Source organism: Nitrososphaerota archaeon, from assembly GCA_029785825.1.
Lineage (GTDB): Archaea > Thermoproteota > Nitrososphaeria > Nitrososphaerales > Gagatemarchaeaceae > UBA183.
On the sequence record JAFLYY010000001.1, the window covers coordinates 1 to 56,542 of the forward strand.

The following is a 56,542-nucleotide window of genomic DNA, read 5'->3' on the forward strand; positions in this document are numbered from 1 at the left end:
AGTTGCGATGTCGGCTCTTCCCATCCTGGTCCTGCAGCAGGGGCCAAGGGTGGGGCTGCTCGCCCATCAAAGGGGAACGTGAGCTGGGTTTAGACCGTCGTGAGACAGGTCGGCCTCTACCTGATGGAAGCGGTGGTTCACTGAGGGGAAGCCCTGCCCAGTACGAGAGGAACAGCGGGGCGTTGCCTCTGGCGTACCGGTCGTCCGAGAGGGCGTCGCCGGGCAGCTAAGCAATTGTGGATAACCGCTGAAAGCATCTAAGCGGGAAGCCACTCCCGAGAAGAGTGAACCTTAGGCCTTAACCCCTGCAGCAATGTGGGGGAGCGGGCCTTGGAGGGGAGCGATAGAAGATCGCGTTGAAGTGGTGGGGGTGTACGCTGGAAGCTTCGGCGACCAGTTCAGCCCGTCCACTAACTATACCCCAACGCAGGATGAGTGACGCCCGGCGGAGGCGCAATGAACCCTATGCACGGCGATAAGGCCTTGGGTGTTATATCTGGCCCGAGCAACATTACCAATGTTTGACCCATTATTTTCTAGCAGTTCTACTCAATAAGGACAATGGCACTAACTTCAAAGAGAAAGCCGAGGAGCTACTGGCGCCATACGACGAACAACTGAAGGGCGTTGAACACGAAGAAACTTGCTACTGCGTCGGACGGGAGGCAAGACGGAATGCCTACAACGCTGCCCGAGACAGGTTCGGTTCGCATAAAGCTTCTATCGAATCTCTCGACTATGCGATGAAGACCTTCGAGTCGGACCCCAAAAGATCGTCTCCTGACTCCAAGTGCGAGTTCTGCCTCGGAACAGGGAAGTGCAAGACCGTCTACAATCCCAAGGGGGAGTGGGACTGGTGGCGGGTCGGGGGACGATGGGACGGTGCGATTCAGGGCAAACCTCAGGACTACGATGGGCACGGGAATGTCTTCGGCGAAGGACACCTGGAGCACAACATCTCGACTCCAAAGTTCATGCTGGACCACGACATCATTCCTGCGGCGATAGTCACCCCCGACGGCGTCTGGCACGAGGAAGACTTCGAGAACTTCGAAGGCTGGGCACGATGGTCAGTAAGAGCCAAGTCAATTCTCTCGAACAACCTCGAAACACTTGCGGTGGGCATTGACATTCACAAGTAGTCACCGACGGAGGCGCAATGATCCCACGTGCGGCGAAATGCCGCGGGTCGGATTCGAACCGGCTACACTCATTCTAGCTCAACCTCCCAGAGTCACAAGATTCCGGCCGTGTGGACGCCCTCACTCGATTATCTTCTGCGATCGCAGCTCGCGGAGGACCTTCTCGACCATGGGGTCCGTCACCCAGGGCTTCGAGACCCTCAGCGCCCCCGGCAGGTCCCTATCGTTTATCCCGCCTGGTGAGTCTTTCAGCGCGATGGCCGCCGACGCCACCTCTATCCAGCCGTCGCTGTTGTCCATGAACCAATCCAGCTTAGACAGGATGCCAGGGTCTAGGTCTGCTTCGCCTCCTGGCTTGGCGTCGTAGTACCACTGCGCGAGGGTCGGCGAGTAAGGGCCGTGGATGTAAAGGCTGAACCCGAGGTCAGAGAAGGGCTTGACCCCAAGGTGCTTGAGGAGGAAGGCAGACTTCTGGAGCCTGAACCTAGCTGAAAAATCATCGTCAATGGCTCTCCCTGTCATCCCTAGGTGCTTCATCAGCCAGCCGACCGGTACTTCGCTCTTTGGCATCAGAAACCTCCAGGACACTTTCGTCCGTCTCCGGTACTTAAGAGGGGCAGCCGAAACCGGCGGTCTGAAAGGGGAGGTGTAGATGGAAGTGTTCAATGACGAGAGCTTGGGTTTGGAGCGCCTCGGCCACCGACTATCTGTCCTCCTTCAAAGATGGGAAAACCGACGAAAGAGGGGAGGCTGAGGGTCTGGGAGAAAAGGCGATTCAAGCACTGCCGAAGTCGGCCTACGAGACCCTTGTTTCCAGGCTCAAAAAGCCGCGTGCCCTGGGAGCGAAGAAACCTGCGAAGGTCTCACGCAGCAACAGACGCCAGACCAGGTCCCTTTTTCCGCATCGTCCAACGAGTCACCCTTCGGTCTAGCCGCTTTCTTCAGAGGTTGTCCCGAGGTCCAGCCTCGACCAGCTTGCTGTATTCTTCCCTGAGCCATCGGGCAAGATGCTCATCAAAGTCCATCAAGGCGCGCACGCTCTGTCTAACCAGTTCCCCGTCAGCGGAGGCTACCCTTAACTCGACTGAAATCAAGCCGCTATCTCCCCCGACGAAGTTGGCGCTGACAGAATACTTCTTGTTGACATCTGTTAGCGCCCGGTCCGCCTCGTCGAGGAGAGCCACTATCCCAGGGATTTGCTTCTCAAACTTGTGGCGAACGCCTTTATCCACAAGGTTAGGCACCGCCTTTCCCAGCCTCTTTCGTCCAACCTGCTCGGGATAGTCGAACTCGATTCTCTTCCTTACATCGAGGAACACCGAGGTCTCTAGTGTCAGCACCCGGCCCTTCTCTGAAGCGTTGTCTATCCATCCTTTTCCTTCCCCGAGGGGAAGGTGGACTAACCATGAAGAACCGTCTTTATGAACGAGGTCCGAAGTCTGTTTCAGGACGTACCTGTCGCCCGTCTCTTCTTCGAGCAACCGTTTGACGGTTTCGCCGTCTACAACCTGCTTCTGCAACTTCTAGGCCCTCCTAGATTTAACGTATTTGAGGTATATAACACCCCTGCCCTCTTTGTACGACCAATGAATCTCCATCGCGACCCCTCCAGCTATACCTCTTCCAATTTTCTCCTCTAGCATCGCTAGTCGTTTCTCGTTCCCGAGTATTGCATTAACATCAGCTTCGCCCCTCGCTAGGCCTTTGTACGACTCCTTCCAGTGTTTGACCATTACAAGGACGGCTTGTTCATCTTTCTTGCAGATTAGATCGGGACCCTTCCTCTCGGAAATATGTGTCCTGGAGAAGATTGGCTCCCCAACGGGCTCCTTCGATACTATCTCGAACCCAGATTTTCGGAGCGTAATCTCTGCCACAGACTGCCCTATGTCTCCAATGTGAACCCGCCTCTCGCTTTTGGACGAAGCCATCCGCCAGTATTCCCACGCTGCCGTTTGATTACTAGGCGAGAGCTCAATCTTCACCATTCGGGTCGAAAAGTCCAAGGGCTTGGCGATTCTCACGCCAGCTGAATCCATCTCCACCTTGTGAATTTCGGGGGGCAGGCGTTCGAGCTTACCCTCCGCAGGAACCAGTTTTACATGTGGGAACCGGTCACTTGTGGTCCGTCTGTACTCGAATTTGTATGAGTTTCCCTCGGCCCTGATTGACTGGACTTGCGAATGATCTCGCAAGCGGAAGTCGAATCCTTCGGAAGACTTGGCGATTTTCACTTGTCCCGCACCTACAAGTTCTCCGTCCAAGACCGCTTTTCCTTCACGAGTCCTGAGAGCGAAGCTGTCGAACTTCAACTCGCCACGCTCAATTCCTAACGAGAGGCGCCCTTCGGTCTCCACCAGTCGGGTGTTCTCCAGCCCCATGGGCGGGTTCTTGTTGTACTCTCTCGCGAATGACTGGGGGAGAAGAGACTCAATACTGCTGACTCTTACCTCCTCTCCAACTTCGACTCCAATGTGGCGCAGGTCTATGTACGTCTTCTGTTGCCTGGGGGTGTGACTGCAGTAAAGGACGTAGTCCGAGGACTCATTCTCTCTCACCAGGACGACCGCAAACACGTTTTCTTTCGAGTCTTTGGGGAACTCGGACCCCTGAACGACCAGCATTGGCGACCCCATATGCTCAACAACTTGCCTAATCGCGGTGGGCTCGAACTCGCGTTCCGCACGAGCTGCCGCACCATCACTTTCACGAGGCGGCCCACGCTCCTGTTGAATCATCGCAAGTTGACTGCCCTCTTGATTATAGCGCGCCACCCCGTCAGCAGGGTACTGTAGAGGGAGAGATGTGCCTCCTTTGTCCTCGACTACAGTGGTGGCGTTGCCTTTGGAGATTGCACCGACTTCTCGTTCAGAGTCACCGGGCATGGTTACCTGAATCGCACTCGCAGCAAGCGTCCCTTCCGACTGTAAACGCTGCAAACTTTGATTTTCCCCTTCAGAAGGACCAGGGCTCCCAACTTCGCTGGGCTTCGTTTGCTCGGTGATTACGAAATGGTCGTCGTTCTTGACGTGCACCTCGACAGCCTTCGGCGCTTCGGTTTCTCTAGTAATCTCGGTCTTCTCTTCGTCTGGCTTTGCCTGCTCCGTGGGGTTCTCTGTTGCATCTCTGGTACCTGTTATGGTCCCGGCTTCCTTACCCTCGGTAGTGTCCGACCCAGGTGCTTCTTTGCCGCCCTCCGACGTCGCTTCCTTGTCTGAGCTGTCCGAACCCTTCGATTCCGCTTCCGACCCCTCTTCGCTCTCGGCCTTCCCCTCAGACCCGGCCTCCATCTCCTCCTTCGGCAGGTTGTACAGCTGGCCCTCGGGGATGTCCTCGCTCAGCCCCTCCGGCCCGTACTCATCGACGACCTGCCGCCTGAACTCCTCTAGGTCTTCCTCCGTCAGGCGGTCCGCGCCTTCCTTCTCGTCTTCCGGAAGCGGAGCCGCCACCTCCTTCTCGTCCCCCTCTTTCACCCTCAGGGCCTCGTCCGACTCCCCTGCGCCTTCATCAGCGAGCTCCTTCCTGAACTCCTCGAGATCCCCGTCCCTCGGACCCTTCTCGTCGTCCTCGGGCCTCTCCGACCCTTCACCCACGGGCTACGGCCTCCAACTCCCTCCTGAACAGCCGCGGGAACTTCGCCCTCCGCTCGGCGTCGAAGGGGAGGTAGCGGGCCGTGGCCAGGGAAAGCATCTTCGTCGCCGCCTCGACCTGCCCCTCCCTGTCCCGGCTGAACCTGCTCGCGCTCAGCATCAGGAACGACCCGAGGAGCTCCCCCTTCCCCGTCCTCGCCCAGATGCGGTACATCTCGAGGAACGGCTTCCTGAACCCCGCCGAGTCCACCAGCTCCCGCATCGCCTCCTCGGCGCCTCGCTCCCCCTCGCCGGGCGGGTTCCTCAGATAGAACCCGGCCATCCGGGTCCGCACGTCGTCGTCCGAAGCCTCCCTGATCCCCAGCCTGGCCACGGCGTCGTCCACCTCGACCCTGAAGGGGACCGGATGCCCCTCGACGCTCACCACCGCCTCCCCGGGCATGAGGGCCGTCAGGACCGCCGACTGCTCTCGCGTCGCGTTCATGGCCCCGGCCATCACCTTCCTGTCGTCGTAGGAGGCCACGCGGTGGACCATCTTGGTCGCGGTGTTCTTTATCGCGTCGGGGAGTATCTTCGTCGGTATCTGCTCCACCACCGCCAGCCCCTCACCGAAGGCCCTCAGCTCGGCTAACATGTTCCCGAACCGCTCCGCCAGTATCCGCCTGGGGTCCGTCGACTCGGGGTCTCCCTTCTCGGTAGAAAGCCTCGGCAGGAGCCTGTGGGCCTCCTCCACGAGGGTGAGGTGCTTCAGGTGGCGGGACGGGCCGCTGGCCTGCACGAACCCGGCCACGTTCATCAGGAGGAGCGAAGCGACGAACGCCTTCTCCTCATCGCTGGCGAGCCCCCAAAGCTCTACCACCGTCGGCCCGCTCAAAATCTCCCCTAGCGGGGTGGATGCCCGCGCCCCGAAGAGCGGCCCCTTGGTCCCTTCCGTGAGGCTGTGTAGTCTGACGCCGATGGCCGCCTCGATGTCCATGGTCACCCTGGGCTCGTACCCAAGCTCCCTCACGACCCTCGCCGCCTGCGCCTTCACGTCCTCCAATGTCACCGGCCGCCCCTCCCTCCCGGAGGCGAGGTCCCATCCGCACGCGTTGTACGCCGCGGCGAAGACCCGGGGGATGACGTACTGCACGGGAGAGTAGGCGACGAACGACCCGTTCCAGACGGCCACCAGGTTGTCCAAGTGGGCCTGGGGGCTCACCCCCGGTGGCGGTTCGAAGATGTTCAGCCTGAGGGGGGCGGCGCCCTCGACCCCGGCAGTGAAGACCCTGAGCCCAGGCACAGCTTCCATGAGGTTCCTGTACTCCGACTTCGCAGGCTCCACAACCAGGAAGGGGACCCGCAGCCTGTCCAGCTGGACCAGGAGGCCGAGGCACGAAGTGGTCTTGCCGGAGCCAGTCATCCCCGTGACGAAGAGGTGCTTCGCCAGCTGGTCGAGAGGCATCCGCACCGCCTGGCCCGTCTTCCCGGAGACTGAGACGACCTCGCCGAGGACCACCTCCCCCTGGGTGGCTGCGGGCGCCTGGAACTCGGCCGACGGGGCGACTTTCATCCCCAGGGGGACCTGGGGGACCCAGAGGTAGGGGGCAGCCTCGGCCGGAGTCATCAGAGCGGAGGGGTGCCAGGTGGACCTGTCGGAGGCTCTCGGGCGCCGGACCCTCAGGCCGTCGATCTTCCTCTGGCTCGAGAGGGCCCCGGCGAGGACATCGGCAGCGCGGGCGGCGGTGGACGGATCTCCGGCCGAGACCTGGACCGACACCCTGACGGGTCTCCTCGCCAGCAGGCGCTCCAGACCCCTCACAGAGTCCTCGAGCCTGACTTGGTTCGGATGGTCGACTACAGTGGTGGTCCTGTCGTCGTCGGCCTGCTGATACCCCGAGCCTTCGGCGAGCTTCCTCTGTCCTCTGGCGGCGAGCCACCTGGAAGCGGGGTTGACCCATCCGGGGGAGAGCCTGATGCTGTAGCTCCCGTCGAGCCGGTTCTCCACGAAGAACCTGGCGAGGGGACCGAGAGGGTCGGGGGCGAGCGCGGGGATGCCGTCGACCGACACGGAGTAGGCCTCCACTGACGCATGGAGCTCAGCGGCTTCGGCCCCGAACTCGGGGAGCTGGGACTTCGCTACCCTCAGCAGATCCGGGAGGCGCACTGCGGCGTCTTTGCCGGTGACAAGGAAGAGTATTCTGCCCGAGCCTCCGGAGAACTCGAGCCTCATCTCCACCGGGGCGCCTGTCTCGGCCAGGGTCTGGCTGAGGCGCTGGAACCTCAGCAGGGTCTCCTTCGGGTCGCTCTTCCTGGGGTCGAGATAGCGGAGGGGGACCTTGGTGAGCTCGACGCAGGGAACTGCTCCGGGGCTCTTCGGGCGCGAGGCGAACAGCTGAGAGGCAGGACCCCCGACCTTCTCGGCGGCGTCTCTGAGGATCCTAGGGAAGGCCCCCAGGGCCAGCAACGCCACCCCCAGCCCTCCGAATACGAGCGGGGAGAATGTGCCCCCCTCGACGACCGCGACCACGGAGAGGACGAGGAAGAAGGCACCCGCGCGGGCCATCCCCCTCGACGGGCCCAGGGCTGCGGGCCGGCTCTGCCTCTCTGACCACCACTTGTAGAGGAGGACCAGGAGAATCGGGACCCCGACCACCAGAGCCCCAACGTCCAAACACCAGAGGGCGAAGAGGAGCGCCAGGGCGTTGAGCTTCCACCCCATCAGGCGCCACCCGCCGGAGGTCCCCGAGTCATCGACTGTGAGGTCGTCCCCGAGTTATAATGACTGACGCACAACTTGTGCTCTCAAGTTGTGAACTTTTGCAGGAGCGCAGCCATGAGACGGCGAGGGGAGGTCAGACCGCTTTTCATAACACCCTCGGACCGGGTCTAGTTCATCCTCGGGACGAGGCATTCCCGGTGGAAGAGCAAACCCCATCCACGATAACCAAGCCAAGGTTATTCAACTACAAGACAAAGGCTAGTGATACAAATTGCCGATCGAGGTCAAGTACGAACCATTCAAGGAACTCGTCATCAAGGATCACACTTACGAGCCAAACGCCGAGAAACTTGCTTCACTGGTCGCGCCTGCGATTGCAGTTGGCGCCCAAGCATACCTCCAATGGGCTGATGGGGTGGTGTACGTCCCATCTACTGCTCCTCCTGACGTTCAGTACGACGAATTACTGGAGGGCAAAGTAATCTGGCTAGGAGTAACGTTCGCACCTATGCCCAAGTTCGCCTCACTAATCAAAGTCGGTGGAATCGAGGTCCCGGTCATCGACGTTTCGAAGAGTGAATTGAGCGTAGCCGCAGCCAAGTGGTTGAAGAACCAAATGCTCCAGGCGCATTGAATTCTCTGCGGCGCATAATGCCCTTGGTTTCCGACCGACCGTTCAAACGTATATCAGGCGTTAACCTTGACACACAACGACTCGCCTATCTTTCGGTAACCTAGCCGAGAGTAGATTCTTTGCGCTTCGGTGTTGCGTTGGTCTACATAAAGCACGGCAGACTCGGCTTTCTCCAACGCCTCCTTCGTAACGGCAGACGTGACCGCTGTTCCGTACCCTCTCCGCCTATAGCGGCTGTGAGTAATCACCCCTGACACGACCCACACCTCTGGCAGCCTGGCGTAGGCGTGACCGGTGGCTGCCAATTTTCCTTGCACGTCGTCGAAGGCCCCGAAGGCGACGTCGTTTGCGAGCGATTCCCTGCTCCTCCTTAGGACAGCTTCGGTAATCCTGAATCCGTCTGGCAGGACCAACCTTGCGTAATCAAGCGCATCTTTCGGAGTGAGTCGGACAACTGCAGGAGTTGAGGCAAGGAGATGCTCTTCGCCTCTGTGAACGACCATCACATCCTGAACGTTGGCGACCGGGTCGGAGAAGTTCCTGGTTATCGAAAGAAGGAATCTGGGATCTGAGTTGAGGTACAAGACCTTCCGCCTCCTCCGTTTCCATACCTTCTTGACGAAGAACCTCAGAAGATCGTTCGTTACGGGTTCTCCCAGTCCTCTCAACCAAACATCTACTGTCTGAGGAGTATTCAACACAGAAAGGTAGCCATCAATGGAGCCGTCAGACCCTATATGGACGAAAGTCTTCGAACCTTTGATGGAGTTGGTCAGCCGGTTCATCGCGTAGGCGTTCGGAAGCACGCCGTCTCTCCGAATGAAAGCAACTGCGTCGTCCTTGGCGCTCCTAACTACCCTGACGACATTCTGTTTCGTGCGGCACTAGCGCTCAGAGGGTTTGATAGATATTCCCGGCGGGGGCGCGATGAACCCTATGCACGGTTCTAACGGCTCGACTACGGCCTACCGTTTCCCTGAAGTCAAACAGATTCGGGGGCGTTTCTCTGCTTCATCCATCAGCAACTTCTCTGCGTTCTCGTACTCGTCTTTCATTCCCTTGAGCCTTGACGGGTCGTACGGGAAACAGATGGGGGCGTAGTCGAGGCCAGATTCTATGAACTCTTGCGACACATCATGGAATCCTTCAGCCTCGAAGAATCGGGCAAGCTCGGCGCAGGAAGGAAGGTCCAACTCCCACCCCATTCTCGTCCTCATCGAATAGAATGCTCGATACCCAGGGCACTCGGGGTCTGACAGGTCCGATTCGGCAACCGCCAAACACCCGCCCTTTCGGAGCACCCGGCTTGCCTCGCGGGTGAATCCCCTAATCTCTTCCACGCTTCCGAAGTTTCTGAGGGAGTGAACAGAGGCTACCAACTGGACGGATCCACGCCTGAGAGGAATCGAAGTTGCGCTAGCCCTGATTCCCGATATCCGTTGGGCGTGACCGAGGATGGCCGAAGTCTTCTTGAACTCGTTCCACCATCCTGTCCTGCCACCACCATCCATCAGGTCTAGGCTGGTCACCTCAGCTGACCTGGCTGCACACGCGAAACTGAAGAAGCCTTTCCCACAGCCGACGTCAAGCACCTGGGCGTCCTCTACCACGAGCCTATCTGCAATAAGGTTCCTTTCTGTGCCTATGTCAGAGGCATCGAATATGTCTCTCCACGTTCCCTCTTTCTTGAGGAACGCTTCCAGCGTACCGCTCCACGATTTCTTCCTTGAGGTGGGTTTCTTGTTCAGTTCGGGGAAGACCTGATCGGCAAGGATGCTCAGGGTCTGCGTGCTTTCAGGGACAGGTCTCAACGGGCAAACCCGGCAGCTCAACGAGAGTTAGACCTTTTCTCGGCAGAGGCGCAATTAACCACACGCACGGACGATACGGCCCAACTTCTTATCCTGTCCTTGCGAGTGTCACCCTATGGACGTCCTCTTCATATGCATAGGAAACATCAATCGCAGCCAGATAGCCGAAGCCATCTTCAACCGACTCTCGGTGTCAGGTCACGCGAAGAGTGCGGGCTTGAAGCCGAGACGGGCAGGCATTCTCTTGGCAAAAGAGCACAACAACCCCGTCGAGGTGATGAAGGGGGAAGGCTACGACCTCTCGAAGGCGAAAATCAAACGAGTGACAAGGAAGATGGTGGAAGCGGCTGACAAGACGGTACTTATCTGCAGGCGCGAGAACTTGGCCGAGGCACCAGACTTTCTCAAGGGGCGTCCCAATGTCGAGTTCTGGGACATGTGGAGCATAAGCGACGAGACGGCGCCCGTTCAGTATTCGGCCCTCGAGAGGAAGAGGATCAAACTGATAGAGGCTCACGTAAGAGACCTGATAAAGCGAAGCGAGTAGTTGTCCCAACGGAGGTGCAATGGACCCCACAACGGCTGTTTGGGGCACCCTTCCGCAGAGTTGGCGCGTATTCACAGTCTAGGTGCTAACAGTCCTTAAGTGGACGCGGAGGCACCAAGTATCGCTACATGGCAAGGAAGGTCACAGTCAACCTCTACATGACGCTCGACGGCTACGGGGAGTTCCCCAAGTATCCCGGCTCGGACTTCATCCCGAAGGACCCCGACGCGCAATTCACTGAGATGTGGGTCGACCGCTACGACAACGTCGACACGGTCGTGATGGGGCGCCGCTCGTTCGAAGGCCACCTGGCTGTCCACTCAGAAAAGGCGAGGAAACCGGATGACCCGTGGTACATGTTCGAATACTCCCGATGGCTCGACCGCGTCCAGAAGATTTGCCTGTCTCACACCCTCAAGGAGACCGACTGGCAGAATTCCAGGATAGTGTCGGGGGACCTGACCGAGATCATCAACAGCTTGAAGGCCGAGCCAGGCAAGGGCATTATCATAGAGGGCGGTCCTGCGCTGGCCCACGAAGCCATCCAGCGCGGACTGGCGGACGACTACCGGATGGTCGTAAGTCCGGTGATCCTCGGGAAGGGCAACCACTATTGGGGGACGATGGCGAATCAGCAGACCATGAAGCTGCTGTCCGTCAAATCACTGCCCTACGGGGAGCTGGTACTGCACTATGAAGCAGTCCGGTAAGACCAGGCCAAGAGACGCGCCAGCCCTGGGACGAGCTATTCCCACCGAAAGCGCGTTTCACCTACGCACGGTTAGAACCCTCGGCAAGCTGAAACGACCTCGACTGCAGGTGCATCGTATATAGGAGGGAATTCCACTCGGGGAACGGCGCTACCTTGAACGTCGACGAGTTCTACGGCCACATGTCCAACGCGTACGGCAGGAACCACTTCGGGGTCGATAAGCCGTTCCAGTTGATTCTGAGGCACTTCGCGGGCAGAGTCCTCGATCTCGGTCCTCTGGGGTCGTTCGCCGGAAAGGAGCTCTACGAGCTGGCAGACTACGTCGACAAAACAGCGAGGCCCAGGCTGGTGAACTGGAGCATCAACGGCGAGAGGGTCGACGGGGTCTGGCTCGACCAATCCGAGCGGCTCGCCCTGGAGAGGCTCTTCAAGGAGTTCGCTGTCAACAGGTCCCCTTACAGGGGAGGGTCCTGGTTCGACCACTACGCCGCGATATACCTGATCTCTGACCCTGGCATAGCCTGCATCCTGACGGTCACCAACCAGACCGCCTATGCCCTCTACAAGTACGGAGACGACGAGCAGAAGGAACTCGTCGGGGGGCTGATAGGCGAAGGGCAGATAAAATACGGCGCGACCTGGTTCACGGAACTCCAGGGAGGGAGCGACTTGGGCGCGAACCTGGTCGGGGCCCATCAGGAGAAAGGCACGTGGCGGATTGTCGGTGACACGAAGTACTTCGCCAGCGACGCAGGTCTGGCCGACTACGCTCTCGTTACGGCGCGGCCGCAGGGGGCGCCCGCCGGCGCGAAAGGGCTGGGGCTCTTCCTGGTGCCCCGGTACGACTCGGGGGGGAGGAGAAACTTCGATGTCAGGAGGCTGAAGGACAAGAGCGCGACCGCGAGCGTACCCACAGGGGAGGTCGAGTTCCACAGCTCGGAGGCGAAGCCCGTGGGAGACATTCGGAACGGTATCTACTACACGATGGAGAACCTGATGGTCTCACGGCTGGCGAACTCTTTCGGCGCCTTGGGTGTCGCCAGGAAGGCGTTCCTTGAGGCATACTACTACGCCCAGAAGAGGGCGGCCTTCGGGAAGCTCCTGGTAGAGCACCCCCTGGTCCAGAGGGACCTGCTGGACATGGAGGTATACATCGAGGGGTCGCTTGCCCTTGCGCTCAAAGCCGTCAGCCAGTTCGAGAGGTCCTGGAAGGAGTCTCCCCCGTACACCGATGCCTACCATTATGCGAGGCTCCTTACCCACATCACGAAGAACACGACGGCCGAGATGTCCGCCTATACGACCAAGATGGCGATGGAGCTCTTGGGAGGTCTCGGGTTCCTGAACGAATACCCAATCGAAAGGCTACATAGGGAGGCGCTCATCACGCCCATATGGGAAGGACCCAGCAACATCCAGGCCCTCGATATGCTCGAGGCCATCGCTAAGAAGGGCGCACACATGACGATGCTGGAAGACATGAAAGGCCTCCAAGGCGGATTCGTCGAGGGACGGGAGGTGGCCGCGCTCGCCTTGAAGGGGATGGAAGAGGCGTTGGCAAGCCTCTCTTCCTCGGACGATGCTGCGGCCCAGTTCTTCGCCAAGGACGCGCTTAACACTCTGGGCCATGGGGTTGCAACCATCATGCTCCTGGAGGTCGGGAAAGGGCTAGGATTGCGGAGGTTCATCACCATGGCCCGGCTGTACGCCCATCGGTTCCTCGAAGGTAAGCCCTATCCTGCCGAGTCGCTCGCCGTCGCGAGGAAGCTGTTCGCAGTGGACGAACTGGTTCAGGACGTCTGAGCGACCAAAAATCCAGCCGCCGGGTCCAAAGCAATCGCGCATCAGGTCAGTCCTGCCTTCGGAACGCATCTCATGGGCGGAGGGGCGGGGGTTCCATGCGCGGTGAGCCCAACGCTTTAGAGCCAAGTCTACCGAGAACAGTCCAACCAAAGTTGCACAGATCGTCCCTATGACAGGCATATCTAGCCCAGGAGAGTCGACGGTACATCGAGAGCTAAAGAGTGGAGGCTACGAGGCAGGTGGCATTGAAAAGTCCCGCTCGCGCTCCTCCATGGTCCGCAGGACAGACGCGGCCATAGGCAGATGGGAAACGGAGATGGGCGGAGACAAGACCACGGACTGCAGGCCGATAGCGATCTTACGGCTCGGCAGCCAAGGCACCAGATACCCCGGTGGCCTTCGCCACCTACATCAAGACCAAGGGAGGATACGCTAGCTGCACACCCTCCGGATCTACGCTCTGCTCAACGCCTTGGCCAGCAACCTCGTAGTGCCCTTCATCAGCTTCCTGACAGCTTCGGCCGGGATAGTGGGCGAGCCCCTCGCCCTGGTCTCGTCGGCCGGGACGACGTTTCCCGGCCTGGTCCAGTACGTCCTGAGCAGGATGAAGTCGGAGGCGAAGACCCTGGTCGTCGCAGGGACAGGTCTCGCGGGCGTTCTTTGGGTCGTCATGGCCGCGCTCCAACTGTCGGGACTCCTGTTCGTGGGGGCCTTCCTGGCCATCGAGGCGCTGAGCGGGGCGTCCCTCTTCGGCTGGATGCTTCTGATGGAGAGCGTGAGCAGGACGGCGCGGGGGACGACCCTCGCGCGTTACCAAGTCTACACCTATCTTGGAGGACTGGGGGCAACACTGTTCGCGGGGGTGGTCGTCGGTCCACAGCTGCAGCTGATGCGCTTTTTCTTCGCGGGGGCGGGCGTCTTGTATCTGGTAAACGCCTGGGTGGTCAGCAGGGACGACGCCAGGGTCGAAGCAGCTCCAGGCGCGGGCAAGGCCTCTCCGAGGCTCAGGAGGTTCCTAGGGATCAACTCGCTCTTCGTCTTCGTGTGGTCCCTGGCGTGGCCGCTCTTCCCAATCGCCCAGGTCGACATCTTCAACATGAGCGAGACCGAGATAGCGATAATAGCGGTGATAGGCGGGCTCTCGTCAATCCTGCTCCAGAAGGCCATAGGCAAGGTAGCCGACAAGAGGAGGAGGCTGATGATGTTCACCGGCAGGTTCATGCTCGCCTGTTTCCCTCTAGGGTACGCCCTAGCCTCCTCGGTCTACGAGATCTACATCGTGAACATAGTCTCGGGCTTCACCAACTCCACGGGCATAGCCTACACCTCCTACCTGTTCGAGAATTCGGTAGACAAAAGGAAGGGCATCGGCCTCTACAACCTAGCGAACGCCCTGGCCGCCGCCGCCGGCTCTTCGTTCAGCGGTCTTCTCTACGTCGCGCTCTCAGGAGGCGACGCCGTCGCCGTCCTCAGGACTATGCTGATGGCCGTCGCAGGTGCGAGAATTGCCGTCTCTTTCCTCTATCTGACCCTCAAGGAGGGAGAAGGAGGGGCCGTCTCCGGCGGAGGGATGGCGGCCGAGACCAAGGGCGACCCGGACTAGAGCTCCTGGACCTTCCTCTTGGTAGCAGAGGCCCAGGCAACTACCAGACGACTTCTCCTTTCGGGGAGACAGCGCGACCAGAAGCTCGCGCCAGAACGACTAAATGCCCACCTCTCTACGCCGGACCAGGTTGAGCCTGATCCTGCACATCACTAAGAGCGCAAGGTGGAATCAGACAAGACTTACCGGGTCGTACACGGCGAAGACCCAGCAAGAAGATGGGTTCATACACTGTTCCAATCCAGACCAGCTGGCTGCCGTCGCCAAGGCTTTCTACAGCGGGAAACGGGATCTTGTGCTTCTCTGCATCGACCCTAGAAAGGTCAGGGCCGAGGTCAGATACGAGAGGTCGGGCTCGGGCATATTCCCTCATATCTACGGGCCCCTCAACACCGATGCGGTCGTTGCCGTGTTCCCATTCGAACCCAATGGCCATGGAGGTTCTTCGGCACGGACGCAACGCTGAGAGTCTGAGACGGACGCAAGTTCCACGCTGACTTTGCCTCTTCGACGAGGCAAGACTGACCCTGGGCGCACCGGCGCCGAACGACAGGCGGGTCGTTATCTTTGAGGGGGGGCGCTTGGATTCAGCCGACCTTCCGCCCGGGGAGGTCCAGGACATCATACTTCTCCCCATGCACAAGCAGGTACGATATCCTCTGGAAGAACCACCTGACGTCTTCAGGTATCTCCTGCTCTGCCTCCTCTATCGCCCTGATCACGGGCTTCACTGCATCCTCATGTAGCCAAATCCGCAGGTCTCCCCTCTCGCACCTGAACTGCACCCCTTCCCTTCGCCCGCAGATCTTCTGAGCTTCCGCTTCGATTTTCGCAGCCCACCTGCACCTCTGGTCATCGCCGAACCTGTCCAGATGCATCCCCACCTGGGAGAAGGTGACAACCTTCCCTCCCACTACCATCTCCAACCACATGGCTGGCCGCCGCCCGCGCTCCGAGATATAACGGAAGGAGGTCTTGGACGAGGCCCCCGGGGGAGGGGCCGCTCGAAAGTGTGGGGCTGGAAAACCCAAACGGTCGCGACTCGGGCTGGCGAGGGCAACGAGGATGTCTACATCCGAAGTCATCAATGCGGCCAAGAGGTCCCCATGCCCGAAGTTTATACCCGTTCAACCTGGGACAGCTTCCACCATTGAAGTTCTGTCCTTCATGCGGCTCAAGGGTCAAGGGGGCCCAAAGCTCCTGTCCTAAGTGCGGAGCCAGCCTGGGATCGAATGCCAAGACCCTCCTCGAGTCCTTCCCTTTCGCAACCCTCAGGCCTTCACAGAAAGGGGCCCTCGACGACGTCGAGGCGGCCCTGTCGGCGTCGAAGCGTTTCATCATACTGGAGGCGCCAGTAGGGTTCGGCAAGTCCGCCATCGCCGCGGCACTTTGTCGCCACCTGGGTTCAGCCTACCTGCTCACCTCCACCAAGCAGCTCCAGTCGCAGTACTCTGCCGACTTCCGCTTCCCTCTGGTCACAGGCAAGTCCAATTTCACCTGCCTAGTCCCTACTTCCAGGGGGACGTTCCCGGCCTGCAGCAGAGGGAGGTGCGAAGCCGACTGGACACTCTCCGAGTGCCCGCACCACCTGACCTTCGAGGAATACGACGAGCACGTCAGGGGTGTCTGCCGCAGAGACGCCAAGTGCCGCCGCCTGAAGGGCGATAAGCTCTGTCCCTACTACGAACAGAAGTGGGAGGCGTTCAGGGACCCCGTGATGGTCGCCAACTATCCGTTCTTCCTTTCGGAGTTGAGCTACACCGACGACGTCAGGCGGAGGAAGCTCCTCGTCTGCGACGAGGCCCACGACATCGAGAAGCAGATGGTCGGATTCGGGTCGTTCTCCCTCAGGTCGTCGACCCTGGGAATCTATTCAGGCGCGGAAGGTGCGCCGTCTATCCCGGACATGGGGGTGGAAAACGCAGGAGCCTGGAGCGAGCCCCTAGAAGATGCTAGGAGAATCCTAGAACGGTTCGTCGAGGAGAACTTCGACGACCCCGCCGTGCAGGACAAGGTGGCCTCCTGCAAGGACTCCCTCGAGGCCCTGAAAGGGTTCGCCGACGAGCTTAGCGAAGACCCTTCAAACTGGATAGTCAACGGCGTAAGGGTAACGGCGTCCCCCGATGGGCCCTCCGTGGAGGAGGTGGCCTTCCAACCCCTCGACGTGGCGGGGTACACCAGCAGGCTCTTCGACACGGCGGATACCGTTCTCCTGATGTCTGCCACCGTCTTCTCGAAGAACGTCTTCTGCAGAACCCTCGGCATCCCCGAGGAGGAGGCTGCGTTCATCAGAGTGCCCGACTCTTCCTTCCCGGTGGAGAACAGGCCGATCCACGCCGCGAACGTCGCCCAGCTCAGCAGGAGCACTATGGACGCCTCCATGGGAGCCATAACGAGGGCCGTGGACGAAGTGATGACCCGCCATGCGGGAGAGAGAGGGGTGATCCATACGACATCCTACGGCCAGGCGAGGTACATCATGGAGCACGTCTCGGAGTACAACAGAGGGAGACTGTCGAGCACGGAGAACGTAACGTCCAGATCAGACCTCATCAGAGCCCACAGCGGACGGGACGAGTCGGTCCTAATCTCGCCGAGCCTCTACCAGGGGGTCGACCTGAAGGACGACTTATCGAGGTTCCAAGTCCTGGTGAAGGTCCCCTATCCAGACCTTTCGGAGAGGAGGACGAGGGTCAAGCTGGAGAGAGACCCTGGTTGGTACGACTGGCAGACGGCGCTCAGGCTGGTGCAGACCTATGGTAGGAGCGTCAGGGGCGAAACGGACCATGCCGTCACCTATGTACTGGACTCGAATTTCCCCAAGTTCGTGAAGAAGAACCAGGACCTGTTCCCCGGGTACTTCTTGGAAGCACTCGTCTTTCCACAGTAGAGTTCGGACCGAACTTCACCAGGCTATACGGACAGATGGCGCTATACTCGCATATCTTGCATTTCCCTGGGCTGCTGCTCGGGACGGCTCCCCTCCTGCCGAGCCAGTATCCCTGGGCCCAGGCGACCGCCCGCTCAGCCTCAGCCGCGTCATGTGGGAAGACGAAGAACCTCATCCCAAACTTCGCTTCCAACTCCTTGGTTTCGCCGTTCATCAGAGAACGCGTTATCCTCGAGAGCATCTCTTCTTTCTGAGGCCGTTTGATGTCTTCCTGCCTCCAGCGCACAAGCGCCAGCTGCATCCTCGAGCAGTCAAATCCCATCTTCTCCATCAGCAGGCCGTAGACCCTTACCTGGACCAGCTGGTCGTCCCAGAGCTTAGTTGGGTCTCCTTTTGTCGTCTTCAGTTCGATTACCCACTTGGGAACGGACTTCTCGAACACCACCGCGTCCGGCATCCCCGCGACGTCAATGTCGAGTATCCTCCCATGAACTCCGAAGGAGGCCGTGAGGAGAGGGGCTTTCTCGACGCGTTCCACCAAATCTTTCAGCTCAACTTTCTCCATCGCCAGCACTTCTTCATGGAGGTTGGTCCCGGCCTCCTTGGCTTCGCTGGGGATATCGCCGTGGACATAGCTCTGTTCTACCTTGGCTTCACAGTAGTACTGCTGGGCTATGCTCGACACAGCCACGAAGCTCTGGTCGAACCTGTATGCCTTCCCGGCGGCAAGAGGCTCGGACATCGACTTCTTCCACTCCTCCACCACGCGTCCTCCCCTCGAGGGAGCACATCCACCCGGTAACATACTTTGAGGATGTGTCGCCCGAATCCCTCCGTCATTCTAGACGCCGTCACGTCCTGACTCACGTCGCGTCCTCGACGAGGTCAGCCAGTTGATAACACGCTGAAGTTCTCAGTCTTCGAACAGGCCCACTATCTTGTGAAATCATAGAGATGTACTGGTCGATGGACGTGCCTCTACCCAGATGATGTAGATACCCGCCATGAGGGGAGTCAGGTCTTCCGTAGTATGGCCGCTTCGTCGCACCAGTTACTCTGGCCCGTCCGGCAATCGGAAGCCGTCAAGGTCATCGGGCTCGTCGATGTCGGTCACCACTCCGTCGTCTTCCACCGGAATCTCCAGCAGGAAGTCCCGGTTCCTCTCTACTATGGCCTTCGCGCCGACGTCTCCGCGCACCTGCGACATCTTCGGGAAGAGTGCTCTATCGAAGAGCACAGGGTTCCCCCTCCTGCCATGATAGACCGGCGCCACGATCCGTTTCTCAGAAGACCGGTAACCGGCGATCAGGGCGTCGACGGTATCCGGGAGGACGGAGGGCTGGTCTGCCAGCACGATCAAGACAGCATCGGCCGTCCCTGCCGCGGCTATGCCCGCCCGGAGCGAACTGCCCATTCCTTCGGCGTACCCTTCGTTGTGGATTACCTCTTCTTTACCGAACTTCACCGCAGCCCTCAACTCTTCCCAGTGCGCTCCCGTGACTACGACCACCCTGTCCACCTTCGTCTTCCGCAGCATGTCCAGGACCCTCTGGAGCATCGGGACGCCGCCGACGTTCAGGGTTTGCTTCGGCCTCCCCATCCTTCTGGACTCTCCCGCGGCCAGGACTATCGCAACGATCAGCATACAGCCGCGATCGCTCGAACAAGAATTATTAAGCTGGAACGTCCTTCTCGCCACGGCGCTCTTGAAACAGGTAGATTTTGCCAAGGCGATGGGCGCCCTTGTGGGGCGAGGCGAACCCTTCGCCGTGGCCACGGTGGTCAAGACCGAGGGGGCATCGATTGGCAAACCCGGGTTCAAACTGATCATCTCCAGCACTGGCGAAGTTCTCTACGGCACCCTGGGGGGCGCATGCCCGGAGTCTGCGGTGGTCCCCTACGCCAAGAAGACCATCAGGACTGGGCTCCCGAAGACCATCAAAGTCTACCTCGAAAGCGTAGAGGACTCTGTGGGTGCGGTCCTGAAGAGTCAAGGCGAGGACGAGGTCCACGTGGAGACCAACTGCGGAGGAAACATGGAACTTTACATCGAACCCTATCTGCCGACGCAGAGGCTTGTCATCGTAGGCCAGGGGGGGAAGGACGACGTGGAAGATGCACTGGTCGGCCTGGGGAAGGTGCTGGACTTCGACGTCGTGGTGATAGACCACAGCCCTGTCCTGACCGAGCAGCCTGACCAGGTAGTAAGAGACCTGGATGGATTCGCCTTTTCGGACTCGGACTCGGTAATCGTCCTCACCAAGGGGGCGAGGGATGTGGAGACTCTGGAGGCGTTGTCCAAATTCAAGCTCAGATACGTGGGGCTTATGGCAAGCGCGCAAAGGGCGAAGGACAACCTGGCCCAGCTGAAGAAGGACGGCGTCCCGGAGGCGTTTCTGTCGTCGCTGAGGACCCCCGTGGGGCTGGACATCGGAGCGATCACCCCCACTGAAATCGCACTAAGCATAATCGCCGAAGTGGTTGCCGACAGATATGGAAAGATCGCGGTGAGGAAAATGCTCGGCAGAAGCGCCGGCTCCGTACGAATCGAGGAATCCGGTTGATTTAGGCCGAGGCCGCCTTCGCCAGGTTGTCGGCCACCTGCCTGATGTACTTTTCGGCTACCCCACCTATCAGCCTCGCCCCGACCCCGGCCATGGTCCCTCCAACCTGAGCCTCAGCGACCCACTTTGCGACGCACCCGTCCTGGGCATCTTCCATTTCCATCTTCATGCTGAGGTCTATCGTGCTCTGCATCCCTCTCCCCTTTCCCACGAGGGTCGCCCTCCTCCCCTCTTCTTTGTCCGCTATGGTGAAGGCGAAGTCGATCGTCCCGCGGATTGGCCCGATCCCGGTTTTCGCCTTGACCATGAAGTGGTCGCCGTCGACGACCTTAGACTCGACGACATCTGGCACTATGGTGATGATGCTCGCCGGGTCGGTTATGAACGAGTAGACCTTCGCCCTGCCAGCGCTGAACTGCACTTTCCCTTCGTAGCGCATCACAGGCTCTCACCCGGAGGTCCCTGGATCTCTCCCTCCTTCCGTCGGGGCGCCGCAGCCCTGAACGACGTCTTCCCTTCTCTGGTGAGCTTGGCGGCGTACCGGACAGACTCGACTATCTTGACGTACCCTGTGCATCTGCATAGGTTGCCCGTGAGCGCTTTCCTAATCTCCTCTTCGTCAGGGTCCGGGTTCTTCTGGATAAGGGCATAGGCAGACACGATCATCCCGGGCGTGCAGAAGCCGCACTGCAGACCATGTTTCTTCCAGAAAGCGTACTGCACCGGGCTCAGGCTGTTCACGTCCCCCAGCCCTTCTATTGTGGTGACCTTCCTTCCCGCGGCCTGGACAGCGAGCACTGTACAGGACTTCACGGCCCTGCCGTCGAGTAGGACGGTGCACGCGCCGCAGTTCGAGGTGTCGCAGCCGACATGGGTGCCTGTGAGGCTGGCCTCCTCCCTGATGAAATCGGAAAGCAGCGTAGTCGCCTCGACATCCGATTCCGTCCTAGTCCCGTTTACTTCCATCTGGACCTTCATCTCTGCCCTCCCGCCCTCTTGAGGGCACTCTCGAGCGCTCTCCTCGCGGCCACCTTCACCATCTCCTGTTTGTACTCCGCCGTCCCTCTGAGATCGGACACTGGCCTGGCCTCCGCAGCCGCCAGCTCCGCTGCCCTGGAGAAGGCACCCGTTCCTGGTCTGCTCCCCTGCACCGCTTCCTCTGCCTTCTTCGGATGTAAAACCGTCGGCCCGACCCCGGTAAGGCCTACGCCGCACTCGCCGACGGTGCCGTCACGAACCCAGACCCTGGCCGCCACCCCGACTATGGCGAAGTCGGTGGCTTGCAGCTGCAGTTTGATGTAGGCGCTCCCCCTGCACCTCTCCGCGTCGAATCTGATCTCCTTCAGGACCTCTCCCCTCCCCGCGGCAGTAGTGAACGTGTCTAGGAAGAACTGCTGCGCCCTCACCCTCCTTTCGCCCTGCCTGCCTACCAGGACCATCTCGGCACTCGAAGCCACGACGACGGCTGGGACGTCGTTAGCAGGGTCCGCATGACAGACATTCCCCCCGATGGTCCCCATATTGCGGACCAGGGGGTCGGCGATGCTCCCAGCGCAGTCTATGAGCGCCGGACACGCCTGCTCCACCGCCCTGGATCCCTCAACGTCGGCCATTTTGGCGAGCCCTCCTATGACTAGGACTCCGTCCTCTTTCCTGATATGGTCCAGCCCCCTCACACGCCCCAGATCGATCACATGACCCGACGAGAAGAGCCCCAGCTTCATCAGCGGGATTATGCTCTGCCCTCCTGCGAGGAACTTGGAGTCTTCTCCATACTTTTCAGCGAGGTCGATGGCTTCTTCGAGGGTCTCAGGCGCGTGGTACTCGAAGGGGTGGAGAATCAAAGGCCGCCACAGGGTGGGGCGAGACTCCAAGCAATAATATTTACTTAGAGTGGTTCCGCACCGATCCCGTTGGCCTCCACGGTGCAGAGCCTGGCGAGGAAGGATGAGGGAGTGCTGGGAAAGCCGATGACGAGGATGGAGGACCCGAAGTTCATCACCGGGACCGGGAAGTTCATCGACGACATCAGACTCCCTGGCATGCTCCGCGCGGCCTTCGTGCGGACGACGTACGCCCACGCCAGAATACTGCAGATCGACATCTCGAAGGCCATCGAGTGCAAGGGGGTGAGGCTCGTCCTCACCGCGGCTGAAATCGCCAACGACATCGCTGAAGTCCCTTCGGTCGGACGGTCCAAGGCGGCGAAAGCGACCCACCGCCGGGTCCTGGCCTCGGAGGAGGTGAACTTCGTCGGCGAGCCCGTCGCCTTGGTGGTGGCGGACGACGAAAGGTCCGCCAGGGAAGGGGCAGAGCTGATTGAGGTGGAGTACGACCAGCTCCCGCCAGTCATAGATCCCGAGAAGGCACTGGAGAAGGGGTCGCCCAAGGTCCACTCCTATCTCAAGGACAACGTGGGTTACCACTTCGAGAAGAGCTTCGGGGACCTCAGGAGAGCGTTCGCCGTGGCCGAGCACATCGTGAGGGTCGACCTCGAGTTTCCGAGGCTCAACGCGGTCCCGCTCGAGCCAAGGGACATCATCGCGTCATATGACGGGGATGGAATCCTGACCGCCTGGGTCGCCAGCCAGTCTCCCCACGAGATGAGAAGCGACCTGGCGTCGATTCTGGGCATGCCCAAGCCGAAGGTGAGGGTGATCGTTTCCGACATGGGGGGCGGGTTCGGCCAGAAGGGGTTCTACCCAGAGTATGCGTCGGTCTGCTACGCCGCGATGAAGCTCAGAAGGCCAGTGAAGTGGGTCGAGTCGAGGGCGGAGAACTTCCTCGCAGCGTCTCAGGGGAGGGGGCAGACGCAGCATGTGGAAGCGGCCGTTACCAAGGACGGCAGGATACTCGGGCTGAAGGTCAAGGTGATCTGCGACGGCGGCGCCTACAGCGACTGGTCCATTTCGATGCCCGAGACGACCGTCCAGATGTCCACCGGAACCTATGACATCGGGGCGTTCAGTGGCGAGGCGTTCACAGCGTTCACAAACAAGTCCCCCATAGGCGCCTACAGGGGGGCGTCAAGACCGGAGGCAGCCTATCTCATCGAGAGGACCATCAACGTCATAGCGAAGGAACTGAAGCTAGACCCGGTGAAGGTCAGGCTGAAGAATTACGTGCCGAGGACGAAGTTCCCCTATCACTCGGCTGGTGGGCTCACCTACGACAGTGGAGACTACGAAGGGAACATGAGGGCGGCCCTGAAGCTGGCGAAGTACGGCGACATGCTCCGCTATCAGAGGACCGCGAGGGCCAGAGGCGAACTCGTGGGCGTGGCCGCGATAACCTACGTGGAGGTCTGTGGTTTCGGGTCAGGATACCCCCAGACGGCAACTGTCACAGTAACGGACCAAGGGGAGGTCATCGTCACCAGCGGCACCACCCCCCACGGCCAGGGTCACTGGACCCCATTCGCGCAGATAGTAGCTGACGAGCTGGGGGTGGAGCCACAGGAGGTCCAGTTCCGGTCAGGAGACACCAACTCATTGCCGTGGTCTACCGTCACGGCCGGGAGCAGGTCGGCAGTGGTCGGAGGGTCCGCCGTGCTGTTAGCGACCCGCAGGGTGAAAGAGAAGATGGCGAAGATTGCGGCGAAGATGCTTGGGACAGGGACGCGGAGGCTGACGTTCTCGAAGGGTAAGATATACGCAGAGGGATCGGGGAAGAAGGCGTCGTTCAAAGAGGTCGCTTCGACCGCCTATCAGCCCACGGAACTGCCCGAAGGAATGGAAGCCTCGCTGTACGAATACTGCGCCTTCGCGCCGCCGGGGAACACCTTCCCGTTCGGCACCCATCTGGCTATGGTGGAAGTGGACAAGGAAACGGGGAAGGTGAAGGTCATCAAGTACGTGGCGGTGGACGACGTCGGGACGGTCCTAAACCCTCTCATAGTGGACGGACAGGTCCAGGGAGGGATTCTGCAGGGGATATCTCAGGCCCTGCTGGAAGGGATAGTCTACGATGATAACGGCCAACTCGTGACTTCCACCCTTTCCGACTACCACATCCCTGTGTCCGACACCGCCCCGTCCATGGAATGCTACAGGACGGAGACCCCCTCCCCGCTCAACCCCCTTGGAGCCAAAGGGGTCGGAGAAGCGGGCACCATAGCGGCCACCCCCGTCATAGCTAACGCAGTAGAGGATGCCCTCTCGCCATTCGAGGCTACCGTGGAGAAGCTCCCGTTGACCCCTTCCTACATCTGGTCCCTCATGAAGGCAGGGAGAAACAGAACCTCGGTGCCATCAGGTCATCGGAAAGCAGGACGTCTCACCCGAAGAAGCAGGCAGTCCCGTCTCAAACGCGGGCTTCCGTGATGGGGTCTCCTGCCTTCACCCATCCTTCTTTGACGACCCTGGCGTACCATCCGCGCCGGCCCAGCATAGTCTTCAGGAACGCCTGTCCTCTCGACCTCACATATGGAAGGAGGAACAGGTTGTCGCAGGGCTCACAGGCCCTTGAAATCTGGAGCCGGGCCTCCCCCGCCGTGAACGCCTTTCCGACGCTAAACGAGGAGTAGGGAATCCCACTGGTGGTGAGGTTCTCGCCCAAGTCTCCTGGCTTCACCGGCCATCCTTCGGCATTGAGCTCCTCGACCGTCTCGATCGGCATTATCAGGACGGCCGAGTCCGGGTCGTCCTCGATTTCTTCATGCCTGTAGACGTTGTAGTCCCCCACAAGGCCCCCCAGACCAACGAAGGCCGAGTCCACGGACTTCTTCGGGAGTCCCCTTTCGCCAGGGGTACGGACCTTTACACTGATCTGGCGGACTGTGCCGGCCACGCAAAGGACCGTTGTCGGTCCCCTAGTTTAGTCTTGGGCACCGGCCCATCCTTTCACGATGTCTTCACGTCTACCGCAGCGCAGCCGACGAACCGTCCAAGCTCTGCGGCTTCTTCGCGTACCAGTGACGAGACCTCCTCCGAAATGTCCGAGAACGACCTGACCTGGATTTGGAGGGTTCCGTTCTTCGTCGTGTAGGACCACACCCCAGCCGCCCTGCCGTCAACCAGAAGGACCGGAGAGACCCACCCTGCGGGCCTGTAGACGTGCCCGTGGTCCGTCGGGCTGACTATGTTGCGGTGGGACTTGTGCCCGAGGAGGAAGGAGTCGAAGAACGGGAGGAGGCGCACGTTGACCTCGTCTAGGTGCGCGCTTTGCAGTTCCTCTAGGTCGCCCGCGAGGACAGAACCGCTTGAGCCTTCCACGTCAACCTGGACCGTCTCCCCTTCTACGCGGGACCAGACATCCTTCGCATCATCGGCTGTCATCCCCGTCCAGGTGCCGAAGTCCGAGACCGTGGACGGTCCGAAAGACCTCAGATACCAGGTGACCAACTCCTTCTCAGCTTCGCGCCGGGGCACGTCTCTCCAGCTTGGTATCCACCTGTCGGCCCGCACGAAAGTGGTCTCGTTGCCGATGCTTGGTCCGGAGCAGTAGACTCCCCGAGCGCCAGCCAGGTGCAGGAGATAGTTCGCTGGGAGGGTAAGGCCTCCCACCTCGACGCAAGGGACCTTCCGCCTGCTCCCCCACCCCCCTCCGTGCGCGTACTTCACCTTCTGGTGAAGAGCCCTGCTTACCATTTCCGCTAGGACGGATTGGGTGACTGGTTCCTGCATCGCCAGAAGCACTTCTTCCACCACCGCGTCGAGCTTCCGTGCCGGTACTCCCTTCGACAGAACCCATCGAATCTCCCGCTCCGCGCGCAGCGCGCTCCCCCTAACGAAGGTGGCCAATTCGCCCGAGGGGACGAGGAACATCGTCCTCCGCATGCACCAGGCCTTCGCAAGTGTCCTTTCCTTCCAGAGGGCCGAGTCCAGCCGGGAGAGTTTCACGCCTTTGACTCTCGCCCAGATGGACATCTGTCCTGCCATGAGCAGTTGCGACTGGGCGCCTCCCATGTCTCTCAATACCGAAGCCAGAGCCGTTCCAGGCTTTCTCCTGACGAGGTTGTGCCTGGAGAGCCTGAAGGCGGCAACCTGCTTCCACGTCACTTTGACCGGACCCGGCGCCGGGGCGCTTCTACCGCGATAGAGGCCCAAACTGTCCTTCCCTCGCGTCACCTGAACGATATCTGGTACGCTTCCTGCCCGTGGTCGGGATACTCTTTCGTCTTGGCTACGGTCGCCTGGAGTTCTATGGATCTGCTCAATGACGGTTCGGCCTCGAGCAGATGACCCATCCTGATGTTGCAGAACGTCTGGCCTTTTACCGCCGCTTCTGCCATTCGTTTCGCTCCCACTACTGCGTGCCCGATTATCGTGAAGTCTCCGGCTATCTCCTCAAGAGCACAGCGCCCCGAGTCCACTCCCAGGGCGAGCCCTACATGGGCGGGCAGGTTCCTGGCGTTTTTCCTGTGTTCGGGGAATATCTCAATTTCGAAGGCTTCGTGCGCCTTCCTGCAGAAGAGCATAGCCTCCCTGAGGAACCTGGAGGGCTTCGTCCCATAGATCCAGTACACCACGAAGCCGTCGCCTGTGAACTTGTCGAACCAACCCATGTTCTCGCGGGCGACGCTTCTCATCTTTTCCGTGAACGCGGTGGTGATTGTCGCGTACTCTCTTGAGGATACTGCCTCCCTCATCAGGTGGGTCGACCCACGGATGTCTCCTATCACGACGTGGATGCCTGTCTGGTCCCCCGCGCCGAGAAGACGAGTGAGCTCTTCTTTGGAGATGGTCTTCTCCCAGTCCGGGGGTGCGTGCAGGTCGAGCTTCTGGAGCGCCTTTGCCCCCCTGGCGTCGGGCTTCACTTCGGGCACACCGGTTAATTTCTGGCCTTATAACTGGATTCGCACTCATCAGCCACCGGACCGCACCCAGGGCGTTCGGCGCGACGTCTCCTCACGAGGGCGGTCGGTCACAGCCGACGAAACTTCGGGCCAGGCCGCCCGGGGGCTGCCGCCGTTGTCAAAGGCTGCCCCTCTCGTTACCAACAACGACCGGTGGAATACCGTCCGACGAGAAAAGACTATAGCCAGACATACTGATCGACCCGATATGAAATCTAGGGTCGGGATCATCGGGAAAGGCAATGTAGGAAACATCCTGAAGGACGGCCTCGAAAGGGCGGGCTATCAGGTCAGGGCAGTTGGGAACGAACCAAGGGCCGTCGTCGAGACGGCGAAGTGGGCAGAGCTGATCATCCTCGCCGTGCCCTTCAAAGCCCTTGACGACGCGGTCAAGGAGATGGGAGACAGTGTCAACGGCAAACCTCTCGTCGATGTCACCAACCTCTACTCTCCGGAGATGCTGGCCGCCGTCGGATCTAAGAGCGGTGCCGAGGTACTCCAGGAAAAGGCGGGGAAGGCCAAGGTCGTGAAGGCGTTCAACACTCACTTCGCGAAGAACATGTCCCGGGGCCGCATCGGGGACGAGCAGCTTACCTTCTTCGTAGCAGGGGATGACAAGGACGCGAAGGCGAAAACATTGGAGCTGGGCAAGGATCTCGGCTTCGACCCTGTGGACGCGGGCCCCCTGTCCAATGCAAAGCTCCTCGAGTCCCTCGGGAACTTGAACATCCAGCTGGGTTACGCCCTTGGGCTGGGCGCCGACATCGGGTTCAAGTTGGTCAGGGCGCAGACGCCGCCCTAGCGCCCCTGGAAGCCTCGCCAGGGCCCTTCATCGCAGGGCGGAAGGAGACGTTGACTCATTTTGACTGCTCAGGAAACCGGTCTTGACCGAGCCAACTTATGCCGAGGGCCGCTTTCATCCCGTAGGGGGTTCTGACGGACTTTCAGCTAGCGAAGGCCAGGGGCGAGTCTCTGAAGAGGGTTTCAAACGACTGGGTTGGCGTCGCATCGTCCCTCGAATCTGAAGAGGCCGCTAGGCGCCTGGGGGACCTCAGCCATCCTCCAGACAGGAGGAAGGCAATGCGTAGTACCGGTCTGGCCCTGGCGGCAGCGCCGGAGCCTGTGACCACGGTCGCCGGCGTCGCTCTTCTCGTAGGCTCGTTGGCAATGAACGACGAGCCAGCCACTCTCGGCACCGTGAGCGACGCTCTCCACACGGATACGAAGGAACTCTCATCCATGCTGGATGGCCTCGATCTTTCGCTCTGAACCGTTCCGCCAACCCGTCGCAGCCCCTTCGTGGTGTCCCGCGGCAGGTCTGACTGACTAGAGGCCTCCCGGCTATGTCGATTCCAGGTCCTCGGATCTCCGCGGATTGGCGCAGTGGCTCTTGCATTTGGCATCCTGCGGCCCACATCTGGTTCAGCAGCTGGCCATGGACCGGCCCCACGACACAGGAGTCTGCTACATAACGGATGACGGCCGTCTGGCTGGTCCTCATGACGTCGAAGGCCTGGACGCGGTTGACCCTCGTCACGCAGTCGTAGATCTGTACTTCGGCGGGGCGCGGTGGCGGGTGGCCTGTTCGTAGGAGTACGCGAGCCTGACAAGTTTCGGTTCACTGTAGGCGCGCCCCATGAACGTGATCCCAACCGGGAGCCCGAACACGAACCCAGCGGGGACCGTGATGGCAGGATAGCCAGCGAGAGCCGTGGGCTGTGATGAGCCTCCCAATCCGTGGTCTCCGTTGACATGGTCGATTACCCACGCGGGAGATGTCGTGGGGGCCACCAAGGCGTCTAACTGGTGCTTCTCCATAACGTCGTCTATTCCCCTTTCCCTGGAGCGGCGGCGGTTCTTCTTCAGCGCCCGGAGGTATTTCCCGTCCTTCAGGCCCTTGGTCTCCTGCGCCTTCAAGAACAGGTCCTGGCCGAAGTACTTTAGCTCCTCCTCCCCGTGGTCTTTGTTGAACCCTATCACGTCATTCAGCGACCTGACCTTTGATTTCTCCAGCCCTGCGAGGTAGCCGTCTAGGTCCGTCTTGAACTCATAGAGGAGCACGGTCATCTCGTCCTCTGACGACGACATCTCTTTCGCAGTCGGGATGTCAGCAGGGTCGATTATCTTCGCTCCCAGCTTCCGCATCTGCCCTATTGCGGCTTCTACGATCTCATCAGTCCTCTCACTGTAGCCGTAGTACCCTTGGCGTGGCACTCCGATGCGGGCACCTCTGAGCCCATCGCGGTCGAGGAATTTCGTGTAGTCTCTGTGTAACCTGCCCGCACTCGTACGCGTCTCGGGGTCGTCTCTGTCGACGCCCGTCATGGCTCCGAGCATGGTCGCGGCGTCTGCCACCGTCCGCGCCATGGGGCCGACAGTGTCCTGGCTGTGGGCTATGGGGACCACTCCGGCTCTGGAGATGAGGCCCAGCGTAGGCTTGATACCGACTATCCCGTTGACGGAGGACGGGCACAATATCGAACCGTCGGTCTCGGTCCCGACGGCGCAGGCCGCGAGGTTCGCAGCCACGGCCACAGCCGAGCCGGAGCTAGAGCCACACGGGGACCTGTCGAGGGCGTAGGGGTTGAGCACCTGGCCTCCTCTCCCGCTCCAGCCGCTGGAGGAACCGCTCGACCTGAAGTTCGCCCATTCGCTCAGGTTGGACTTCGCGAGGATGACCGCCCCGGCCTTCCTCAGCCTCCGAGCTGCGAACGCCTCCTTCTTCGGGCGGGATCCCACCAGAGCCAGGGACCCGGCGGTCGTCTCCATCTTGTCAGCGGTCGTAATATTGTCCTTGAGCACTACGGGTATCCCATGCAGCACCCCGCGGGGGCCCTTCCTTTCCCTCTCGTCATCCAGGCTGCGGGCGATTTCCAATGCGTCGGGGTTCACCTGGATGATCGAGTGCAGGCCGGGGCCGTGCGCGTCCAACGCCTCTATCCGCCGAAGATACCAGCCGACGAGCTGTTCGGAGGTGATTCGACCGCGGTCCATGGCGGCCTGGAGCTCAGAGATTGTCGCCTCCTCAAAGGACTTCGGCAATTGCCCGTCGAAGCCGAACTGCATCTGTAAAACCATTTGGTATCCGGCCTGGTCCCACTTGGTCGGATTCCGGGCCTCTACGGGATGATGAGCGCGAAGTGGGTCAACAGGGTGTCTGTGACAAGTCCGGTGTACGAAGGCTACTGGCAGACCAGATGGTGGACAAACAGCGCGGCGATATACACCGAAGCTTTCGTCGTCCTTCCCTCGACCTCATCTGCAAGCATATCCCAGGCGGAGGTTCAACCATTGTCGCCGGGTACGCGTTCGCTGGTGACAGGGGGTATCCAAGGCGGAGGTCAACTTCGACAACTGAATGACATGGGAAGAGGCGGAGTTGAAACCTCACATCTCCGACCTGACTCGGGCCCTCTGGGCCTACGAGTGGACCCCCGCTGGTCTGGGCGAATACTAGGTAATCGCAAGGGCCGCGGACGGGACAGGGCAGGTCCAGACATCTCGGTCGAGGGGGACCTTCCCTAACGGGGCCACAGGGTACGTCCCGAGGACCCTCCAGGTCACCGACTAAAAGGCCAAAGCACGGCATCGGGTGGCGCCGAAGCGATGGCCTGGGAGAAGGAAGGGTACACGACGGTCGAAGATGCACTCCGCAAGGTGAAACGGTGTCTCCGGGCAGAGGTGAAGACAGAGACCGTCGCGACGAAAGAGTCGTTCGGCAGGATCGCAGCGCGCGATCTCTTCTCTCCCTCTGACATGCCGCCGTTCGACATCTCCCACATGGACGGCTTCGCCGTCATTGCCTCGGACCTGAAAACGGCGACGAAAACCAGGCCGACGGTCCTGAAGATGGCGGGAGAATCGAAGCTCGGAGCAAAACCGGGGCCGTCAGCAAGGCATCGGCAGGCCATCCACGTCTTCACCGGAAGTCCCGTTCCCCCAGGGGCTGATGCAGTGATACCTCTTGAGCGGGCGGAGGTGCGGGAGGGCGTGATTTCCGTGGCCTACCCCCCAGACCGCGGGAGCTTCGTTTATGCGAAAGGGAACGATCTTCGAAAGGGGGAGAGGGTGGTGAAAAAGGGGCAGACCATCAGGGCCCAGGACGTAGGCGCCCTCCTGAGTCTCGGTCTGAAGAAGGTGCGCGTGAGGCGGAGGCTCCTGGCTTCGGTGATAGCAACAGGAAGCGAGCTGACAGACGAAGTGGAGCCGGCACAGGAGAAGGTGGTTAACAGCCACGGCCCGTACTTCCTCTCGCTTTTGCATGCCTTGGGGTGCGTCCCGGTCGACATGGGGGTTGCGAAGGACGACCCGGCCGAGATACGGGGCGCACTACGGACGGCATTGGCGAGGTCGGACTTCGTCCTCACTCTGGGTGGAACTTCGGTTGGGCGGGCGGACCTGGTGGGGGAGGCTGTCAGGTCCCTGGGCCCGGCTGTCTTCGTCCAAGGGATCAAGATGGACAGGGGTAGGGTGGCGGGCATCGCAGTCATCGAGGGGAAGCCTGTCCTGATGATGCCGGGGCCGATACAGGGGGCAATGAATGCCTTCGTCCTCCTCGGCGCCAGGGTGATCGGTTGGTTGCAGGGGGGCGGAAAGATAGGGGTTGAAGTGAGCTGTCCTCTGGAAGGCCAATGGGAGGCCAGGAAGAGGTTCTCCCACTTCAGAAAGGTGCTCTACGTCAAGCTCGTCCCTGGGGACCGGACGTCCGCCCGGCCTCTAGCTGGAGACACCGAGTCAATCAAAGTCCTGTGCGAAGCGGATGGCTACGTGGTAGTGCCAGAGGAAGTCGCCCACCTCGCAGAAGGGAGCGTCGTCCGGGTCAACCTCTTTCCCGGGTTCTCCTTCTAGGCCTCGATGGGCTCTCCCTTCGTCCAAGCCTCTCCGCCGCCGGGGAGGCTCTCTCTCTTCCAGAGGGGAAGAGTCCGCTTTATGGTGTCTATGGCGTACCTGCACGCCTCGAACGCCTCGGCCCTGTGCTCCGAGGCTACAGCCACTGCCACGCTCACCTCCCCGATGCGGAGCCTGCCATACCTGTGGACCATCACCATCTTCCTGACGGGCCATTTCATCCTCACTTCAGCCTCAATGGCTGACATCTTCTTCTCAGCCATCCCCCTGTAAACTTGGTACTCCAGCCCTCTGACCGCCTTCCCTTCGTTCCTGTCCCTGACAGTCCCGAGGAAGAGCGCCGTCCCTCCGGCCGAGGGGTCCCGCACCGCCCGCAGGATCTTCGCGACGTCGATGGGGGCTCTGGTTATCCTGACGGTCGAGGCCAACCTATCCTCCCGCCACCGGAGGGAGCACTCCGACTTCGTCCCCTTCGTTGAGCGCAGTCCCGAGTTCAGCGACGTCGAAATTGACCGAGAACTTGAGCGACCCTCTCAGAGAGCTCAGGGCAGGGTGCGCCTCCTCCAGCATCCTGGCCAGGTCTCGCACTGACGACCCGACGGGGACGGTCACGGCCTCGGACTCGGCAGACGCAAGCTCCCTGGCCGAGGCGAAGTACCGCACTTTCAACCTCGTATGTCGTCACCCTCCAATGGCGTTCATGTTCCTGGGCTTGGCCCAGCCGTCGTTTATCCAGGGCATATATCCCACCCCATCCGGCTTCTTCCAGACCGCGGCCAGAATCTTCTTCGCCAGCTCCTCGTCGCTCGCGCCGTTCCTAACCGCGCCCCTGAGGTCGTGATATTCGGTGTCGAAGAGGCACGACAGCAGCTTCCCGTCAGCCGTGAGCCTGACCCTGTCGCAGTCGTCGCAGAACGGCTCGCTCATGGGCGTAATCAATCCGAGGCTCCCCTTCCCATCCTCGAACTCCCAGAGCGCAGAAGTTTCCGCAGACCCTCGCCCCCGGTGGACCATCGGATACTTGGCCGACACCCTGTCGACTATCTCCTTTCCGCTGACCACCCTGTCGTGGCTCCAGATGCCAAGCCCGTCGAGGGGCATGAACTCTATGAACCGTATCGCAATACGCCGCTCGCGGGCATATTCGACCAGCTCAAGCATTTCGTCGTCGTTGAAGCCACGTATGGCCACCGAATTGATTTTCACCGGGTTCAGCCCCTCGCCCACGGCCTTGTCGATGCCGCGGAGGACCCTCGGGAGGGCGTCGATGCCAGATATCTTGGCGAACCTGTCTGCCCTGAGGCTGTGGAGGCTTACTGTGACCCCTCTCAGCCCGGCATCCCGAAGCTGCTTCGCCTTCTGCTCCAGGTGCCATCCGTTGGTCGTCATGTCCACGCTCCGAATGCCCTGGACTTGCACAAGCGACTTCACCAGGCGCTCTAGGTCCCTTCGAAGGAGAGGTTCCCCACCGGTGACTCGAATCTTCTCTATCCCGAGCGAGGCCAGTACCCTCGCTATCCTCTCGACCTCCTCGAAGCTCAATATCTCTTCCTGTGGGATCCATGACACCTTGTCCTTATCGGGCATGCAGAACAGGCAGGCGAAGTTGCACCGGTCCGTGACTGAAATCCTCAGTTTCTTGGCGACTCTCCCCTTCCTATCCAGCAGCTTCCTTCCACCGACTGCGGCCCCTTCCATCTGAGGCCGAACCACACCGTCTCCGTAAAAACGTTCCCGGCGAGGGAACGGCTATAACGGGCGGAGTGGAACTGACGGGACGTGCCATACCGTCAGGCCGACGTCTCGGAGAAGCCGGTGATCTACCGGGAGGCTACCGCGACCGGGAGGATTCGGCTGAAGAAAAGGACCATCAGTCTCATCAGGAAGGGAGAATTGGCGAAGGGGGACCCTGTCTCCCTTGCGGCGATGACCGCCATAACCGCGGCCAAAAAGACACCCGAAATCGTCGCCCTCTGTCACCCCCTCAGAATCGAAATGATCGAGCCGAAGGTGAAGGTCGGGGACGGGTGGGTAGAAGTGACCGTCAGGGTCGCAGCCCACGAGAAGACCGGAGTCGAAATGGAGGCGCTGACCGCGGTCTCAGTCGCGCTGCTCAACATATGGGATGTGACCAAGGCTTACGAGAAGGACTCCAGCGGCCAGTACCCAAGTACGCTCATCGAGTCCATCAAGGTCATCAGCAAAGTGAAGGGCGGAAAGTGAACCCCCCCGAGGAGCATAGGAAGGCCGGGGCGAGGAGGCTGAGGGCGAGGGTGTTCACGGTGAGCACGAGCAGGTACACGGCGATGAAGGAAGGGGGGAAGTTCACCGACGAATCGGGAGACGTCGCCGAGGAAGAACTGAAGGAAGCCGGACACGACATCGCATCACGCAGACTCATCTCTGACGACGCCAAGATGCTCCGGGGGGCGGTGAGTGAGTTCCTTTCTAGCAAAGACGACGTGCTCCTGTTCACCGGTGGGACCGGCGTTTCGAGCCGCGACATAACGATAGAGACGGTAAGGCCATTCTTCGAGAAGGAGCTTGATGGCTTCGGAGAGCAGTTCAGACGGGTCAGCTTCGACGAGGTGGGAGCCGCGGCTATGATGACCAGAGCTACCCTGGGGGTGGCGAAGGGGAAGCTCATCCTCTGCCTGCCAGGGTCGCCCAGCGCAGTAAGGACAGCTCTGAGGGAGGTCGCAGGGGAGCTGCCCCACGCCGTGCACATAGCCCGCAGTTAGTGTCCGGCGGTACTCGGGCACGGCAGAAGAGCGTCCGGACCCGTAAATCCGTCCCTAGAAGACGGGGAAGTCAGGGTCCACGGTGTCTGCCCAGGCCCGGACCCCTCCACGAAGGTTCCTGGCCGTGTACCCCTTCGACGCGAGGAAGTCGACGGCGACGGCGCTCCGGGTCCCCACCAGACAGTATGCTATGATGGGGTCGTTGACATTCAGCTCTCCGAGCCTCTTCTCGAGCTCTCCTAGAGGGATGTGCTTCGACCCCTCGAGCTCACCGAAGCTGTTTTCGAACGGCTCCCTGACGTCGAGGAGCTGGATCTTCTTTCCTTCATCCAGCATGCGCTTGAGCTCCACGGGCGTGATCTCGCTGGGCGATGGCTCCCTCCTGAGGCCGCAGAACGCATCATAGTCGACCAGGGCTCTTATCGAAGGCTCTGGCCCGCACACAGGACACGCTTTGTTCTTCTTGAAGCGAAGCTCGTTGAATGTCATCCCTGCGGCGTCGAAGAGGACAAGCCTCCCCACCAGAGGATTGCCCCTCCCCAGCAGGAGGTTGGTCGCCTGCGCCGCCTGGATGCTCCCCATTATTCCGGGGAGGACCCCGAGTACCCCTGCCACCGAGCAGTCCTGGACCGTCTCGGGAGGAGGGGGTTCTGGGAACAGGCACCTGTAGCATGGGCCCTTCGACGCGTAGAACACCGAGGCTTGACCGTCGAACCTGAACACACTGGCATAGACGTCCGGCTTGCCTGACAGGACGCACGCGTCATTGATCAGGTAGCGGGCCGGGAAGTTATCGGTGCAGTCCAAGATGACGTCGTAGGCCGAGACCATCTCGAGGGCGTTCCCCGAGTCGAGCCTCACCCTGTGCGGCACAGGGTTCACATGCGGGTTGACTTCACGGAGCCTCTGGGCCGCGACGTCGGCCTTGCTTCGTCCGACGTCTGCTTCTGTGTAGATGACCTGTCTATGGAGGTTGCTCTTGGCTATGATGTCGTCGTCGACGATTCCCACCTTCCCTACGCCAGCTGCCGCGAGATAGACTGACGCCGGGACCCCCAGGCCTCCAGCTCCGACCACCAGGACGCTGGATCTTTTGAGCTTCCTCTGCCCCTCAGGGCCTATCTCAGGCATGGCCAGTTGCCTGCTGTATCTCTCTATCTCGTCTCTGGAAAGTTCGGCCGCGTCGGCCTGTCCGGGCATGGTCGTGGAAGGAACGCCCTCGGCGCGTTAAAAGATTTGGAGCGCTTCACGCTCCCCATAAATAGCCAGGGGTGCTCCTGACCTCGCTTGATCCACGTCAAGCTGACGGCACAGTTGAGGGACTGGACCAACGGAGTCTCCAGCCTGGAGATGGACAAGGTCCCGGACCTCCAGTCGATGGTGAGGAGCCTGGACGCCAGATTTCCGGGCCTCGGGCAGAGAATCGTCGACGATCAGGAGAAAATCAGGATCCACGTGAACATATTCGTGAACTCAGAAAACTCGAAGGACCTGCAGAGGGAGAAGACGAAACTTCGCGACGGGGACACGGTGCATATTTTACCATCTGTAGCGGGAGGATAGGGGGGAGATAGATGGCAAAGGACGACGGAAAACAGATCTTGATGGTAGGGACCCGCAAGGGCGCATTCGTCTTCACATCTGATGGCGGGCGGAGAAGCTGGAAGTTGTCAGGCCCCGAACTGAAGGGGAACGAGACCTACCACATGGCCTACGACAGGCGCAGTAAGACCATGCTTGCGTCCGTCAGCAGCAGCCACTGGGGTCCCACCGTCGCAAAGAGCAAAGACCTGGGCAAGTCCTGGAAGGTCTCCAGGACGCCGCCGAAGTTTCCGAAGGGCTCGGGCCTGTCCGTCGCGAGGATCTGGCAGATCAAGCCAGGGATAGATGACGACGAAGGAGTGGTCTACGCAGGGGTGGAGCCTGCATGCCTTTTCAGGTCGGACGACGGCGGGGAGAAGTGGACGGTCAACGAAGCCATGCTGAACCACAAGACCAGGAAGAAGTGGGAGCCAGGAGGGGGAGGGCTCTGCCTCCACACCGTGGTCCTGAGCGAGCGGCGCCCGAAGAGAATCCTGACCGCGATTTCCGCCGTAGGCGTCATGCGGTCGGACGACAGTGGAGAGACGTGGAGTTTCAAAAACAAGCACCTGCTGGCAGACTTTCAGCCGGAGAAGTACCCCGAGTTCGGCACGTGCGTACACAAGCTGGCCATCAACCAGTCCAAGCCTGACACGATTTTCCAGCAGAATCACACCGGGGTCTACAGGAGCGACGACGCAGGAGATGATTGGAAAGACGTCAGGAGCAACCTTCCGTCCCGCTTCGGGTTTCCTGCCGCCGTGGATGCGAACGAGCCGGAACGGTTCTACCTCGCGCCGCTCGAAGGCGATTTCTCCAGGATACCTCTGGGGGGCCACTTCGCGGTGTGGGCGACGGACAACGGAGGGAAGGAGTGGAGCAAGCTGGACTCGGGCATCCCCAAAATGTCATACTTCACCGTGCTGAGGGACGCGATGGTGACAGACCAGGGAGAACCCTGCGGCCTCTATTTCGGCTCCACGACGGGCCAGCTGTTCGCCAGCAGGGACCAGGGTAACAAGTGGGAGAGGATTGCGGACGGTCTCCCCCCAATACTGTCGGTTTCAATATCTCCCACATGATGTTTCTGGAGACACCAGAGGAAGACGCAAGATGAACGGGCGCAAGGTCTGCCTTTCGATGTTAGGGATAATGGCCCTGCTCGTGGGGGCAGTCTTCTCCCTACAGGGAGCGGGTACATCCCAGGGAGCTACACGTCCGGAGACCCTACTTACATCTATGTGGGATGCGGTAATCGCGGCGATAGGATTGCTGATCATCCTCGGCGGCAACTGGCCCAAGGCAGGACGACAAGTTTCCGCACCAGCGCCGCCTCGATAGGCGTCCGTCGTGGGTTGGCCCCTCCCTAAGACGGTCACCTTGCCAGGATGTCGTACCCGCACTGCAGAGACTGCCCGGGGGCAAGCACCGTCAACCCTATGCCGTTGTTGTAAGCGTCCGGGAGCCCGGTGTATGGCTCGATGGCTACCGACTCTCCCTCGGCATATTTTCCGTCGTACACGACGAAGTAGGGCATCCCTCTCCGGACGAGCGTCAGTTCTCCTCCTTCCCTCTCGAGCCTGATCTCCCCGTCAGTCCTGAAGCAGTCGTCAAGGGCCGTTTCCCGACATACTCCTTCGAACGAGAACCTGTCCGTCCTCCCTGTGGGGAAGAAGCCATCATTCAGCTCATACTTCACCACATCAGACCCCGGCTTGATTTTCCAGTCCCTGGCCCTGAAGTACGGATGGAATCCAACTGTCACAGGGGCGTCGCCTCTCCCCGAATTCTCAAACACGCAGTCTGTCGAGAAACTTCTCTCGCCCATGGCGTAGGTTATTGTCGCTTCGAGCTTCCCCGGATACCCCTCCCCCTCTAAGGCCGCCTTCAGCACCACCGAGCTCCTTCTCGCTTCGACGGCGTCCCAGAGGACGTCCTTGGCGAACCCATGTATCGCGTTGCCATCCTTTCCGGTGGGGAGCTGGAAATCCTCCCCTTCAAAGCCGAAACGCCCCCCCTTGACCCTGCCGGCAAAGGGAGCCAGCACGGCAATCCCGCCATGCGTCTGGGACCCGTCCCTGTTTGGCTTGACCACTTCGCTGCCTCCCAGAAACATGGCGGCGACATAGGCGCCGAACGTGTCGATGTAGGCCCTCGATGTCCCGACCTCCATGACAAGCCTGCCCATAGTAGCTTCCTGGATCCCGAGGTTTATGCGTCTTTCAGGGCCTTTTCCTGACCTCGACATCTTTTTATCCCAAAGGAGGTCCGAACCTCACGCTTGCTCAGGCATATGTCCCACGAGTTAGGGCGTGACCTTAGCGCGAAGTCAAGACAGTTCTTCGAGCTGGTCCTCCCGCCCGCCGACGTGTACGAGGACGGGTCAGACCTAGTCATAGTCGTCGACATGCCAGGTTTCCAGAAGGACGACATCAAGACGAGGCTCAACGAGTCCGCTTTCACTGTAACAGCAAAGAGGGTGACAGTGGAAAGAGACGGTGTCTCCTACATGGAACAGAGGCCCCTCAAGCTCAGCAAGAGGATTCCTCTCCCAGTCAAGGTGGAGTTGGGGGACGACGAAGTGAAGGGGAAGTACGAAGAAGGGGTCCTGACCGTCCGACTCCCCGTGAAGGGGGTCGGCAGGGTCGTAATCGAATAGCGCTATCCTCGCGCGGTCAGCGCTGCTACACCAAGCAGCACGAGAGACGCCACGAACCCCTCCTTCCCGAGCGCCCTCTGAAAGAAGAACGCCGACGCTACCAGTCCGCTCACCCCGAACCCTGCTAGAGCGCCAGAAGCGAACGGCCTTCCACCTCCCCGGGCGGGGGCCTCTGCCTTCGACCTGTACTCCTCAAGCACTCCTTTGAGGAGAGGAGCTACTTCTATGGTCGCCTCGAGCCCTGACCTGATCTTCTTGAGCTCGTCCGAAAGGTCCCGCTTGTACGCTTCATTCACCAGCCCCTCGTCCTCGAGGAGCCCCCCAAGCATGCGGACGAACCCGAAGTCTGGGTCCAGAGCCGTGCAAACTCCTTCCAGGATCGACGACATGCGCATATAGAGGACCAGGTTCCTCGGAAGCCTGAAGGGGAACTGGTAGATCGTCCTGTTGGCTATCTCCATCAGGGCCCTCACCTCGGTCTCCTCAACCCTCTTTCCGTGCATGTCAGCGATCGCCAGCTCGATGCCACGCCTCACTACCGTCCTGTTGGCGGCAGGGTCGAGGATCCCAAGCTGCAGCATCATGTCCACGACCTTGTCTGGATCCCCAGTGACCAGGGCGAGGTAGAACCTGATCAGGTTGGTTCGCGTGTCTTCGTCCAGAGTCCCCGCCATGCCATAGTCGTAGAGCACCAGCTTCCCCTCTCCCGTCACCGATATGTTCCCTGGATGTGGGTCGGCGTGGAATATCTCGTCGGTTAGCAGCATCGACAGGAACACCTGGGCCACTTTCCTCGCGAGCCTCTTCCTGTCGAGCCCCGCCGCGTCTAGGGCTTTCAGGTCCCCGATCTGGATCCCGCCGACCCTCTCCATCACCAATGCCTTCTCAGACGACGCATCTCTGTACACGTCCGGGACGATCACGCCTTTGTCCTCGCGAAGGTTCCTCTTTATCGCAAGGAGGTGTTCAGCTTCTTTCCTGTAGTTCATCTCCTCGACCACGGTCAGGGAGAACTGATCGACAATCGACTCGGCACTAACCCTCAGCCCCTTGTCGACGAGCCTCGCCACAAGGGGGACAAGCTTCTTGAGGACCTTGACGTCGACAGACACCACTTCTCGGATCCCCGGCCTGTTGACTTTGACCACCACGTCCTTCCCCTTGTAGCGTGCCCCGTATACCTGTCCGAGGCTTGCCCCCGAGATGGCTAACTCGTCGAAGGAGTCGAAGACGCTGTCTATGGGCCCCAGATCCGCCTCGATGATCGGCCTGACCTCCTCGAAGGGGGCCGGGGGAACCTCGTCCTGAAGCCTGGCGAACTCCTCCACGTAAGGCTCCGGAAGCACGTCGGGCCTGACGGAAAGGAGCTGTCCGAGCTTGACGAAAGCGGGCCCGAGCTCTATGAACGTCTCCACAGCCTTCCGTCCATGGGCCCTGTACTTCTCAGGGTGCAAGATCTTCCCTTCCGCCCTGAGTATCTCTTTCCTGTCGCTCCGGTATCTGAGCCCGACGAGGAAGAGCTTGGAGACGACCCCTATGAACCGCCGGTCTTCCTTCCCCAGGAGAGCCAATCTCTGCCGCCTCTGTGTCAGTCCGGGGCGGGCCTATTGAATGATGCGCGGTCCGGTCTCAGAGCCGAGTCCGCCCGGTTTCACAGCCGGGAGAGACACTTCGCTTACGCCTTGTTCTTGGATCCCACTTCAACGAGTTGGAACTGAGCCTGGTACCGCTTCCCGTTTATCTCAACCTTCTGGGTAGCCCAGTATCCCACGGATCCGGTCGAGAATTTCTTTTCAGGGAGGCCGATGTCGGCAACCTTCTGCGACCCTTCGTACAGCTCGATTCGAGGCATGCCTCGGGCGAGAGGCCGACCTTAGTTAAAGTCTGTCCACGACCTGATGGAACAGCCTTCCACATACGAAGTCGAGGTCTTCCTGCGGCAGCCTGCCACCGTCTGACTGTGGGAGGCAGGACGATCAGACCCCTCAGGGCTTGAACCCCGAGCCGCCTTTGAGGGTGGTCGTGTCATCGAGCCTTTCGACCCAAGCCACCAGGCCCTCGACCCGGATTACCCTGACCTTGGTTCCAGGCATCAATCTGTCTTCGCTCATGCATGTCCACTGCTCTGACCGCACCCGTGCTACGCCCCTCCTCCCCTCGCCGACCTCTCTGACGACCTCCCCCACCTCACCCACGATGTCCCACTTGGCCGTCGCTGGATGTATCTCTTCGCCTAGTTTAACGGCGAACACGGCCACCCCACCCACTAGGCACACCGACCCAAGCACTTGGAGCCCCGTCGACCTGACGTCCAATCCATAAACGAACAGCGACGCGCCCAGCACAAGGAGCACCACCACAGAGGCGATGCCGCCTATCCCCCATCTCCTGGAGTCGAACGCCGTGACAGGCCTCTCGCTCAATGGCTCTCCACGCGCCTCCCACCTGATATGAGCTCTCCGGTGCGGGACTCCGTTTGCGCGGGAGCCAACGGTTTAACATCCCCTCTGCACCCCCCGAGGATTCGCTTTGGCTTCATCCAGAGACCCGAAATTCTCCGTCAGCTACATGGACCGAAAGGCAGACCCGCGAAAGGACTTCTACCGATATGCAGCCGGACGGTGGATCAAGACTCACCCGCTCCCCCCGGACAAGTCTAGGTACGGGACCTTCAACGAGGTGGACGAGACGAACCTCCTCCGATTGAAGAGGATAGCGAAGAGGTGCTCCCAGCTCAGCAGGACGAGCCGAGCAGATTCGGTCTCAGCCCTGGTCGGAGACTTCTACAGGTCGGCCATGGACACCAGGAGAATCGAGGCCCTCAAGTTCCGCCCCATTGAAAAGATGTGGGAGCTCGCAGAAGGGATAGGGTCGGCCCACGACGCCGTCAGGGTTGTGTCCCAGCTTCACCGGATGTTCATCGAGCCCTTATTCGGAACCTATTCGGGGCCCGACGAGAAGGACAGTGGGGTCTATGCCTTCTATCTGCAGCAAGGGGGACTCTCCCTACCCGACAGGGACTACTACCTGTCTGGGACGTTCGGGAAACTCCGCCGTCAGTACCTGGAGCACATCGCCCGGATGTTCGTCCTGAAGGGGCTTACCCGGAGCCGAGCCAAAGACTGGGCCAAGAGGGTACTGCGTGTCGAGACCGCTCTGGCCAAGGCCAGCAGGACGAGGACGGAACTGAGGGACAGCGAGAAGAACTACAACCGGGAGGATATCGCCAGCCTCGGGTCAGACTATCCGAACCTCTCCATCAGGAAGTTCCTCGACGCTGCAGGGGTACCTGCGGTGCCGTACATAGTGGTCCGTCAGCCTGAGTTCCTCAAGGCAGTCGACGGCCTCGTCAGGGGCTCCGACCTGGAGGACCTGAAGGCCTATCTGTGTTGGTGTGTCCTTCACTCGTCCGCTCCTTACCTGCACGCCGCCGTGGAGAGGGAGAACTTCGACTTCTTCAACAGGAAGGTCACGGGACAGAAGAAACCAGAGCCGAGGTGGAAGCGTTCCGTCAGGTTAGTTGACGGACTCCTGGGGGAGGCCCTTGGGAAGCTCTTCGTCGACGAGCACTTCCCCGAGGAAGCAAGACAGAGGGCCGTCATACTGGTCGACGACCTGAGGAGCGTGTTCACAAAGAGGTTGGAGGGGCTACCATGGATGTCCGAGCAGACCCGCCAGCTCGCCCTCGAGAAGTTCCAGACCTTCAGAGTGAAGATAGGGCACCCTCCGAAGTTCCGTGACTACTCGTCTGTAAGGGTCGACCCGGCTGACCTACTGGGGAACGTCCTCAGGGCTTCGGAGTTCGAGTTCGACAGGCAGGCAGGGAGGGTCGGGGGGCCTGTCGACAGGGATGAGTGGCAGATGAGCCCCCCAACTGTGAACGCCTACTTCGAGCCGACCATGAACGAGATAGTGTTCCCGGCCGGGATACTCCAGCCTCCGTTCTTCGACCAAAGGGCCGAAGACGCTGTGAACTACGGGGCCATCGGCGTGGTCATCGGCCACGAAATCACCCATGGCTATGACGACCAGGGGAGGAGGTACGATGCGAAGGGGAACCTCAGGGACTGGTGGACACCCACAGACAAGAAGGAGTTCGATAGGAGGGCGCAGGGGGTGGTAAAGACCTACAGCTCTGTCCAGGTCCTCCCCGGACTGCATGGGAACGGAGAACTCACCCTCGGAGAGAACATCGCTGACCTCGGAGGGGTGAGCTTGGCATACGAGGCCCTCCAGAGGAGGCTGGCTAGATCGAAGCGCCCCGGAGAGAAGGACGGCATGACCCCCGAGCAGCGCTTCTTCATCTCCTACGCCCAGATCTGGAAACAGGTCATGACCGTGGAGGAGGTCAGAAGGAGGACCACCATCGACCCCCACTCCCTTGGAAAGCAGAGGGCGGAGATACCAGCCATGAACCATCCGGCGTTCGACGGCGCCTTCCCACCTAAGCGCGACGAAAAACCTGCGGCGAAAGTCGGCGTATGGTAATCCGTAGGTAGGTAGCGCCCGCGACTAAGATGCCTGAGCGGCTGGGGCCTCGGCCTTCTGGCGTTCGACGATCTCCGTATGGGTCTTCATGGGTAGCTTCGTCCCCGCGGCCCACATGGCCAACTTCGCCTTGTCGAGGTTCTCTTTCATCACGCTGAGCTCCAAAATCACGCTCCCGATCCCGACTCTGGCTGCCATGCCTATGGGTTTCCCGAACGCCTTCCTCATCCCTTCCTGAAGACGGTCCGCTCCCGCCGTAGCGATCATCTTGTTCTCCCTGAGAATCGAGAACGGATACGTAACCACCCTCAGGCAGAACTGCTCTTCTGTGAGGATGGCGACCTTCTTGCTTGCCGCTACCCTGGCGGCCTCCAGGGCGTTGCTCCTTATCTGGACCCGACCTTCTGAGACGAGGCTCAGTTTCACATCGTAGTCCGGCCTGCTCTTGCCGGTGGTGAACCTGGCTACCTTGGGGTTGGGCGCTCCAGGGGCGTATTTCTTCGAGGTGTACGCCATGCCTCTGATGACACGATAGTTCTTTCCATGCATTTCCTTCGCCTTTCAGAGCCGCGCGTCCGCGACCCCTAATTAAGCTTCAAAGGGACCGCCCTGGCCTGAGGTGCCAGGCTTGCAAGGTGGAGCCGTCGGCCAAACAGCTCCTTGGTCTCTCTCCCTTGCCTCCGGACGGCTTCCCATCAGCCCGAGGTCTTCCGCCTCCTCTATGGCCCCTGCCCAGGCCCCGTCCAAGGTGCCCGGACTCTAAGGTGCCCCTGGATACCTGACGCCGACGTAAAGTCCCCTCCCGGGGGCCAGCGACCGCTTCAGGTACCTTGCTTCCATCCCTGCCCTTCCCATCAAGTCCAAGAACTTGTCCACCTCGAAGAGCCCCATCACCATCCTGTCCCTGTATGCTTTCATCCCCTTCCCGCCCTCGGCGACTACGATCCTCATGTCCAGGACAGAACGCCCTCTCTGCACGGTCGCGGGCTGACCCTGACGACCTTGAAGCCGTCGGTCCCCTGGGTCAACACATGGACGTGACCGTCTTTGAACGTCGACCTCGTGAGCCAAGGCTCTATGATCGCTACGCCTCCTGGTCGGAGGTGCCTGGCGAAGTTGCGGAGGGTCCTGGCGAGGCGGGGGTAGGTCTCCACATGCCCGATGGCGCTGAAAAGGCAGAGGACGACGTCGAACTCCCTTCCCAGGTTGAACGTCTCCATATCACCGCAGATGAACTCCACTCCGGTGACGTTCCGCCTCGCCAGCCTGAGCATGTCCCTGGACGAGTCGACTCCTACGCAGTCGAAGCTCCCTGTCAGCGCCTCGAGGTGCTTCCCGGTACCGCACCCGACGTCGAGGAGCGCCTTCCCCCGGGACCGCTTGTACCGCTTTATCAGTTGACGAACTATTTCTGATTCCCTGCGGTAGTCCTTCCAGGAATACATGACATCGTAGTACTTGGCGAGCTCTCCATATTCCAGTATCCCGCCGGCCACGCCGCAACGGGGGGACTCTCCCTCTAATCGGTCTTGTCCCCCGGTCCACCCTTAATATCACGGGTCGGCTGAGCCGTCCAGATGCCGTCCGTCCTTCCCTTCTCGCTTCTCGAGTCAGACTCCGTCGCAGCGGTCCTGGCTTTCGGGAAGCTCTCCGTGCTCGAGGCATGTTCGCTCCTGGAGGGTTTCGTGCAGCGTGCCGAGGCTCCCTGCGAAAGGGTTTCCGTCCTCCAGGGCGACCACATCGCCGCAGAGCGTCTCGCGGAACTCGCGGGAGTCCACAAGCTCGCACCTCTGGTTTCTTTGCTCGATGGGCCGTCCGAAGTCCAGGGGGCCCTTGCGGACCTGATGGTGGAGCATCTAGACGAGAAGTCGAACGTCTCTCTCAGCGGCTACGGGCTGGAGGAAAGCGACTACGAGGACCTCGTCAGAGGGATGCTCGACGGGCTCAGGGAGCGGGGGCTCAGAAAGGTCAGGCTGCTCAGGCCAAAGGGGAACGAGCTCCTCGCCGAGGACGTCCTCGCGAGGAAGGCGCTCGACGTCGTGGCCTTCCCATATCACGGAGGGTTCGCCCTCGGGCCGACCGTGTGGATCCCCGACTCCGCATCCATGCGCCAGAGGGGGACACAGAGGCCGGCGCCCCGGCCCGAAATCGCGCTCTCCCCTCGGCTCGCGAGGACGCTCGTCAACCTGGCGGGGGTGACACAGGGGCAGACCGTCCTTGACCCCTTCTGCGGCTCGGGAACCGTGCTCGTAGAGGCGCACAAAAAGTCCCTCCGGTGCCTTGGCCTGGACGCCCGAGCGAGCAGGGTCCAGGAGGCAAGGGAGAACCTTCGCTGGTCGGCGGCCGGTGGGCCCGGAATGGGGTATGACATCAGGAAGGGGGACGCCAGGGACCTCTCCCGTATGCTCAGAGGGACGAAGGTGGACGGTATAGTGACCGAACCGCTCCTCCTTCCCAGCCTCGACGCCAGGCCGAGGACGGCGACGGCGCAGGCGATGGTCGGAGAGGCGGCGGAGGTCTACAACGACGCCCTCGCCTCCATGGCCGAGTCCATCCGCCCCGGAGGACGAATCGTCGTGGCGGTCCCGGTGGTCCAGACAATGGACGGAGACGAAGTCACGCTCACCTTGGACGGTAGGAGCCTCGGCTTACACCTGTTCCAGCCGGGACCGGTAGGGTTCGAATACCCGGTCAGGCTGTCCTTTGAGAGCACCCGCTGGATAAAACGAGCAGTCTACGTCTTCGAGCCCCGGTCCTGATTTTCCAGCCCTGCGACGGCCTTCCTGAAGACCCCCGACAGCAGGTTGAGCTGTGCGTCAGTCATCCGCGAGGTGGCCGCCATCCTCTTCCCCGCCTGGAACATGCTCCCGCCCCTGTGCTTGGGTACCCTGGACGCCTCGGCGAGCTCGTAGAGGCTCCTGGCAAAAACCTCCCTCGCCGTTCGCCCCTGGGCGGGTCCCCTCCTCCTGTCCCCCCTAGACGCAAGGTAGAGCACGATGGCAGCCGCATGACCGATGTTAAGGGACCTGTACGCCTGCCCTGTATCTATGGTGGTGGTGACATCGCAGGTCCCGATCTCTCCGTTGGTGAGCCCTGTCGTATCCCTCCCCAGGACTATGGACGACGAAGCCGCAGAGGCGAGCATCTCATGCAACCGGTCGGGGTTGACGGTCCTCCTGACCACATTAGATCTCTTTGACGCCCTCACGGCGGTAGTTGCAACCAGGAATTCGTTCTCTTTCCTCACCGCCTCGAAAGTCGTCACGACCGCCCTGTCAAGGACCTCGGACGCGTGTGAGGCGTACACCGCTGCCACGGAAAGGTCGACCTTGGGGTTCACAAGGTAGAGCTTCTCGACGCCGAAGTTCTGGACCAGCCTGGCCACATGACCCACATTGACCGGTCCCCTTGGCTCGACCATGGTGAGCGAGACTCCTCTGGGAAGCATGGGGACGCCTGGGCTTGACGGGATAAAGCCGCTACCTTCCGCAGATTTCATGGACTTCGGAGGGCGTGAGCGAATATACTCTCCGCCTGCCGTAGTCTCCCTGCCCTCTCATTTCCAGCTCAGCCAGGGCTCCGACCACTTCGCGCCGCCTCAGCGAGAAGAGCCGGGCTATCTTCGACTCCTCCTCCCGGGTCACCAGGCGCCTGGGGGTGATTGAGACGACGGCCGAGCTGACCTTTGGACGGGGCGAAAACGCCTCCCTCCCCACCCGCTCCAGGACCTCCACGTCTAAGGCGACCTGGGCGAGGGCCGAGACCCCCCGATAGTCCCTGTCCCCTGGGGGCGCAGTCAGCTTCCTGACGAAGTCCTCCTGCAGCATCACCACGGCCCTGGAGAACCTTGCCCGGCTCAGCCAGTCTACGAAGGCGGACGACTCGGAGTAGGGGAGGCTCGCAACCAGCACGTCGAACACCGGCGTCGCTTCGAAGGCGTCCCCGAGGCGGATGTCCGCTCCCGTCCCCTCCAGAGCCCTTGTCGTTTCTTTGTGGTTCACGGGGTCCACCTCATACCCGGTCAGGGACGCGCCTCTCCCTGCGAGGAGCCTGGTCAGCGTCCCCCTTCCGGTCCCTATCTCAAGCACCCTCTCCCCTGGACCGATGGCGGCATAGGACACCATCCTCCCGGCGAGCTCCTGGTCCACCAGGTAGTGCTGCCCGAGTCTATGCCTCTTCATCTACTTCCTGACAGTTACGTCAACACTCGTACGAGCATCTATTGTCCTTATCCTCTCACTCGCATACGTCTGAAGGCAGGACCAACGGGAAACCAAGGCGGCCCGGACTCGACGAATCAATCGAGAGACCGCATGTTAAGCTTTGGCTTGCCGGCATGCCGAAGTCTCGGCGAGCTAATCCTGCCATCCATCGCAGCTCGCACGACCAGGGGCATTTAGCGTCCTGCGTCGCAGACCTTGTCGCGCGAACACAGACCTTGCCAGAGATTTGACGGGCCACGCGGTTTCCGTAACGGAAGTGACAGGTTATGAAAGGCTGTGACCAAGGGCCCTCTCCTTGCCTAGACGAGGGTTGCGAGGTAGAACATAGCTCATGAGTAGAAGGAAACTGAGCTTCTGGGAGGCCACGGCCATCGGGCTGGGGAACATCGTCGGCGCAGGTATATTCGTGATGGCTGGGGCTGCTGTCAACGAGGCCGGAGCCGGGGCCTTGGTGGCGTTCGTCATCACCGCCGCCCTCGCGATCACGGTCGGCCTGAACAGCGCGGAACTCTCTTCAAAACTGCCGGACATACAAGGAGGGGTCTACAGCTTCGCCAAGGCCACCCTCGGGGACACCATCGGCTTCCTCGTGGGATGGTTCAGGCTCATATCTTACGCGGTGAGCGGCGCGGCAGTCGCTCTTGGCTTCGCGGCTTACCTCATAGACTTTGGGTTGCCCCGACTGGCATACTTCCCACTTGCGGCGACCCTCATCGTGACCCTCTGCCTTGTTGAGATGAGGGGGATCAAGATCGCGTCCGAATTCGAAAAGTGGCTCGTGGCCTTCACAATCGTGGGCCTCGGTCTGACTGTCGCAGCGATTCTTTTCTTCGGGAGGTATTCTCCCAGTAACTTCGCTCCCCTGTTTCCACTTGGATCTTTGGGAGTCATCCAGGCCGCGAGCCTGGCCTTCTTCGCTTACTCCGGCTTCAACACGATTGCAACCCTCACCCCCGACGTGGAGGACGGGGCAAAGAAGGTCCCCAAGGCGATAATGACCTCTCTCGGGATAAGCTCAGTCTTCTACATATTGGTGGTCTTTTCGTTGCTGTATGCTACGAAATGGACTGGGTACGGGACTGCCTCGAACCCTGTTTCGCTCGCCCTCGCCGCGGTCCGAGCCCCAGGCCCGATTTCCAGCGTCGTCAGCGTGGCGGCGCTGACGGCGACTCTGACCGTGACGCTTTCTCTAATCATAGCTGGCTCGAGGACCGCCAAGCAAATGGGAGAGGACAGGATGCTCCCCTCCTTTCTGGGCAGGGGCTCAAGAGTACCAACACTGGTCATAGCCGTTGTGATGCTTTCATCGCTTGCGCTCGGAAACGTGGAGTCGATTGCTCTCGTGGCGAACTTCGGCGTCATATTCTCGTACATGCTCTCCGGGGTAGAAGTCGCGATAACGAGGAAAAGGCTGATGCGTGGGAGCTACCTTTCGCTAGGCTATCCTTACGTCCAGATATTCTCCGTCGTGCTTTCGGGTTCCTTGATGCTCGGCCTCGGCGAGCAGTCCCTCGTGATTGGATCTTTGACGTTGCTGGTGGGGCTTGTCTTTCACTCGGTATACGAGCGCATCGTCAAGGCATCACCACGGGATGGCTCGACGGAGCACGGTCAGAGTCCACAGGACGGCGGCCCGTCCTAAGATAGTCCTGCGCAGAATGTGTGGGGTTACTTCCTGACGAATATGCTCACCCTGGAGTCGCCGGCGAGCTCTTCCACGATCCGCTTGGCCATCATCTTTGCAGGCTCCCTGAGTCCCACCCTCTTCTGGACGTCGTCGAAGCTGGCGAAGGGCTGTTTCTCCCTCATCTCGACGATCTCCTTCATGAATGTCTTCCCTATGCCGGGTATCAACTCGAGGGCGTGCAACCTGGGGGTGAGCGGCTGCAGGTCGTTAAGGTATGCCACGTACTTCTTCTCGTTCTCTTTGACCAGGTCTTCAGCGACAGAGGGGAGCGACGCCCTGGCTTCGGGAGTGAGCTCTTCATAGGCGAGCTTCCCCAGCACGCTCGCTATCTTCTCGCGTCCTTCCTTCCCTATCTTCACTTTCTCTCCGACCTCGAAGTCTTGGTTCTCCATGGCCAGGAGCTCAAGGAGGGTCAGCCTGTCCTCACCCAGAGCCTGGACCATCGGTCCCTCTCTCCCCTTGATCACCACAGACTTCCCCCTCTGAAGGAAGTCAAGGACATAGGCGCTCTCCTCGTACTTCTTATCCGCTGGCATCAAATCCCAGGACTACACTTCCTTTTGGGCCAGCTAGTTGGACGGGGACCTCGGCCTGCGGAAGAGAATCGCGAACACGATGTGCATGCCCCCCGGCCTTTCCCTATTCGCATTCAGGGACGCCTTGCTATTTAACGGTGTCCCGAGTTAAGACTTCGGATGCAGTATCTTCAGTATCTTTTCGAGCGTCTCGGTCGAGAGGAGCTTCCTCCACCCTGACGTGAATGTCCTCAACTCTTCCACCGACTTCGGCGAGACATTGACTAACTCCACCGCCTCCTCTTCACTCAGCCCCGCCTCCGTCTCCAGTTCCTTCCTCAGCTTCTTGGCGGTGTCCGCCTGGACCTTCGAAAACTTCGTCGTGTAGTCCAGGGTCCTCTTCTGAATCTGGTCCGCCTTCTCCAGGTCAATCTTCTCCAGTATCTGGTTTGCCTCCGGGATAGTCAGTAGTTTCTTCTCGGGTTTCTCTGACATCAGTTTCCCTCCATCCTGACCACGTGCTCCTTCCTGGCGATAAGAGTCTTGACCTTGTCCCCGACCCTGACATCGATGGTGACGGCCCGCCTCCCCACCTTGGTGACCGTCCCTACCAGGCCGTTGAACCTTCTGTGCGGCATCCCCTTCACTTGAGCAGGGTCGATTTTGATTACCACCTTGTCGGTGGGGGAGTACTCCACCAGCAGGCTGCTGAGCCCCTTCTTAGCCGACGATCTAAGGAGCGACCTGGTCCTTCTCCTTGTTCCGTGCGACTTCGGCAAATCTGAAACCCCCTTTCTCCTTGACTCTGCAGATGTCGAAGGTGCGGCAACCGACTTCAGTTTTTAAGACTTCCGACACCGAGGGCGAGACGAGTTCCCCGCTCACGAACCTCTTCACCGGGAGGCCGCCGTCCAGTTCGGCGTCTATCACCAAGGCCCTCCCTCTCGCGGAGGCGGCCACACTGTAGACCTTCTTGAAGGCCGGCCTGCTGCCTGGCCTCTCGAAGGTGACCTCAGCCCCGCGGAACCTCGAGCGGAGCTCTCTGAGCCCTTCGGGAGTGACCCTGGCGGCGGCTCTTGCCCTGATCTTCGTAAGGAATCGGAACGGCGGGAGCATGACCGGCTTGGACGGGAGCGTCCTCCCGGACGACACCGAGACCAGCCCCCCCTTGACCCTCGCTCCGAACTTCTTGGGGATCCTCCTTATCTTCGGGCTCTTCACCTCGACGACGAACGGCCTCCCAGGAGGGAAGACCCTGCTCTCTCTATCCTCGCTGCCGAGCCAGGTGAAGACCATCCTCTCACTCCCGGTGAACCCCCCTATCTTCCGCCTGAGCGCCTCCTCGACGCTTGGTTTCCTGTCGAACCCAGTCCCTCCGCACTTCTGGCACCCTCCCCCCCTGCAATCCGGACAGAGCGTCTTCCGCTGGGAAATCCCTGCCGGCTTGGAGTACCTTCCATAGAAGAAAGCCGGCCTGGACGCGACCGAGACCTCCCCTGTCCCGAAGTCGGCGAGGATGCTGAGATCTGGTCTCCCTTTGTCCACCCGCCTGCGGGTCGACCGGACGACGCCGAAGGCGACGAGCCTCGCCGCTTGCGCCTTCACCGTCTCGCTCCCCTTCAACCTGAGCTCTGACCTGAGTTCATCCTCCCGCTCCTGAACCCCTTCCGGGAGCGTGACTCCGACGGCGAACGTCCTGAACTCGTAGGCTCGGACCTTCCTCCTCGCCCGTTCGGCCATTTCATCCGTCGCATCCATGGTCCCTGAGCAGACTGAACACTCGCTCCCGGGGACGACCTCGAAACGCGGCGCCCCCGCCCCTTGTCTCTCAGAACAGAGTCTGCAGAGACGATGCCACCGCTGCGTCAGCTGCACCTACCCTTCGCCCATGCGGCGCATCATCTGCCTGAGCTCGCGCCCCTTGCTGGTTTTCACCAGGGTCTTCATCTGCTTGTACCTCGTCAGAAGCTCTCTCACATCCTTGTCGCTCCGGCCGGACCCCTTCGCTATGCGCCTCAGCCTGGAGGCGTTTATCGTCTCCGGGTTTTCCTTCTCGTCCCCTGTCATCGACTGGATTATGGACCTATAGACCTTGACCCTGTCCTCGGCCTTGTCGAGCTCCTTGGCATCCACCTGGCCCGAGAACCCGGGGATGTGCTCGAGGATCTTCTTGAGCGAGCCGAACTTCTTCATCTGCTCGAATTGGACCAGCAGGTCGTTCATGGTCATCTTCCCCGACATCACGCGCTGGGTCATCTTCTCGTCGACCACCACCTCGGACTCCCGTACCATGTCCATGAGGGCCCTCAGGTCCCCCATCCCGAGGAGCCTCCCTACGAACCTCGTGGGGACGAACTCCTCCAGGTCGTCGATTCTCTCTCCGGTGCCGATAAAGTGGACCTTCGCCCCGGTGGCTGCCGACGCAGCCAGGGCGCCGCCTCCCTTCGCGGCACCGTCCAACTTCGTCACTATGATGCCTCCTACGGGCGCGGCCTGATGGAACGCCTTTGCCTGGTTGTAGCACTGCTGGCCTATGGTCCCGTCTATGACGAGGATGGTCGCATCGGGCTTGACGCCACTTACCACCTCCTTCATCTCCTGGAGGAGGCCCTTCTCCTCCTTGTGCCTCCCAGCGGTGTCTATAATCACCAAGTTCTTGGACCCTTCAAACGCCTTCCTCCCGTCCTTCGCTATCTTCACCGAGTCTTTCTCCTTCCCGTCGCTGTACACCTCTACCCCGGCCGACGCCGCCAGGGCCTTCAACTGAGCCACAGCTCCCGGCCTGAAGGTGTCTGCAGCCACCACGCCGACCTTGAACCCGCGCCTGGAGTACAGCCGTGCCAGCTTCCCGGTCGTCGTCGTCTTCCCTGACCCCTGGACCCCGAGCATCACCAATACGTTGGTCCTGTCCCTGTCGAGCTTGAGCCCTCCTTCGCCGCCAAGGACCCCGGCGAGCTCCTCGTACAGTATCGAGACTATTTGGTCCTTCTTGGTAACGCCAGCCGGGGGCTTCTCCTCCAGGGCCCTCTTCTGGACCCTCTCCGTCGCCTCCAGGGCTATCCTCACGTTGACGTCAGACTGGATGAGGGCCCTCTGAAGGTCGCGGACGAACTCCTTCACCGACTTCTCGTCGACCAGGTTCGCCCCGACGAGCTTGCGGACAGCGGCCTGGAGCCCATCTCGCAGAGAGTCTAACATGAAACGAACTCGGAACTCCGCGTTCCGGTTCTTTAATAGGGTTGAGCCCGCAGGAGACAGGTTTGCTCAGGTCAAGCACAGCTAAGCGGGACGGCTGGGACGATCTTTCTGACTGGTACGATCGGAAGCAGGGGGATTCGGGCGACCTCTGGCACAGGACCCTCATAGACCCTGGCCTGCTGCGTGTGGTGGGAGACTGCAGGGGGAAGGATGCCCTAGACCTCGGGTGCGGCAACGGTTACCTGTCTCGCCGGCTCGCGGCCCTTGGAGCGCGGGTGACAGCGGTGGACGGGTCCTCCAGGATGATCAGGAACGCGAAAGCCCGCGACAGGGGCACCGGGGTGCGATACCTCAGGCGCGACGCCGACGCGCTGAGGGGGGTACCCAGTGCGGCGTTCGACATCGTCTTCGCGAACATGAGCCTGATGGACATGGCAGACCTGACCGCGGAAGGCGCTGTGGGAGAGGCTGCGAGGGTCCTGAAGGAAGGAGGGCGGCTCGTCGCCAGCATCTCTCATCCGTGCTTCGACGTCATGTCGAATTCGGGCTGGATAGCGGAGAAAATGTTCGGGGGTCGCCGCGTAATCTACCGGAAGGTCACGGGGTACCGCAGATCGTTCTCCGAGCAGGCGCCATGGCGGATGGCGGACGGTTCGAAGAGGTATACCGCCTGCTACCACAGGCCCCTCAGTTGGTATGCGCGGTTGCTGCGTTCGATGGGGTTCGTAATCACTTCCCTCGAAGAGCCGGAACCTACCGACGAGTTCGTTGAGAAGGAGCAGGTGGAAGGGGACCTGGACGGCCCCGGGGCAATGGAAGTCCCGCTCCACCTAGTGATTGAAGCGGTAAAGTCAGAATGAGGGTGGGTGTGCTCTGGTCGGGAGGGAAGGATTCCACCTACGCCGCCTGGCTGGCCTCCAAGAAGGAAGAGCTCGCCTGTTTGGTAACCATCACTCCGAAGTCCGACGAGTCATACATGTTCCACTACCCAGACCTGAAGTGGACGGCTCTACAGGCCGAAGCGATGGGAGTCCCGCAGCTCACCTCTGACACCGAGGGGGTCAAGGAGGAGGAGCTGAAGGACCTGGAGGACGCCCTGGGTGAGGCGAAGTCCAGGTTCAGCCTCGAAGGGGTGTATACAGGCGCCCTGGGGAGCGTCTACCAGAAGAGCAGGGTCGAAAAGGCCTGCGGGAAGCTCGGCCTGACCTGCGTCTCTCCGCTGTGGGGCGCGGACCCCGAAGCCCACCTGCGGAGGCTGATAAGTGACGGGTTCTCCGTCATGATGGTGAGCGTGTCCGCACTCGGTCTGGACGAAGGGTGGCTGGGAAGGGTGCTCGACGATGGTGCGGTCGACGAGCTTGTCGCCCTGGGGAGGAAGTACAGGTTCCACGTCGGGCTGGAAGGGGGCGAAGGCGAGACGTTCGTGCTGGACGCGCCTATGTTCTCTAAGAAGGTGGAGGTCCGCTCGGCACTGAATCACTGGCGCGGAGACAGAGGATACCTGGAGATAACCGACGCCAGGCTGATACCCAAGTCTAGCCCGAGGGTGGAGGCGGCCTGGTCCCCAAGACCAGGTTGATGGTCATCTGCTGCCCGTCCCTGATTATGCTGAGGGACAGGGTCTGACCGGGTAGGGTGTACTCTTCCAGGTAGGTGGACAGCGAGTCGGAGTTCACGATTTTCGTCCCGTTGACTGCCGTGATTATGTCTCCGCCGATGAGATAGCTGCTCCCGCTCACATCTGCCGTGCCGGTCCCCCCCTTTAGCCCAGCGGCCTGGGCCGGTCCTCCGCTTACGACCTGCTCGACCAGGACACCATAGGTGACGTTTGCGTTCTCCAGTTGGGCGAGCTGGTAACTCATGTCCACTGTGGTGATCCCCATGTAGGAGTGGAGGTCATAGGAGCCGGTAGTCACTAGGGAAGAGAGCTCCTTCAGGATGGTGTCAGAAGGGATGGCGAACCCGACCCCCTGAGAACTCTGGACCGTCGCCGTCGTTATCCCCACCACCGCCCCCTGGGAGTCCAGCAGCGGACCTCCGGAGTTCCCGGGGTTGATCGGGGCGCTGAACTGGATGACGTCGGCTATCGCGAAGTTCCCTGCCAGAGGGTCGGAGATGGTCCTCCCCAGCTGGCTGACTATCCCCGCGGTCATCGACCCGGCGAGCCCGAAGGGGTTGCCGATGACGGCCACTGGCTGACCGACGGCCAGGAGCGCTGAACTGACCAGGTCGAGGGGGTGGAACTCAGAAGCGGGCGCGCTCACGTTCAGCACAGCGAGGTCGCTGTAACCGTCGCTCCCCAGCACCGTGGCCGGGTAGGCGTCCCCGTCCTGGAACGTCACCGTGATGCCGTTCACCCCGCTTACTACGTGGAAGTTGGTGACGATGTAGAAGTTCCCGGTGTAGTTGATCACGAACCCCGACCCAAGGACCGTCGAGTTCGTCCCGCCAGAGATGCTCGTCCCCTGGACTGTCACCACACCGCCGGAGTCGGCCTTGTAGATCTGGACCGTGTCAAGCCCCTGGAATGTGCTATTCGTCTGCTGGGTGGCCGCCGCCAGTTGCTTTTGGAGTTGAGAGTTCTCGGAAATCAGGGAGTTGATGAGAGTACTGTCAGATTTGGCCTTCGCCTGGCTCATTTCAGAAACCACCGAGAAGGTCAGGATGGAGGCGAGCACCACGGCGACCGCCAGCACCCCCCAATACGCCGTTCCGGCTCCTCTGCGGACCTTCATCTTCGGGGAGTTTGCCCTCCGACCGACACAAAAACCTATATCCGAAAACGCGCCAGATGCGGTTGCTCTAGATGAAGGGGTTTCGGGAAGAGCCGTCTGAGATATCCGATGAAGAGCCAAACCGTCGATAGAGCACTTCTGGCTCTTCCACTACCGTCCTGAAAACAAAACGGAGGGGAGAGCCGCAAGGCTCTCCGTTCAGACTGGGCTACCCGCAGTTGCCGTTGCCAGGGGCTTCCTCTTCGACCTGAGGAAGAGATACCCGGCGGCGAGGGCCACCAGGCCGACTCCCGCCCCTGCTTCTAGGTATACTGCTGTCGCCGGCGGAGCCGATGCCATGACCAGGGTGTCCCCCTGGGCGTTGGCGTATCCCTGAATCGCCACCACCCCAGTGGGGTCGGACACGGCCGACAGGGTGTAGTTCTGGTTGTTGATCGAGTAGTCGGCGGTGAGCTTCGACTGGCCCGAGACCGTCTTGGAGAACGTGGTGGTGTTGGTGGCGGAGTTGTAGCTCTTGCTCCAGGTGCTCAGGGGGGTGTTGAGGGCTGTGAAATTGAGCGTAGGCGTCCCCCATATGCTGTCTCTGCTGAACGCATCCATGAGGAAGCCGGTCGCGTAGGCCTGTGAAGATAGGGAGTACTGGAAAGCTGAGCCGACCTGGTTGATGTCGACCATGTGGTTCTCCATGTCCAGGTTCATTGGGCCTGCTACCACGAACGATCGCCAGCCGAGGTTGGCTTCGACGGTGCCGTTGACCACGGTGAAGACCCCGGTAACCCAAGCTGTGACGTTGGTCACCTTGTTGATGACCAGAGCCGTGGAGTTCCCTATGGCCGTGTACTCGAGTGACACAGACATGTTGCTCACGGAGACATGGCTCCGGGAGTCGCCGCCCAGGTGGTCGAAGCTACCCTGGAGCTCCGTTACCCCCTGGTCGCTCCCTGTGAATGACGAGTTCAGCTTGACCGACGAACTCACATTCTCAAGGTGGCTGGCCACCTCAGAGCCCGCGGGGTAGGTGAAGATGATCTTCGTGGTGCTGACGCTGTCGACCCTGGCCACCTTGTCGGTGGG

At 60.6% G+C, this 56,542-nt stretch carries 59 protein-coding genes and 1 rRNA gene (1 of these 60 cut by a window edge); 24 read left to right on the forward strand and 36 right to left on the reverse strand.

Features of this window, described 5'->3' with window-relative positions; all coding sequences use genetic code 11:
* Positions 1–437, forward strand: a 23S ribosomal RNA gene (locus JRN21_00005); the annotation flags it as partial.
* A gap of 84 nt (positions 438–521) precedes the next feature.
* Positions 522–1,142, forward strand: a complete 621-nt coding sequence (locus tag JRN21_00010; GenBank protein MDG6987695.1) for a hypothetical protein — start codon at positions 522–524, stop codon at positions 1,140–1,142.
* Positions 1,143–1,262: 120 nt separating this feature from the next.
* Here JRN21_00010 and JRN21_00015 read toward each other — a convergent pair whose 3' ends face one another.
* The 4 genes from JRN21_00015 to JRN21_00030 form a co-directional block, all read right to left on the reverse strand.
* Positions 1,263–1,712: a hypothetical protein gene (locus JRN21_00015; GenBank protein MDG6987696.1), complete on the reverse strand. Its 450-nt coding sequence runs from the start codon at positions 1,710–1,712 to the stop codon at positions 1,263–1,265.
* 371 nt (positions 1,713–2,083) lie between these two features.
* A complete protein-coding gene (locus JRN21_00020; GenBank protein ID MDG6987697.1) occupies positions 2,084–2,662 on the reverse strand; it encodes a hypothetical protein in 579 nt (192 codons plus the stop codon).
* Positions 2,663–2,665: 3 nt separating this feature from the next.
* Positions 2,666–4,735 carry a hypothetical protein gene (locus tag JRN21_00025; GenBank protein ID MDG6987698.1) on the reverse strand — a complete coding sequence of 690 codons (2,070 nt, stop codon included), beginning with the start codon at positions 4,733–4,735 and terminating at the stop codon, positions 2,666–2,668.
* Entirely contained in the window at positions 4,728–7,433 is a 2,706-nt protein-coding gene (locus tag JRN21_00030) for an ATP-binding protein (protein MDG6987699.1), read from the reverse strand. The genes JRN21_00025 and JRN21_00030 overlap by 8 nt, the downstream gene beginning before the upstream one ends.
* Positions 7,434–7,704: 271 nt before the next feature.
* Here JRN21_00030 and JRN21_00035 point away from each other — a divergent pair, with 271 nt between their 5' ends.
* A complete protein-coding gene (locus tag JRN21_00035; protein ID MDG6987700.1) occupies positions 7,705–8,067 on the forward strand; it encodes a hypothetical protein in 363 nt (120 codons plus the stop codon).
* Positions 8,068–8,120: 53 nt separating this feature from the next.
* Here JRN21_00035 and JRN21_00040 read toward each other — a convergent pair whose 3' ends face one another.
* Both JRN21_00040 and JRN21_00045 read right to left on the reverse strand, forming a co-directional pair.
* Positions 8,121–8,873, reverse strand: coding sequence for a GNAT family N-acetyltransferase (locus JRN21_00040; GenBank protein MDG6987701.1), 753 nt, complete (start codon positions 8,871–8,873; stop codon positions 8,121–8,123).
* A 159-nt stretch (positions 8,874–9,032) separates the two neighbouring features.
* Complete coding sequence (locus JRN21_00045) at positions 9,033–9,878, reverse strand: class I SAM-dependent methyltransferase (GenBank protein MDG6987702.1); 846 nt, start codon at positions 9,876–9,878, stop codon at positions 9,033–9,035.
* Positions 9,879–9,993: 115 nt separating this feature from the next.
* On the opposite strand from JRN21_00045, the gene JRN21_00050 reads away from it, so the two are divergent.
* The 5 genes from JRN21_00050 to JRN21_00070 all read left to right on the forward strand — a co-directional run bounded on the left by JRN21_00050 (position 9,994) and on the right by JRN21_00070 (position 15,009).
* Positions 9,994–10,425, forward strand: a complete 432-nt coding sequence (locus tag JRN21_00050) for a hypothetical protein (protein ID MDG6987703.1) — start codon at positions 9,994–9,996, stop codon at positions 10,423–10,425.
* A 128-nt stretch (positions 10,426–10,553) separates the two neighbouring features.
* Positions 10,554–11,135 carry a dihydrofolate reductase family protein gene (locus JRN21_00055; GenBank protein ID MDG6987704.1) on the forward strand — a complete coding sequence of 194 codons (582 nt, stop codon included), beginning with the start codon at positions 10,554–10,556 and terminating at the stop codon, positions 11,133–11,135.
* 182 nt (positions 11,136–11,317) lie between these two features.
* Complete coding sequence (locus JRN21_00060) at positions 11,318–12,940, forward strand: acyl-CoA dehydrogenase family protein (GenBank protein MDG6987705.1); 1,623 nt, start codon at positions 11,318–11,320, stop codon at positions 12,938–12,940.
* A gap of 472 nt (positions 12,941–13,412) precedes the next feature.
* Positions 13,413–14,543: an MFS transporter gene (locus JRN21_00065; GenBank protein ID MDG6987706.1), complete on the forward strand. Its 1,131-nt coding sequence runs from the start codon at positions 13,413–13,415 to the stop codon at positions 14,541–14,543.
* Positions 14,544–14,646: 103 nt separating this feature from the next.
* Positions 14,647–15,009: a DUF952 domain-containing protein gene (locus JRN21_00070; GenBank protein MDG6987707.1), complete on the forward strand. Its 363-nt coding sequence runs from the start codon at positions 14,647–14,649 to the stop codon at positions 15,007–15,009.
* Positions 15,010–15,130: 121 nt separating this feature from the next.
* Here the strand turns inward: JRN21_00070 and JRN21_00075 are convergent, their stop codons facing one another.
* Positions 15,131–15,475 (reverse strand): hypothetical protein, encoded by a 345-nt coding sequence (locus tag JRN21_00075; protein MDG6987708.1) that lies wholly within the window; start codon positions 15,473–15,475, stop codon positions 15,131–15,133.
* Between the two features lie 218 nt (positions 15,476–15,693).
* Between JRN21_00075 and JRN21_00080 the strand changes: the two genes are divergently transcribed.
* Positions 15,694–17,433: a DEAD/DEAH box helicase family protein gene (locus JRN21_00080; protein MDG6987709.1), complete on the forward strand. Its 1,740-nt coding sequence runs from the start codon at positions 15,694–15,696 to the stop codon at positions 17,431–17,433.
* Here JRN21_00080 and JRN21_00085 read toward each other — a convergent pair.
* A complete protein-coding gene (locus JRN21_00085) occupies positions 17,336–18,196 on the reverse strand; it encodes a PD-(D/E)XK nuclease family protein (protein ID MDG6987710.1) in 861 nt (286 codons plus the stop codon). The genes JRN21_00080 and JRN21_00085 overlap by 98 nt on opposite strands.
* A gap of 288 nt (positions 18,197–18,484) precedes the next feature.
* Complete coding sequence (locus JRN21_00090; protein ID MDG6987711.1) at positions 18,485–19,078, reverse strand: nucleotidyltransferase family protein; 594 nt, start codon at positions 19,076–19,078, stop codon at positions 18,485–18,487.
* Between the two features lie 61 nt (positions 19,079–19,139).
* Between JRN21_00090 and JRN21_00095 the strand changes: the two genes are divergently transcribed.
* Positions 19,140–19,997 (forward strand): XdhC family protein, encoded by an 858-nt coding sequence (locus JRN21_00095; protein MDG6987712.1) that lies wholly within the window; start codon positions 19,140–19,142, stop codon positions 19,995–19,997.
* A gap of 1 nt (position 19,998) precedes the next feature.
* On the opposite strand, the gene JRN21_00100 is transcribed toward JRN21_00095, so the two are convergent.
* Genes JRN21_00100 through JRN21_00110 form a run of 3 tightly spaced genes read right to left on the reverse strand, consistent with a single transcriptional unit; the run spans position 19,999 to position 21,841 of the window.
* Positions 19,999–20,436, reverse strand: coding sequence for a carbon monoxide dehydrogenase subunit G (locus tag JRN21_00100; GenBank protein MDG6987713.1), 438 nt, complete (start codon positions 20,434–20,436; stop codon positions 19,999–20,001).
* Positions 20,436–20,975 (reverse strand): (2Fe-2S)-binding protein, encoded by a 540-nt coding sequence (locus tag JRN21_00105; GenBank protein ID MDG6987714.1) that lies wholly within the window; start codon positions 20,973–20,975, stop codon positions 20,436–20,438. Before JRN21_00105 ends, JRN21_00100 begins: the two co-directional genes overlap by 1 nt.
* Positions 20,972–21,841: a xanthine dehydrogenase family protein subunit M gene (locus JRN21_00110; GenBank protein MDG6987715.1), complete on the reverse strand. Its 870-nt coding sequence runs from the start codon at positions 21,839–21,841 to the stop codon at positions 20,972–20,974. Before JRN21_00110 ends, JRN21_00105 begins: the two co-directional genes overlap by 4 nt.
* A 69-nt stretch (positions 21,842–21,910) precedes the next feature.
* Here JRN21_00110 and JRN21_00115 point away from each other — a divergent pair, with 69 nt between their 5' ends.
* Positions 21,911–24,319: a xanthine dehydrogenase family protein molybdopterin-binding subunit gene (locus JRN21_00115; protein MDG6987716.1), complete on the forward strand. Its 2,409-nt coding sequence runs from the start codon at positions 21,911–21,913 to the stop codon at positions 24,317–24,319.
* Here JRN21_00115 and JRN21_00120 read toward each other — a convergent pair.
* From JRN21_00120 to JRN21_00130, 3 genes are all read right to left on the reverse strand, one after another.
* The gene (locus tag JRN21_00120; protein ID MDG6987717.1) at positions 24,300–24,785 is read right to left on the reverse strand and encodes an MOSC domain-containing protein; all 486 of its coding nucleotides are present in this window, start codon (positions 24,783–24,785) and stop codon (positions 24,300–24,302) included. The two genes, JRN21_00115 and JRN21_00120, sit on opposite strands and share 20 nt — an antisense overlap.
* Before the next feature lie 53 nt (positions 24,786–24,838).
* Complete coding sequence (locus JRN21_00125; protein ID MDG6987718.1) at positions 24,839–25,996, reverse strand: AlkZ family DNA glycosylase; 1,158 nt, start codon at positions 25,994–25,996, stop codon at positions 24,839–24,841.
* Positions 25,997–26,061: 65 nt separating this feature from the next.
* Positions 26,062–26,754, reverse strand: a complete 693-nt coding sequence (locus tag JRN21_00130; GenBank protein MDG6987719.1) for a hypothetical protein — start codon at positions 26,752–26,754, stop codon at positions 26,062–26,064.
* A 247-nt stretch (positions 26,755–27,001) separates the two neighbouring features.
* On the opposite strand from JRN21_00130, the gene JRN21_00135 reads away from it, so the two are divergent.
* Entirely contained in the window at positions 27,002–27,595 is a 594-nt protein-coding gene (locus JRN21_00135; GenBank protein ID MDG6987720.1) for an NADP oxidoreductase, read from the forward strand.
* Positions 27,596–27,873: 278 nt separating this feature from the next.
* Positions 27,874–28,062, forward strand: coding sequence for a hypothetical protein (locus JRN21_00140; GenBank protein ID MDG6987721.1), 189 nt, complete (start codon positions 27,874–27,876; stop codon positions 28,060–28,062).
* Between the two features lie 264 nt (positions 28,063–28,326).
* On the opposite strand, the gene JRN21_00145 is transcribed toward JRN21_00140, so the two are convergent.
* The gene (locus JRN21_00145) at positions 28,327–29,871 is read right to left on the reverse strand and encodes an amidase (protein MDG6987722.1); all 1,545 of its coding nucleotides are present in this window, start codon (positions 29,869–29,871) and stop codon (positions 28,327–28,329) included.
* A 528-nt stretch (positions 29,872–30,399) separates the two neighbouring features.
* On the opposite strand from JRN21_00145, the gene JRN21_00150 reads away from it, so the two are divergent.
* Complete coding sequence (locus JRN21_00150) at positions 30,400–31,641, forward strand: molybdopterin molybdotransferase MoeA (protein ID MDG6987723.1); 1,242 nt, start codon at positions 30,400–30,402, stop codon at positions 31,639–31,641.
* Here JRN21_00150 and JRN21_00155 read toward each other — a convergent pair.
* The 3 genes from JRN21_00155 to moaA are packed head-to-tail and all read right to left on the reverse strand — an operon-like array spanning position 31,638 to position 33,339.
* Positions 31,638–32,069 carry a molybdenum cofactor biosynthesis protein MoaE gene (locus JRN21_00155; GenBank protein ID MDG6987724.1) on the reverse strand — a complete coding sequence of 144 codons (432 nt, stop codon included), beginning with the start codon at positions 32,067–32,069 and terminating at the stop codon, positions 31,638–31,640. The genes JRN21_00150 and JRN21_00155 overlap by 4 nt on opposite strands.
* A gap of 1 nt (position 32,070) precedes the next feature.
* The gene (locus tag JRN21_00160) at positions 32,071–32,304 is read right to left on the reverse strand and encodes a MoaD/ThiS family protein (GenBank protein ID MDG6987725.1); all 234 of its coding nucleotides are present in this window, start codon (positions 32,302–32,304) and stop codon (positions 32,071–32,073) included.
* Positions 32,305–32,322: 18 nt separating this feature from the next.
* Positions 32,323–33,339: a GTP 3',8-cyclase MoaA gene (moaA, locus tag JRN21_00165; protein MDG6987726.1), complete on the reverse strand. Its 1,017-nt coding sequence runs from the start codon at positions 33,337–33,339 to the stop codon at positions 32,323–32,325.
* An 81-nt stretch (positions 33,340–33,420) separates the two neighbouring features.
* On the opposite strand from moaA, the gene moaC reads away from it, so the two are divergent.
* Complete coding sequence (gene moaC / locus JRN21_00170; protein MDG6987727.1) at positions 33,421–33,864, forward strand: cyclic pyranopterin monophosphate synthase MoaC; 444 nt, start codon at positions 33,421–33,423, stop codon at positions 33,862–33,864.
* Positions 33,762–34,382, forward strand: a complete 621-nt coding sequence (locus tag JRN21_00175; GenBank protein ID MDG6987728.1) for a molybdenum cofactor biosynthesis protein MoaB — start codon at positions 33,762–33,764, stop codon at positions 34,380–34,382. Before moaC ends, JRN21_00175 begins: the two co-directional genes overlap by 103 nt.
* A 54-nt stretch (positions 34,383–34,436) precedes the next feature.
* Here JRN21_00175 and moeB read toward each other — a convergent pair whose 3' ends face one another.
* Complete coding sequence (gene moeB, locus JRN21_00180) at positions 34,437–35,582, reverse strand: molybdopterin-synthase adenylyltransferase MoeB (GenBank protein MDG6987729.1); 1,146 nt, start codon at positions 35,580–35,582, stop codon at positions 34,437–34,439.
* An 87-nt stretch (positions 35,583–35,669) separates the two neighbouring features.
* Here moeB and JRN21_00185 point away from each other — a divergent pair, with 87 nt between their 5' ends.
* Positions 35,670–35,945: a MoaD family protein gene (locus tag JRN21_00185; GenBank protein MDG6987730.1), complete on the forward strand. Its 276-nt coding sequence runs from the start codon at positions 35,670–35,672 to the stop codon at positions 35,943–35,945.
* 11 nt (positions 35,946–35,956) lie between these two features.
* Positions 35,957–37,045, forward strand: a complete 1,089-nt coding sequence (locus tag JRN21_00190; GenBank protein MDG6987731.1) for an exo-alpha-sialidase — start codon at positions 35,957–35,959, stop codon at positions 37,043–37,045.
* Positions 37,046–37,338: 293 nt separating this feature from the next.
* On the opposite strand, the gene JRN21_00195 is transcribed toward JRN21_00190, so the two are convergent.
* Positions 37,339–38,151, reverse strand: coding sequence for an aldose 1-epimerase (locus JRN21_00195; protein MDG6987732.1), 813 nt, complete (start codon positions 38,149–38,151; stop codon positions 37,339–37,341).
* 105 nt (positions 38,152–38,256) lie between these two features.
* Here JRN21_00195 and JRN21_00200 point away from each other — a divergent pair, with 105 nt between their 5' ends.
* Entirely contained in the window at positions 38,257–38,622 is a 366-nt protein-coding gene (locus JRN21_00200) for an Hsp20/alpha crystallin family protein (GenBank protein ID MDG6987733.1), read from the forward strand.
* Between the two features lie 2 nt (positions 38,623–38,624).
* On the opposite strand, the gene JRN21_00205 is transcribed toward JRN21_00200, so the two are convergent.
* The 3 genes from JRN21_00205 to JRN21_00215 all read right to left on the reverse strand — a co-directional run bounded on the left by JRN21_00205 (position 38,625) and on the right by JRN21_00215 (position 41,045).
* Entirely contained in the window at positions 38,625–40,193 is a 1,569-nt protein-coding gene (locus tag JRN21_00205) for an AarF/ABC1/UbiB kinase family protein (GenBank protein MDG6987734.1), read from the reverse strand.
* A gap of 104 nt (positions 40,194–40,297) precedes the next feature.
* Positions 40,298–40,474 carry a hypothetical protein gene (locus tag JRN21_00210; GenBank protein ID MDG6987735.1) on the reverse strand — a complete coding sequence of 59 codons (177 nt, stop codon included), beginning with the start codon at positions 40,472–40,474 and terminating at the stop codon, positions 40,298–40,300.
* Between the two features lie 133 nt (positions 40,475–40,607).
* Positions 40,608–41,045, reverse strand: a complete 438-nt coding sequence (locus JRN21_00215) for a hypothetical protein (GenBank protein MDG6987736.1) — start codon at positions 41,043–41,045, stop codon at positions 40,608–40,610.
* Between the two features lie 106 nt (positions 41,046–41,151).
* On the opposite strand from JRN21_00215, the gene JRN21_00220 reads away from it, so the two are divergent.
* On the forward strand, positions 41,152–43,110 hold the full coding sequence (locus tag JRN21_00220) for a M13 family metallopeptidase (GenBank protein ID MDG6987737.1): 1,959 nt from the start codon (positions 41,152–41,154) through the stop codon (positions 43,108–43,110).
* 24 nt (positions 43,111–43,134) lie between these two features.
* On the opposite strand, the gene JRN21_00225 is transcribed toward JRN21_00220, so the two are convergent.
* From JRN21_00225 to JRN21_00235, 3 genes are all read right to left on the reverse strand, one after another.
* Positions 43,135–43,659, reverse strand: a complete 525-nt coding sequence (locus JRN21_00225; protein ID MDG6987738.1) for a 50S ribosomal protein L16 — start codon at positions 43,657–43,659, stop codon at positions 43,135–43,137.
* A 210-nt stretch (positions 43,660–43,869) separates the two neighbouring features.
* Positions 43,870–44,061: a hypothetical protein gene (locus JRN21_00230; GenBank protein ID MDG6987739.1), complete on the reverse strand. Its 192-nt coding sequence runs from the start codon at positions 44,059–44,061 to the stop codon at positions 43,870–43,872.
* Positions 44,058–44,606 carry a class I SAM-dependent methyltransferase gene (locus tag JRN21_00235; GenBank protein ID MDG6987740.1) on the reverse strand — a complete coding sequence of 183 codons (549 nt, stop codon included), beginning with the start codon at positions 44,604–44,606 and terminating at the stop codon, positions 44,058–44,060. The genes JRN21_00230 and JRN21_00235 overlap by 4 nt, the downstream gene beginning before the upstream one ends.
* An 81-nt stretch (positions 44,607–44,687) precedes the next feature.
* On the opposite strand from JRN21_00235, the gene JRN21_00240 reads away from it, so the two are divergent.
* On the forward strand, positions 44,688–45,869 hold the full coding sequence (locus JRN21_00240; protein ID MDG6987741.1) for a hypothetical protein: 1,182 nt from the start codon (positions 44,688–44,690) through the stop codon (positions 45,867–45,869).
* Here JRN21_00240 and JRN21_00245 read toward each other — a convergent pair.
* Both JRN21_00245 and JRN21_00250 read right to left on the reverse strand, forming a co-directional pair.
* On the reverse strand, positions 45,845–46,558 hold the full coding sequence (locus JRN21_00245) for a hypothetical protein (GenBank protein ID MDG6987742.1): 714 nt from the start codon (positions 46,556–46,558) through the stop codon (positions 45,845–45,847). The two genes, JRN21_00240 and JRN21_00245, sit on opposite strands and share 25 nt — an antisense overlap.
* Positions 46,559–46,589: 31 nt before the next feature.
* The gene (locus JRN21_00250; GenBank protein ID MDG6987743.1) at positions 46,590–47,291 is read right to left on the reverse strand and encodes a ribosomal RNA small subunit methyltransferase A; all 702 of its coding nucleotides are present in this window, start codon (positions 47,289–47,291) and stop codon (positions 46,590–46,592) included.
* Between the two features lie 373 nt (positions 47,292–47,664).
* On the opposite strand from JRN21_00250, the gene JRN21_00255 reads away from it, so the two are divergent.
* On the forward strand, positions 47,665–48,975 hold the full coding sequence (locus tag JRN21_00255; protein MDG6987744.1) for an amino acid permease: 1,311 nt from the start codon (positions 47,665–47,667) through the stop codon (positions 48,973–48,975).
* 26 nt (positions 48,976–49,001) lie between these two features.
* Here JRN21_00255 and JRN21_00260 read toward each other — a convergent pair whose 3' ends face one another.
* From JRN21_00260 to ffh, 5 genes are all read right to left on the reverse strand, one after another.
* Positions 49,002–49,556, reverse strand: coding sequence for a DUF655 domain-containing protein (locus JRN21_00260; protein ID MDG6987745.1), 555 nt, complete (start codon positions 49,554–49,556; stop codon positions 49,002–49,004).
* A gap of 147 nt (positions 49,557–49,703) precedes the next feature.
* Positions 49,704–50,030: an RNA polymerase Rpb4 gene (locus tag JRN21_00265; protein MDG6987746.1), complete on the reverse strand. Its 327-nt coding sequence runs from the start codon at positions 50,028–50,030 to the stop codon at positions 49,704–49,706.
* Entirely contained in the window at positions 50,030–50,314 is a 285-nt protein-coding gene (locus JRN21_00270; GenBank protein MDG6987747.1) for a 50S ribosomal protein L21, read from the reverse strand. Before JRN21_00270 ends, JRN21_00265 begins: the two co-directional genes overlap by 1 nt.
* Complete coding sequence (locus JRN21_00275; protein MDG6987748.1) at positions 50,268–51,410, reverse strand: hypothetical protein; 1,143 nt, start codon at positions 51,408–51,410, stop codon at positions 50,268–50,270. Before JRN21_00275 ends, JRN21_00270 begins: the two co-directional genes overlap by 47 nt.
* Positions 51,411–52,733 carry a signal recognition particle protein gene (gene ffh / locus JRN21_00280; GenBank protein ID MDG6987749.1) on the reverse strand — a complete coding sequence of 441 codons (1,323 nt, stop codon included), beginning with the start codon at positions 52,731–52,733 and terminating at the stop codon, positions 51,411–51,413.
* A gap of 62 nt (positions 52,734–52,795) precedes the next feature.
* Between ffh and JRN21_00285 the strand changes: the two genes are divergently transcribed.
* Together JRN21_00285 and JRN21_00290 are read left to right on the forward strand one after the other, a co-directional pair.
* Entirely contained in the window at positions 52,796–53,593 is a 798-nt protein-coding gene (locus JRN21_00285; protein MDG6987750.1) for a class I SAM-dependent methyltransferase, read from the forward strand.
* Positions 53,590–54,312, forward strand: coding sequence for a diphthine--ammonia ligase (locus JRN21_00290; GenBank protein ID MDG6987751.1), 723 nt, complete (start codon positions 53,590–53,592; stop codon positions 54,310–54,312). Before JRN21_00285 ends, JRN21_00290 begins: the two co-directional genes overlap by 4 nt.
* Here JRN21_00290 and JRN21_00295 read toward each other — a convergent pair.
* Positions 54,269–55,468: a trypsin-like peptidase domain-containing protein gene (locus JRN21_00295; GenBank protein MDG6987752.1), complete on the reverse strand. Its 1,200-nt coding sequence runs from the start codon at positions 55,466–55,468 to the stop codon at positions 54,269–54,271. The two genes, JRN21_00290 and JRN21_00295, sit on opposite strands and share 44 nt — an antisense overlap.
* Before the next feature lie 198 nt (positions 55,469–55,666).
* Positions 55,667–56,542: the 3' portion of a hypothetical protein gene (locus JRN21_00300; protein ID MDG6987753.1), read on the reverse strand. Its footprint extends 102 nt past the window's final position; 876 of the gene's 978 nt are visible here — the last part of the coding sequence; its start codon lies off the right edge, out of view; its stop codon occupies positions 55,667–55,669.

What these genes read in the sequence shown, in the direction of transcription:
- JRN21_00015 (MDG6987696.1), bottom strand. Translation starts at nt 1,712, where the DNA reads ATGCCAAAGAGCGAAGTACCGGTCGGCTGGCTGATGAAGCACCTAGGG.
- JRN21_00030 (MDG6987699.1), bottom strand. Translation starts at nt 7,433, where the DNA reads ATGGGGTGGAAGCTCAACGCCCTGGCGCTCCTCTTCGCCCTCTGGTGT.
- JRN21_00050 (MDG6987703.1), top strand. Translation starts at nt 9,994, where the DNA reads ATGGACGTCCTCTTCATATGCATAGGAAACATCAATCGCAGCCAGATA.
- JRN21_00055 (MDG6987704.1), top strand. Translation starts at nt 10,554, where the DNA reads ATGGCAAGGAAGGTCACAGTCAACCTCTACATGACGCTCGACGGCTAC.
- JRN21_00060 (MDG6987705.1), top strand. Translation starts at nt 11,318, where the DNA reads ATGTCCAACGCGTACGGCAGGAACCACTTCGGGGTCGATAAGCCGTTC.
- JRN21_00070 (MDG6987707.1), top strand. Translation starts at nt 14,647, where the DNA reads ATGCCCACCTCTCTACGCCGGACCAGGTTGAGCCTGATCCTGCACATC.
- JRN21_00075 (MDG6987708.1), bottom strand. Translation starts at nt 15,475, where the DNA reads ATGTGGTTGGAGATGGTAGTGGGAGGGAAGGTTGTCACCTTCTCCCAG.
- JRN21_00090 (MDG6987711.1), bottom strand. Translation starts at nt 19,078, where the DNA reads ATGCTGATCGTTGCGATAGTCCTGGCCGCGGGAGAGTCCAGAAGGATG.
- JRN21_00100 (MDG6987713.1), bottom strand. Translation starts at nt 20,436, where the DNA reads ATGCGCTACGAAGGGAAAGTGCAGTTCAGCGCTGGCAGGGCGAAGGTC.
- JRN21_00105 (MDG6987714.1), bottom strand. Translation starts at nt 20,975, where the DNA reads ATGAAGGTCCAGATGGAAGTAAACGGGACTAGGACGGAATCGGATGTC.
- JRN21_00135 (MDG6987720.1), top strand. Translation starts at nt 27,002, where the DNA reads ATGAAATCTAGGGTCGGGATCATCGGGAAAGGCAATGTAGGAAACATC.
- JRN21_00140 (MDG6987721.1), top strand. Translation starts at nt 27,874, where the DNA reads ATGCGTAGTACCGGTCTGGCCCTGGCGGCAGCGCCGGAGCCTGTGACC.
- JRN21_00145 (MDG6987722.1), bottom strand. Translation starts at nt 29,871, where the DNA reads ATGGTTTTACAGATGCAGTTCGGCTTCGACGGGCAATTGCCGAAGTCC.
- JRN21_00150 (MDG6987723.1), top strand. Translation starts at nt 30,400, where the DNA reads ATGGCCTGGGAGAAGGAAGGGTACACGACGGTCGAAGATGCACTCCGC.
- moaA (MDG6987726.1), bottom strand. Translation starts at nt 33,339, where the DNA reads ATGGAAGGGGCCGCAGTCGGTGGAAGGAAGCTGCTGGATAGGAAGGGG.
- JRN21_00175 (MDG6987728.1), top strand. Translation starts at nt 33,762, where the DNA reads ATGGGATGTGACCAAGGCTTACGAGAAGGACTCCAGCGGCCAGTACCC.
- moeB (MDG6987729.1), bottom strand. Translation starts at nt 35,582, where the DNA reads ATGCCCGGACAGGCCGACGCGGCCGAACTTTCCAGAGACGAGATAGAG.
- JRN21_00190 (MDG6987731.1), top strand. Translation starts at nt 35,957, where the DNA reads ATGGCAAAGGACGACGGAAAACAGATCTTGATGGTAGGGACCCGCAAG.
- JRN21_00195 (MDG6987732.1), bottom strand. Translation starts at nt 38,151, where the DNA reads ATGGGCAGGCTTGTCATGGAGGTCGGGACATCGAGGGCCTACATCGAC.
- JRN21_00200 (MDG6987733.1), top strand. Translation starts at nt 38,257, where the DNA reads ATGTCCCACGAGTTAGGGCGTGACCTTAGCGCGAAGTCAAGACAGTTC.
- JRN21_00210 (MDG6987735.1), bottom strand. Translation starts at nt 40,474, where the DNA reads ATGCCTCGAATCGAGCTGTACGAAGGGTCGCAGAAGGTTGCCGACATC.
- JRN21_00225 (MDG6987738.1), bottom strand. Translation starts at nt 43,659, where the DNA reads ATGCATGGAAAGAACTATCGTGTCATCAGAGGCATGGCGTACACCTCG.
- JRN21_00230 (MDG6987739.1), bottom strand. Translation starts at nt 44,061, where the DNA reads ATGAGGATCGTAGTCGCCGAGGGCGGGAAGGGGATGAAAGCATACAGG.
- JRN21_00240 (MDG6987741.1), top strand. Translation starts at nt 44,688, where the DNA reads ATGCCGTCCGTCCTTCCCTTCTCGCTTCTCGAGTCAGACTCCGTCGCA.
- JRN21_00245 (MDG6987742.1), bottom strand. Translation starts at nt 46,558, where the DNA reads ATGCTTCCCAGAGGAGTCTCGCTCACCATGGTCGAGCCAAGGGGACCG.
- JRN21_00250 (MDG6987743.1), bottom strand. Translation starts at nt 47,291, where the DNA reads ATGAAGAGGCATAGACTCGGGCAGCACTACCTGGTGGACCAGGAGCTC.
- JRN21_00255 (MDG6987744.1), top strand. Translation starts at nt 47,665, where the DNA reads ATGAGTAGAAGGAAACTGAGCTTCTGGGAGGCCACGGCCATCGGGCTG.
- JRN21_00260 (MDG6987745.1), bottom strand. Translation starts at nt 49,556, where the DNA reads ATGCCAGCGGATAAGAAGTACGAGGAGAGCGCCTATGTCCTTGACTTC.
- JRN21_00265 (MDG6987746.1), bottom strand. Translation starts at nt 50,030, where the DNA reads ATGTCAGAGAAACCCGAGAAGAAACTACTGACTATCCCGGAGGCAAAC.
- ffh (MDG6987749.1), bottom strand. Translation starts at nt 52,733, where the DNA reads ATGTTAGACTCTCTGCGAGATGGGCTCCAGGCCGCTGTCCGCAAGCTC.
- JRN21_00290 (MDG6987751.1), top strand. Translation starts at nt 53,590, where the DNA reads ATGAGGGTGGGTGTGCTCTGGTCGGGAGGGAAGGATTCCACCTACGCC.
- JRN21_00295 (MDG6987752.1), bottom strand. Translation starts at nt 55,468, where the DNA reads ATGAAGGTCCGCAGAGGAGCCGGAACGGCGTATTGGGGGGTGCTGGCG.